Annotated in this window: 59 protein-coding genes and 1 pseudogene (1 of these 60 running past the window's edge); 28 read left to right on the top strand and 32 right to left on the bottom strand. The window is 41.6% G+C overall.

Translation table 11 applies throughout. From position 1 onward, the window contains the following. Positions 1–2,195: ATP-dependent DNA helicase RecG (gene recG, locus G1O98_RS08855; RefSeq protein ID WP_163928480.1), on the top strand; the 2,195-nt coding region annotated here is incomplete at its 5' end. Positions 2,196–2,229: 34 nt separating this feature from the next. On the opposite strand, the gene G1O98_RS08860 is transcribed toward recG, so the two are convergent. Next, positions 2,230–3,183: a glycosyltransferase gene (locus G1O98_RS08860; protein ID WP_345940537.1), complete on the bottom strand. Its 954-nt coding sequence runs from the start codon at positions 3,181–3,183 to the stop codon at positions 2,230–2,232. Positions 3,184–3,633: 450 nt separating this feature from the next. Between G1O98_RS08860 and G1O98_RS08865 the strand changes: the two genes are divergently transcribed. Then, positions 3,634–5,994, top strand: a complete 2,361-nt coding sequence (locus G1O98_RS08865) for a PhoX family phosphatase (protein WP_163928481.1) — start codon at positions 3,634–3,636, stop codon at positions 5,992–5,994. A gap of 60 nt (positions 5,995–6,054) precedes the next feature. Here G1O98_RS08865 and G1O98_RS08870 read toward each other — a convergent pair whose 3' ends face one another. After that, the gene (locus tag G1O98_RS08870) at positions 6,055–6,612 is read right to left on the bottom strand and encodes a PEP-CTERM sorting domain-containing protein (RefSeq protein WP_163928482.1); all 558 of its coding nucleotides are present in this window, start codon (positions 6,610–6,612) and stop codon (positions 6,055–6,057) included. A 443-nt stretch (positions 6,613–7,055) separates the two neighbouring features. Here G1O98_RS08870 and G1O98_RS08875 point away from each other — a divergent pair, with 443 nt between their 5' ends. Further along, positions 7,056–8,258 carry an argininosuccinate synthase gene (locus G1O98_RS08875; RefSeq protein WP_114080385.1) on the top strand — a complete coding sequence of 401 codons (1,203 nt, stop codon included), beginning with the start codon at positions 7,056–7,058 and terminating at the stop codon, positions 8,256–8,258. A gap of 130 nt (positions 8,259–8,388) precedes the next feature. On the opposite strand, the gene G1O98_RS08880 is transcribed toward G1O98_RS08875, so the two are convergent. Beyond that, entirely contained in the window at positions 8,389–9,021 is a 633-nt protein-coding gene (locus G1O98_RS08880) for a DedA family protein (protein ID WP_163928483.1), read from the bottom strand. Positions 9,022–9,509: 488 nt separating this feature from the next. On the opposite strand from G1O98_RS08880, the gene G1O98_RS08885 reads away from it, so the two are divergent. Continuing rightward, entirely contained in the window at positions 9,510–9,842 is a 333-nt protein-coding gene (locus G1O98_RS08885) for an STAS domain-containing protein (protein WP_114080387.1), read from the top strand. A 469-nt stretch (positions 9,843–10,311) separates the two neighbouring features. On the opposite strand, the gene G1O98_RS08890 is transcribed toward G1O98_RS08885, so the two are convergent. Then, positions 10,312–10,872 carry an Npun_F5560 family protein gene (locus G1O98_RS08890; RefSeq protein ID WP_114080388.1) on the bottom strand — a complete coding sequence of 187 codons (561 nt, stop codon included), beginning with the start codon at positions 10,870–10,872 and terminating at the stop codon, positions 10,312–10,314. Positions 10,873–11,077: 205 nt separating this feature from the next. Beyond that, positions 11,078–11,428 carry a 30S ribosomal protein S6 gene (gene rpsF, locus G1O98_RS08895; RefSeq protein WP_012411808.1) on the bottom strand — a complete coding sequence of 117 codons (351 nt, stop codon included), beginning with the start codon at positions 11,426–11,428 and terminating at the stop codon, positions 11,078–11,080. Positions 11,429–11,795: 367 nt separating this feature from the next. Between rpsF and G1O98_RS08900 the strand changes: the two genes are divergently transcribed. Further along, the gene (locus tag G1O98_RS08900) at positions 11,796–12,569 is read left to right on the top strand and encodes a fumarylacetoacetate hydrolase family protein (protein WP_163928484.1); all 774 of its coding nucleotides are present in this window, start codon (positions 11,796–11,798) and stop codon (positions 12,567–12,569) included. A gap of 2 nt (positions 12,570–12,571) precedes the next feature. Here G1O98_RS08900 and G1O98_RS08905 read toward each other — a convergent pair whose 3' ends face one another. Both G1O98_RS08905 and G1O98_RS08910 read right to left on the bottom strand, forming a co-directional pair. Continuing rightward, a complete protein-coding gene (locus tag G1O98_RS08905) occupies positions 12,572–13,048 on the bottom strand; it encodes a Tic20 family protein (protein ID WP_012411806.1) in 477 nt (158 codons plus the stop codon). 81 nt (positions 13,049–13,129) lie between these two features. Then, positions 13,130–13,327, bottom strand: coding sequence for a hypothetical protein (locus tag G1O98_RS08910; protein WP_041565682.1), 198 nt, complete (start codon positions 13,325–13,327; stop codon positions 13,130–13,132). Positions 13,328–13,887: 560 nt separating this feature from the next. Here G1O98_RS08910 and G1O98_RS39805 point away from each other — a divergent pair. Continuing rightward, positions 13,888–16,986, top strand: a complete 3,099-nt coding sequence (locus tag G1O98_RS39805) for a hypothetical protein (protein WP_243458383.1) — start codon at positions 13,888–13,890, stop codon at positions 16,984–16,986. Between the two features lie 239 nt (positions 16,987–17,225). Then, positions 17,226–17,336 carry a photosystem I reaction center subunit VIII gene (locus G1O98_RS08920; RefSeq protein WP_084227157.1) on the top strand — a complete coding sequence of 37 codons (111 nt, stop codon included), beginning with the start codon at positions 17,226–17,228 and terminating at the stop codon, positions 17,334–17,336. Between the two features lie 185 nt (positions 17,337–17,521). On the opposite strand, the gene G1O98_RS08925 is transcribed toward G1O98_RS08920, so the two are convergent. From G1O98_RS08925 to G1O98_RS08950, 6 genes are all read right to left on the bottom strand, one after another. Then, a complete protein-coding gene (locus tag G1O98_RS08925) occupies positions 17,522–17,641 on the bottom strand; it encodes a photosystem II reaction center protein J (RefSeq protein WP_012411803.1) in 120 nt (39 codons plus the stop codon). A 70-nt stretch (positions 17,642–17,711) separates the two neighbouring features. Continuing rightward, the gene (locus G1O98_RS08930; protein ID WP_012411802.1) at positions 17,712–17,834 is read right to left on the bottom strand and encodes a photosystem II reaction center protein L; all 123 of its coding nucleotides are present in this window, start codon (positions 17,832–17,834) and stop codon (positions 17,712–17,714) included. Between the two features lie 8 nt (positions 17,835–17,842). Continuing rightward, positions 17,843–17,980, bottom strand: coding sequence for a cytochrome b559 subunit beta (psbF, locus tag G1O98_RS08935; RefSeq protein ID WP_012411801.1), 138 nt, complete (start codon positions 17,978–17,980; stop codon positions 17,843–17,845). A 9-nt stretch (positions 17,981–17,989) separates the two neighbouring features. Further along, positions 17,990–18,238, bottom strand: a complete 249-nt coding sequence (gene psbE / locus G1O98_RS08940; RefSeq protein WP_012411800.1) for a cytochrome b559 subunit alpha — start codon at positions 18,236–18,238, stop codon at positions 17,990–17,992. Between the two features lie 165 nt (positions 18,239–18,403). Further along, on the bottom strand, positions 18,404–19,423 hold the full coding sequence (locus G1O98_RS08945) for a photosynthesis system II assembly factor Ycf48 (protein WP_163928485.1): 1,020 nt from the start codon (positions 19,421–19,423) through the stop codon (positions 18,404–18,406). A gap of 232 nt (positions 19,424–19,655) precedes the next feature. Next, positions 19,656–19,991, bottom strand: a complete 336-nt coding sequence (locus G1O98_RS08950; RefSeq protein ID WP_114080394.1) for a rubredoxin — start codon at positions 19,989–19,991, stop codon at positions 19,656–19,658. A 342-nt stretch (positions 19,992–20,333) separates the two neighbouring features. On the opposite strand from G1O98_RS08950, the gene ndhC reads away from it, so the two are divergent. Genes ndhC through G1O98_RS08965 form a run of 3 tightly spaced genes read left to right on the top strand, consistent with a single transcriptional unit; the run spans position 20,334 to position 21,947 of the window. Next, on the top strand, positions 20,334–20,696 hold the full coding sequence (ndhC, locus tag G1O98_RS08955) for a photosynthetic/respiratory NAD(P)H-quinone oxidoreductase subunit C (protein ID WP_012411797.1): 363 nt from the start codon (positions 20,334–20,336) through the stop codon (positions 20,694–20,696). Further along, entirely contained in the window at positions 20,687–21,424 is a 738-nt protein-coding gene (gene ndhK, locus G1O98_RS08960) for a photosynthetic/respiratory NAD(P)H-quinone oxidoreductase subunit K (protein WP_163928486.1), read from the top strand. The genes ndhC and ndhK overlap by 10 nt, the downstream gene beginning before the upstream one ends. Beyond that, complete coding sequence (locus G1O98_RS08965) at positions 21,417–21,947, top strand: NAD(P)H-quinone oxidoreductase subunit J (protein ID WP_163928487.1); 531 nt, start codon at positions 21,417–21,419, stop codon at positions 21,945–21,947. Before ndhK ends, G1O98_RS08965 begins: the two co-directional genes overlap by 8 nt. Before the next feature lie 477 nt (positions 21,948–22,424). On the opposite strand, the gene G1O98_RS08970 is transcribed toward G1O98_RS08965, so the two are convergent. After that, positions 22,425–22,967 (bottom strand): transposase, encoded by a 543-nt coding sequence (locus G1O98_RS08970; protein WP_163928488.1) that lies wholly within the window; start codon positions 22,965–22,967, stop codon positions 22,425–22,427. A 347-nt stretch (positions 22,968–23,314) separates the two neighbouring features. Then, positions 23,315–23,680 (bottom strand): hypothetical protein, encoded by a 366-nt coding sequence (locus G1O98_RS08975; RefSeq protein ID WP_163928489.1) that lies wholly within the window; start codon positions 23,678–23,680, stop codon positions 23,315–23,317. 177 nt (positions 23,681–23,857) lie between these two features. Here G1O98_RS08975 and G1O98_RS08980 point away from each other — a divergent pair, with 177 nt between their 5' ends. The 6 genes from G1O98_RS08980 to G1O98_RS09000 all read left to right on the top strand — a co-directional run bounded on the left by G1O98_RS08980 (position 23,858) and on the right by G1O98_RS09000 (position 28,532). Next, positions 23,858–24,133, top strand: a complete 276-nt coding sequence (locus G1O98_RS08980; protein ID WP_163928490.1) for a hypothetical protein — start codon at positions 23,858–23,860, stop codon at positions 24,131–24,133. A 500-nt stretch (positions 24,134–24,633) separates the two neighbouring features. Further along, positions 24,634–25,926, top strand: a complete 1,293-nt coding sequence (locus tag G1O98_RS08985) for an ATP-binding protein (RefSeq protein ID WP_163928491.1) — start codon at positions 24,634–24,636, stop codon at positions 25,924–25,926. Further along, a complete protein-coding gene (locus G1O98_RS08990) occupies positions 25,916–27,742 on the top strand; it encodes a tetratricopeptide repeat protein (protein ID WP_163928492.1) in 1,827 nt (608 codons plus the stop codon). Before G1O98_RS08985 ends, G1O98_RS08990 begins: the two co-directional genes overlap by 11 nt. A gap of 49 nt (positions 27,743–27,791) precedes the next feature. After that, on the top strand, positions 27,792–27,884 hold the full coding sequence (locus G1O98_RS41105) for an element excision factor XisH family protein (RefSeq protein ID WP_345940538.1): 93 nt from the start codon (positions 27,792–27,794) through the stop codon (positions 27,882–27,884). 43 nt (positions 27,885–27,927) lie between these two features. Then, positions 27,928–28,209 carry an element excision factor XisH family protein gene (locus G1O98_RS08995; RefSeq protein ID WP_345940539.1) on the top strand — a complete coding sequence of 94 codons (282 nt, stop codon included), beginning with the start codon at positions 27,928–27,930 and terminating at the stop codon, positions 28,207–28,209. After that, positions 28,197–28,532 (top strand): XisI protein, encoded by a 336-nt coding sequence (locus tag G1O98_RS09000; RefSeq protein WP_163928493.1) that lies wholly within the window; start codon positions 28,197–28,199, stop codon positions 28,530–28,532. Before G1O98_RS08995 ends, G1O98_RS09000 begins: the two co-directional genes overlap by 13 nt. Positions 28,533–28,629: 97 nt before the next feature. Here G1O98_RS09000 and G1O98_RS09005 read toward each other — a convergent pair whose 3' ends face one another. From G1O98_RS09005 to G1O98_RS09025, 5 genes are all read right to left on the bottom strand, one after another. Beyond that, positions 28,630–29,706, bottom strand: coding sequence for a substrate-binding domain-containing protein (locus G1O98_RS09005; RefSeq protein WP_163928494.1), 1,077 nt, complete (start codon positions 29,704–29,706; stop codon positions 28,630–28,632). 254 nt (positions 29,707–29,960) lie between these two features. Beyond that, entirely contained in the window at positions 29,961–31,244 is a 1,284-nt protein-coding gene (locus G1O98_RS09010; RefSeq protein WP_243458384.1) for a serine/threonine-protein kinase, read from the bottom strand. 772 nt (positions 31,245–32,016) lie between these two features. Beyond that, positions 32,017–32,643: a heme-copper oxidase subunit III gene (locus G1O98_RS09015; RefSeq protein ID WP_114080407.1), complete on the bottom strand. Its 627-nt coding sequence runs from the start codon at positions 32,641–32,643 to the stop codon at positions 32,017–32,019. A gap of 90 nt (positions 32,644–32,733) precedes the next feature. After that, positions 32,734–34,470, bottom strand: coding sequence for a cytochrome c oxidase subunit I (gene ctaD / locus G1O98_RS09020; RefSeq protein WP_163928518.1), 1,737 nt, complete (start codon positions 34,468–34,470; stop codon positions 32,734–32,736). A gap of 67 nt (positions 34,471–34,537) precedes the next feature. Further along, the gene (locus tag G1O98_RS09025; protein ID WP_163928496.1) at positions 34,538–35,623 is read right to left on the bottom strand and encodes a cytochrome c oxidase subunit II; all 1,086 of its coding nucleotides are present in this window, start codon (positions 35,621–35,623) and stop codon (positions 34,538–34,540) included. Positions 35,624–36,160: 537 nt separating this feature from the next. Here G1O98_RS09025 and G1O98_RS09030 point away from each other — a divergent pair. Both G1O98_RS09030 and G1O98_RS09035 read left to right on the top strand, forming a co-directional pair. Beyond that, positions 36,161–37,096 carry a heme A synthase gene (locus G1O98_RS09030; protein ID WP_163928497.1) on the top strand — a complete coding sequence of 312 codons (936 nt, stop codon included), beginning with the start codon at positions 36,161–36,163 and terminating at the stop codon, positions 37,094–37,096. A gap of 216 nt (positions 37,097–37,312) precedes the next feature. Next, complete coding sequence (locus G1O98_RS09035) at positions 37,313–38,266, top strand: heme o synthase (RefSeq protein WP_163928498.1); 954 nt, start codon at positions 37,313–37,315, stop codon at positions 38,264–38,266. A 188-nt stretch (positions 38,267–38,454) separates the two neighbouring features. Here G1O98_RS09035 and G1O98_RS09040 read toward each other — a convergent pair whose 3' ends face one another. From G1O98_RS09040 to G1O98_RS09050, 3 genes and pseudogenes are all read right to left on the bottom strand, one after another. Then, positions 38,455–38,703, bottom strand: coding sequence for a type II toxin-antitoxin system HicA family toxin (locus tag G1O98_RS09040; RefSeq protein ID WP_163928499.1), 249 nt, complete (start codon positions 38,701–38,703; stop codon positions 38,455–38,457). Then, complete coding sequence (locus tag G1O98_RS09045; protein WP_163928500.1) at positions 38,700–38,909, bottom strand: 2-oxoisovalerate dehydrogenase E1 subunit beta; 210 nt, start codon at positions 38,907–38,909, stop codon at positions 38,700–38,702. Before G1O98_RS09045 ends, G1O98_RS09040 begins: the two co-directional genes overlap by 4 nt. 227 nt (positions 38,910–39,136) lie before the next feature. Then, positions 39,137–39,610: pseudogene (locus G1O98_RS09050) on the bottom strand (protein kinase); the annotation flags it as partial. A gap of 189 nt (positions 39,611–39,799) precedes the next feature. Between G1O98_RS09050 and G1O98_RS09055 the strand changes: the two are divergent. After that, a complete protein-coding gene (locus G1O98_RS09055; RefSeq protein ID WP_163928502.1) occupies positions 39,800–40,675 on the top strand; it encodes an MBL fold metallo-hydrolase in 876 nt (291 codons plus the stop codon). 98 nt (positions 40,676–40,773) lie between these two features. Here G1O98_RS09055 and G1O98_RS09060 read toward each other — a convergent pair whose 3' ends face one another. After that, positions 40,774–40,959: a hypothetical protein gene (locus G1O98_RS09060; protein WP_163928479.1), complete on the bottom strand. Its 186-nt coding sequence runs from the start codon at positions 40,957–40,959 to the stop codon at positions 40,774–40,776. A 119-nt stretch (positions 40,960–41,078) separates the two neighbouring features. Here G1O98_RS09060 and dhaK point away from each other — a divergent pair, with 119 nt between their 5' ends. After that, positions 41,079–42,149 carry a dihydroxyacetone kinase subunit DhaK gene (gene dhaK / locus G1O98_RS09065; RefSeq protein ID WP_163928503.1) on the top strand — a complete coding sequence of 357 codons (1,071 nt, stop codon included), beginning with the start codon at positions 41,079–41,081 and terminating at the stop codon, positions 42,147–42,149. 9 nt (positions 42,150–42,158) lie between these two features. Next, positions 42,159–42,806 carry a dihydroxyacetone kinase subunit DhaL gene (dhaL, locus tag G1O98_RS09070; RefSeq protein WP_163928504.1) on the top strand — a complete coding sequence of 216 codons (648 nt, stop codon included), beginning with the start codon at positions 42,159–42,161 and terminating at the stop codon, positions 42,804–42,806. 22 nt (positions 42,807–42,828) lie between these two features. Here the strand turns inward: dhaL and G1O98_RS09075 are convergent, their stop codons facing one another. The 4 genes from G1O98_RS09075 to G1O98_RS39810 all read right to left on the bottom strand — a co-directional run bounded on the left by G1O98_RS09075 (position 42,829) and on the right by G1O98_RS39810 (position 45,913). Further along, positions 42,829–43,422, bottom strand: a complete 594-nt coding sequence (locus G1O98_RS09075) for a nucleoside triphosphate pyrophosphatase (RefSeq protein WP_163928505.1) — start codon at positions 43,420–43,422, stop codon at positions 42,829–42,831. 256 nt (positions 43,423–43,678) lie between these two features. Further along, complete coding sequence (gene psbP, locus G1O98_RS09080) at positions 43,679–44,224, bottom strand: photosystem II reaction center PsbP (protein ID WP_163928506.1); 546 nt, start codon at positions 44,222–44,224, stop codon at positions 43,679–43,681. Positions 44,225–44,599: 375 nt separating this feature from the next. Beyond that, the gene (locus G1O98_RS09085) at positions 44,600–45,466 is read right to left on the bottom strand and encodes an aldo/keto reductase (RefSeq protein WP_163928507.1); all 867 of its coding nucleotides are present in this window, start codon (positions 45,464–45,466) and stop codon (positions 44,600–44,602) included. 291 nt (positions 45,467–45,757) lie between these two features. After that, a complete protein-coding gene (locus G1O98_RS39810; RefSeq protein ID WP_243458385.1) occupies positions 45,758–45,913 on the bottom strand; it encodes a hypothetical protein in 156 nt (51 codons plus the stop codon). A 12-nt stretch (positions 45,914–45,925) separates the two neighbouring features. Here G1O98_RS39810 and G1O98_RS39815 point away from each other — a divergent pair, with 12 nt between their 5' ends. Together G1O98_RS39815 and G1O98_RS09095 are read left to right on the top strand one after the other, a co-directional pair. Further along, entirely contained in the window at positions 45,926–46,387 is a 462-nt protein-coding gene (locus tag G1O98_RS39815; RefSeq protein WP_243458386.1) for a hypothetical protein, read from the top strand. Between the two features lie 313 nt (positions 46,388–46,700). After that, positions 46,701–46,967, top strand: coding sequence for a DUF3146 family protein (locus tag G1O98_RS09095; protein ID WP_012411764.1), 267 nt, complete (start codon positions 46,701–46,703; stop codon positions 46,965–46,967). Between the two features lie 69 nt (positions 46,968–47,036). Here the strand turns inward: G1O98_RS09095 and G1O98_RS09100 are convergent, their stop codons facing one another. The 3 genes from G1O98_RS09100 to ntcA all read right to left on the bottom strand — a co-directional run bounded on the left by G1O98_RS09100 (position 47,037) and on the right by ntcA (position 49,938). Then, complete coding sequence (locus tag G1O98_RS09100) at positions 47,037–47,492, bottom strand: Holliday junction resolvase RuvX (protein WP_163928508.1); 456 nt, start codon at positions 47,490–47,492, stop codon at positions 47,037–47,039. A gap of 115 nt (positions 47,493–47,607) precedes the next feature. Beyond that, on the bottom strand, positions 47,608–49,098 hold the full coding sequence (locus G1O98_RS09105; RefSeq protein WP_163928509.1) for a DUF3084 domain-containing protein: 1,491 nt from the start codon (positions 49,096–49,098) through the stop codon (positions 47,608–47,610). A gap of 168 nt (positions 49,099–49,266) precedes the next feature. Further along, positions 49,267–49,938 carry a global nitrogen regulator NtcA gene (gene ntcA / locus G1O98_RS09110; protein WP_010998529.1) on the bottom strand — a complete coding sequence of 224 codons (672 nt, stop codon included), beginning with the start codon at positions 49,936–49,938 and terminating at the stop codon, positions 49,267–49,269. A 379-nt stretch (positions 49,939–50,317) separates the two neighbouring features. Here ntcA and fabI point away from each other — a divergent pair, with 379 nt between their 5' ends. The 5 genes from fabI (at position 50,318) to G1O98_RS09135 (ending at position 57,331) form a co-directional block, all read left to right on the top strand. After that, a complete protein-coding gene (fabI, locus tag G1O98_RS09115) occupies positions 50,318–51,094 on the top strand; it encodes an enoyl-ACP reductase FabI (protein WP_163928510.1) in 777 nt (258 codons plus the stop codon). 95 nt (positions 51,095–51,189) lie between these two features. Then, positions 51,190–51,831 carry an imidazoleglycerol-phosphate dehydratase HisB gene (gene hisB / locus G1O98_RS09120; protein WP_163928511.1) on the top strand — a complete coding sequence of 214 codons (642 nt, stop codon included), beginning with the start codon at positions 51,190–51,192 and terminating at the stop codon, positions 51,829–51,831. A gap of 140 nt (positions 51,832–51,971) precedes the next feature. Continuing rightward, positions 51,972–52,955 carry an ABC transporter ATP-binding protein gene (locus G1O98_RS09125; RefSeq protein WP_163928512.1) on the top strand — a complete coding sequence of 328 codons (984 nt, stop codon included), beginning with the start codon at positions 51,972–51,974 and terminating at the stop codon, positions 52,953–52,955. Between the two features lie 537 nt (positions 52,956–53,492). Further along, positions 53,493–54,968, top strand: a complete 1,476-nt coding sequence (locus G1O98_RS09130) for an SLBB domain-containing protein (RefSeq protein ID WP_163928513.1) — start codon at positions 53,493–53,495, stop codon at positions 54,966–54,968. A gap of 941 nt (positions 54,969–55,909) precedes the next feature. Further along, entirely contained in the window at positions 55,910–57,331 is a 1,422-nt protein-coding gene (locus G1O98_RS09135) for a right-handed parallel beta-helix repeat-containing protein (RefSeq protein ID WP_243458387.1), read from the top strand. A gap of 291 nt (positions 57,332–57,622) precedes the next feature. On the opposite strand, the gene G1O98_RS09140 is transcribed toward G1O98_RS09135, so the two are convergent. Next, positions 57,623–57,671 carry the end of a polysaccharide biosynthesis tyrosine autokinase gene (locus G1O98_RS09140; protein WP_163928514.1) on the bottom strand. Its footprint extends 2,198 nt past the window's final position, so only the last 49 of its 2,247 coding nucleotides appear in the window; the start codon falls outside the window, past its right edge — the gene reads right to left on this strand; it ends in the stop codon at positions 57,623–57,625.

A 57,671-nucleotide genomic window follows, 5' to 3' on the forward strand; every position in this document is an offset into this window, starting at 1 on the left:
GCAGGGGAGCAGGGGAGCGGGGGAGAATTAATCAATTAAAAATTCCAAATCCAAAGTCTCCAATTGTTAGTGAGGTGAGTCGGAGGCTTGCACCGAAAATTGACCAAAAACTCAGTGATTTACCAGAAATAGGTTTCAAAAAAGCTGATAATTTGGCACGGCTTGGTTTACACACCGTCCGCGACTTGCTTTTCTATTATCCTCGTGACCACATTGATTATGCGCGTCAGGTGAATATCCGCGAGTTACAGGCAGGTGAGACGGTGACAATAGTGGCTACAGTAAAGCGTTGTAACTGCTTTAGTAGCCCTAAAAATCAGAAATTATCAATTTTAGAACTAGTCGTAAAAGATAATAGCGGTCAAATCAAGATTGGTCGTTTTTACGCAGGTACACGTTTTAGTAGTCGCGCTTGGCAAGAAAGTTTAAAACGTCGTTATCCAGTGGGTAGTATTTTAGCCGCGTGTGGGTTGGTGAAAGAAAGTAAATACGGCTTGACGCTTGATAATCCAGAACTAGAGGTTTTGGCAAATCCAGGAGATTCGATTGAGTCGCTGAATATTGGGCGAGTAGTGCCAATTTATGGATTGACTGAAGGCGTGGTGGCAAATACAGTTCGACAGGCGGTAATTGCTGCTTTACCTGCTGCGGCTAACCTGAAAGACCCTTTACCAAGTGGTTTGCGGCAGAAATATGGTTTGATGGAATTGAAAGATGCGATCGCTAATATCCATTTTCCCAGCGATAGCGCCGCTCTACAAGTCGCCCGTCGCCGCCTAGTTTTTGATGAATTTTTCTACCTACAACTTGGGTTACTGCAACGTCAGCAGCAAGCAAGAGCGATTCAAACTAGCGCCATCCTTGTCCCGCGAGGTCAACTTGTAGAAAAATTCCACGAAATACTGCCTTTTAAACTCACTGGCGCACAGCAACGAGTTCTCAACGACATTCTCAACGACTTACAAAAACCCGTGCCAATGAATCGTTTGGTGCAAGGCGATGTCGGTTCTGGTAAAACGGTCGTCGCTGTGCTAGCTATCCTCGCAGCAATTCAATCTGGCTACCAAGCGGCGTTAATGGCTCCCACAGAAGTTTTGGCAGAACAACATTATCGCAAGTTAGTTAGTTGGTTTAACCTCTTACATTTACCAGTGGAATTACTGACAGGTTCCACCAAAACTGCTAAACGAAGACAAATACATTCTCAGTTAGGAACTGGTGAATTACCTCTGTTAGTGGGAACTCATGCCTTAATTCAAGACTCTGTAAACTTCCAGCAACTGGGGTTAGTGGTGATAGATGAACAGCATCGCTTTGGAGTAGAACAACGGGCGCGTTTGCAACAAAAAGGCGAACAACCCCATGTGTTAACTATGACAGCTACCCCGATTCCTCGAACCTTGGCACTGACGATACACGGGGATTTGGATGTGAGCCAAATTGATGAGTTACCACCAGGACGACAAAAGATTCAAACAACAGTATTATCTGGTCAGCAACGCAACCATGCTTACGACCTAATCCGCCGAGAAATTGCCCAAGGTAGGCAAGTTTATGTGGTTTTGCCCTTGGTGGAGGAATCAGAAAAACTGGATTTGCGATCGGCTGTTGATGAGCATCAAAAGTTACAAGAAAGCATTTTTCCCGATTTTCAAGTTGGGCTACTACATGGTCGGATGAGTTCAGCCGAGAAGGACGAATCTATTACCAAATTCCGTGATAACCAAACGCAGGTTTTGGTTTCTACTACCGTTGTCGAGGTTGGTGTAGACGTACCTAATGCTACAGTCATGCTCATCGAAAATGCAGAGCGATTTGGTTTATCACAACTGCACCAACTGCGTGGGCGTGTAGGTCGTGGTGCGGCTCAATCTTACTGTCTGTTGATGAGCAGTTCCAGAAGTCCTGATGCTCAACAACGTTTGAAGGTGTTGGAACAATCTCAGGATGGCTTTTTCATCTCAGAGATGGATATGCGTTTTCGTGGCCCAGGGCAAGTACTGGGAACTCGCCAATCGGGAGTGCCAGATTTTACCTTAGCAAGCTTGGTCGAAGATGAAGAAGTTTTACTTTTAGCGCGGCAAGCAGCAGAAAAAATAATAGAGATGGATGTTACTCTAGAGCGCTGGTATTTGATGAAAGAAGAGTTAAAGTATCGGTATGAACGGTTGATGGGTGGAGCGATTTTGACGTAATGTGACCGGATAAAATACTAATCTCATCGGTAAATCACAATGCTTGCTGCATTTCGGCATAGGCTTCATAGACACCCTTCACGTTGTACCAGTTGAGAAAAATTCGAGCAATTTCTAAAGCTAATTGCGGTTTGCCTAAATTAATTAGCCATTGCAAAAACGGAGCCATTGTCCGTTCATTAAGTGCGCCATTGAGGGACAAAAGTCCCCAAAGTAAGCGATGTAGCCAAGTCATTTGAATCATCATTCGCACTTCCCATGTGGGATGCTTCTGATAAAATAAAACTCCCATCCGTCCGCGTTGAATTTCTTGGTCAATCAATCGGGGAATTTGCTCTAAGTTAAATGCTGGATGCCAGTGATATCCTACGGCTTCTGGACATTTAATTAGTGTCAAACCTAGTTTTTTCAGCCGCACACCCAATTCTAAATCTTCCCAGCCATAGAGTTGAAAGCTGGTATCAAAAAGTCCCGCTTTCTCTAACCAATGTTTAGGGATTGCTACATTTCCCGTAGCAAAAAAAGCTGCTGAAAAATCTGTGACTTTGTAGGGTTCAGCCGTTGGGTTATTGAAATTACAAGTATTGATAACTGCGCCGTAAGTGAAAAAGCGATCGCTCCCCAATTTCTCTTTCCCCTGCACTAGGGCGTTCCCATGAGCTTGCAAGAAATTATTCAGCACTACTAAATCACTATCAATAAAGATAATTGTGTCTCCCAGCGCCTCTTTTACTCCCAAATTCCGAGCCGCAGCTGGGCCAGCATGATCTTGCTGAAACCATCGCACATGGGGAAACTCTTCTTTGTGTGCTGTCAACCATTCCAATGTGCCATCAGTAGAACCATCATCCACCAAGACAATCTCGTAATTAGTAACCGAACTTGGCTGGCTTAACTCTTGCACCTCCAAGGCGCGGAGGCACTTTTCTAAGATCGGTTGGCGATTATAAGTCGGTATCACAACGCTGAAAAACACAGTCTCACCCACAACATTATTTATCCATCTCCAGGATAGGACAGATGAGGTGCTGACACTGTTCCTTTGCTGATTCTGGTTAAGAAAATGTCAAAGGAAATAATTGTTATAGGTATTCCCCGATCATCTCTAATTTGTATCCGCCCGAAAATTCTCAAAGTAAGTTTATTTAACAAGGCAGAATTCATTCTGACTTCTGACTTCTGACTCCTGAATTCTGTTTGATAAATCTCCATTAATCAACATATAACCTGATGTTAATTTTTGGTCATTAGATTATATGACAAACTTAAAACTTTTTGTCTAGTTATGTAACCTAAATAGCAAACAACCTTTTGTTAATAACAGGTTACTTACTGTTCAAAATCTGTGGCATCTCACGTAAATAATTGATGGCTTTTTCTGCCAGTAATCAAGATTTGCCTCTACTAAATTTTTTATGTCACAACACAGGAGTATTTAATGTCTAAATTAAGTCGCAGACAAATTTTAATATTTTTTGCTGGCAGTGCTGGTGCTGCTGTATTGGGAGACACAATTCTAAATGGTGTTTCTAGTATTGCAGAAGCAAATAACAGACAACTAAGCTTTACACCAGTGCGCTTACCCCATCCTTTGCCCGTTTATAAACAGCAAAAAAGTTTCTTGCCAACGGCAATTGGTCAAGGACAGGTAATTAATCCATCTGCAAATGCGAAGTTAAATAGCTACAACGTAGTTGATGATGTGGTAGTGCCACCAGAGTATGAACGTTATGTAATTATCAGCTGGGGCGATCGCGTCTTTCCTAACCCTGAAGATTATTTCGGTTACAACAACGATTATACGGGTTTTATTCCTCTCGGCAGAACCAACGATGTAGGCTATTTGTGGGTCAATCACGAATACGTGAGTTTTCCTTTTTCTGATCTAGCACCAGAAGCTCCTGCTGATGTTAAAGGATTGCCTACTACCTTTGAATCAGTAATTGGCTGGGCTTTACCTTCCACTAGAAATATTGAATTTGACGGCGAAGCACTATATAACTTAGGCGGCTCAATCGTCCGCATCTCCCGACGTAATTCCAGTAACCGCTATGCTGTGGTTAAAGGTGATGCGAGGAATCGCCGCCTTCATGGTCTTTCTGGGTTAGGAATTAATAGCCAAAGGAGTGATGAATATAAAAATGTCACTTTTTGGGGAAGTCGTAGCTACCAAAAAGGCGATCAAAACTATCTCATCGCAACTGGCCCAGCTGCAACCCAAGTATTTAACCTCTCCTCCGATGGATTGGGTAACAAAATTATTGGCACTGGCTATAACTGCTCTGGCGGTACAACTCCTTGGGGAACTATTTTAAGTGCTGAAGAAAATTTTCAAGGCAGTGTAGGATCTTTTGTTGGTGTCACAGAACCAGTTACCCCTAATGGTACTCAAACAGGTTACATCGATGGCACTACTGGTAAGACCTTCGGTTTAGTTGGTGAAAAATACGGTTGGATTGTCGAAATTGATCCCGTTAATCCGAATTTCCGCCCTCGCAAACATACTTCGTTGGGTCGTTTCCGCCATGAAAACGTTGCTATCCGTGCCGAAGCTAAGAAACCATTAATAGCCTATATGGGTGATGATAGACGTGGGGGACACACCTGGAAATTTATCAGTGCAGGTGTGATTTCTTCACCAACCAGTAAAGCTAACAGCAGTTTGTGGGAAAGTGGTACATTGTATGTCGCCCGCTACAATCCAAATGGTACGGGTCAATGGATACCATTACGTTTAACTACTCCCAGCAATCCCATTCCGCCATCGGTAATTTCTTCTGTAGAATTTGCTGCTTTGGGTTCGGCTCAAAGAAATGGTCTTTTACCCCTACCAAAACGCAATGGTATTGCAGGTCAAACTACAGATGGTGGTTCCCTCGCAGTCGATCGCACCAATGAAGCTGATAGACTACCTGATTATCAAGGTAAGAAGCTATCTGACTTCTACACTTCCCAGGGTGCTATTCTCGTTGATGCTTTCTTAGCAGCGAATTTGGCTGGCGGAACTCCCACAGCACGTCCAGAAGATATAGAAGTGCATCCGGCTACCAAAGAAGTCTTCATTGCTTATACTGATGGTGCGCCGGGAAGCGACGGTTATCCAGATTCACGCATTTTCCAAGTTGCCAAGTTGAGTACAAATTTCAACGCAACGCAACAATCAGGGGGATTGTACAAGCTTATTGAAGATAGTGCCGATGGTACTGGTCTAACCTTCCGTTGGCAGAGATTTGCTCAGGGTGGAGAAGCCGGATCAATTTCTGGTACTGGTTTTGCTAATGTAGATAACCTAGTGTTCGACAATAAAGCAAATGTTTGGGGTGTGACAGATATGTCTACCACCACTCACAATGGTTTTAATGTTGGTGCTGCCGGTACTGTAACTACCATCGACCACACAGCCAATGGTAATGTTTCTAACTTCACAGGAGTTTTTGGTAATAACTGGCTATTCTACATTCCTACTACTGGTGCTAACGCAGGAGAGGTAATACCGTTTGCTCATGGACCGGTGCGTTGTGAGATGACCGGGCCAACTTTTGTGGGAGATACGCTGATTATTTCCGTCCAGCATCCTGGCGAAGATAGCCCAATTAACGATGGTACGATTTTGAGTCGTGAGATTGAATTACTGGATTTGAGTGGTGTTACATTCAATCAGGCTCGCACAGTGCCTCGTGGTAGTAGTTGGCCAAGTAACATCTCAACTGCTGACGGTGGTAAAGGTCAACCTAGAAGCTTTCCTAAACCATCTGTAATTGGCATCAAACGTAAGAATCCTACTGGTGATTTTACTTAGACTTATGAATGTAGAGACGTTATTTATAATGTCTCTACATTGATTTCCAAGGTCGTGCTATTAATTTACCCCAGATAGTTTTTTCTTGCGTTTCATCGCCAACGCCATACCACTTGCGATCGCTATACCACTAATAGTCATCGGTTCTGGTACGGGTGTACTCTTAGAGTAGCTTACTGTACCCACATCTGTTGTAGACAATAAGTCAGCACTCAGAATGCTATAAAATTTTGTTCCTCCTGTATTTGGATTACCTGGATCGTTACCAATAAAAAACTGATCTTCAACTAAATAGCTCAGTCCTGACAGGTTGCCATCTGTAAAGCTGACTACAGGAGATAAGGGGTAATCAAAATCACTTGTCTCTGTATACTGACTACCCAAGTAGTCAAAGACAATAGATAATCCATTGCTAACGCCTAGGGTTTCCTCACCTATGCCAGTTAAGGTCGAGTCATTATATTGAAAAGAGCCGAAATATTGACCAGGATTATCGCCCGATGTCGCATTCACGGTGAAACCATAATTAACCAAGGCAGCTTGCGTCGGTTTAGCAACAGTAGCAACCGAGATAGCAACAGCAAAAGTAGCAATGCTAATATCTTTAGCTAATTTCATCAGATAATGCTCCGAAGCTAAAAAATGATTAATTCTGTAATTTCACTTAAATAAACTTTCAACCTATGTATATAGGTTAAGAAATAATAAACGAAAGATGATCGTGGTTAAATCTTCAAGTTTGTCAGCTATATATAAAAGTTGTGTAAACTTATTCCATATTTACAGCAAGCTATGTTGATATTTGAAGCTGATTATCAACACTTCTTGAAAACAAAAAATATTTTCCATTAATCTCATTAAAAATATTGAGACGTTCAAAACTGGCTTAAAAATATTTATATTCAAGCGATCGCTTTATAAGTAAACTTCCACGAGAGTGAACCGTAATTCTGACTCCTAACTTCTAAATCCTTCTATAGGTTGTTGCATGAATAAAATATACCTGGGTTAGTTCAGATATAATAATGACTCATTCTTTGTTGTCCTAAGTGGAGAAATTAATGGGTCGCGCCAAAAAGGTTGTCCTGGCATATTCTGGTGGAGTGGATACTTCCGTTTGCATCCCTTACCTCAAACAGGAGTGGGGTGTGGAAGAGGTGATTACCCTAGCAGCAGATTTAGGTCAGGGAGATGAATTAGAGCCAATTCGAGAAAAAGCTCTGAAATCAGGTGCAAGTGAATCACTCGTGGCGGATGTCAAAGACAGCTTCGTTAAAGATTACGCTTTTGGAGCGATTCAAGCCAACGCACTTTATGAAAATCGTTATCCTCTAGGAACTGCTCTTGCCCGTCCACTGATCGCTAAGATATTAGTAGAAACGGCTGAAAAATATGGTGCTGATGCGATCGCTCACGGTTGCACCGGCAAAGGTAACGATCAGGTTCGCTTTGATGTCTCTGTGACTGCCCTCAACCCCAATCTGAAAATCCTCGCACCAGCCAGAGAATGGGGCATGAGCCGTGAGGAAACCATCGCCTATGGTGAGAAGTTTGGTATCCCCTCACCAGTCAAAAAATCTTCTCCCTACAGCATTGACAAAAATTTGCTCGGTCGTAGCATTGAAGCTGGTTTACTCGAAGATCCGTCATTTGAGCCACCAGAAGAAATTTATGAGATGACCAAAGCGATCGCTGACACTCCTAACGAGCCAGAGTACATCGAAATTGGTTTCCACGGTGGTATTCCCACAACCATCAACGGCATAGCCAAACAGCCAGTTGAGCTAATTGAAGAACTCAATCAGCTTGTAGGAAATCACGCCGTTGGACGGATAGATATGATTGAAAACCGTCTGGTTGGCATCAAATCGCGGGAAATCTACGAATCACCCGCGATGTTAGTGCTAATCCAGGCACATAGAGATTTAGAAAGCTTGACTTTAACGGCAGATGTCACCCATTACAAGCGTGGCATTGAAGAAACTTATAGCCAAATCGTTTACAACGGTTTGTGGTACAGTCCACTCAAAGTTGCACTAGATGCCTTTATTCAAAAGACACAAGAGCGAGTCTCTGGCACTGTGCGAGTGAAGCTATTCAAGGGTAACTCCACGATAGTTGGGCGTTCGAGCGATAATTCTCTCTATACTCCTGATTTGGCAACCTATGGAGCCGATGACCAGTTTGACCATAAAGCCGCTGAAGGTTTTATCTATGTTTGGGGACTACCAACTCGCATTTGGTCACGGCAAATAAAAAGTTAGGAGTCAATTCAATTTTAGATTTTGGATTGAAGGAGAAATCTAAAATCGGCAGAGTTAGGAGTTAAAATGCAAAATACAAAAGTAAAAATTCAAAAAATAACTTTTTACTTTACTCCTAACTCCTCACTTTTTACTCTTCACTACTAGCTTCTTTAACTTGGCGAGACTCTAGCCACAGGGGTACAACAATTAAGGCAGTGATGATTAGTAAAGCTGCGATCGCAAATTGACCTACCCAAGCAACCAATTGTTCTAAAGAGACAATTTTGCCAGCAAAAAAAGCTAATGTCACCATCAAACTAGCCCAAGCAACTGCTCCTAACAAATTGTATAAAAAGAATTTTCCAAAAGGCATTTCGGCTATACCAGCTAATGGTGCCGCAAAAACTCGCAATAATGCTAAAAAACGTCCGAAAAATACAGCTTTAGCAGAATTTTGACTAAATTGATCTTTAATAGTCAGCAACCGTACTTCAGAAATCCGAAATATGCTACCAACTTTTACCAGAAAAGGCCAACCGCTAACTCTACCAATCCAATAGCCACAAGTGCCGCCAATTACCGCACCCATAATTGCGTCACCGAGAACCAGCCAGTAATTTAGTTCATCGCTGCCAGCTAAAAACCCGCCCACAAGGGTCACGGTTTCACCAGGAAGGGGAATGCCTAAATTTTCTAGCAAAATTCCCAAAAAAATTGCCCAATACCCGTAATTATGGGCCAATTCCTGGATATTTTCTAGTGAAATCAGCTCTAAAGACATTCCGCACCGCCGTCTTTACAAATTTTTACTTTTACTATATCTTTGCTTGTTTTTGGGCGGGGTGTCAATCAAACCGCTACATTGACTCATTCGGTCATTAGTTTAATTCTGAGTAATCCATAGTTCATACTCCTATGGAAACTATTAATTTTTGAGTATTAACTGTATAAATCTTAGCATTTCCTAGCACAAGTTAATTTTATTTAAAAATAAATAAAAAGAAATTACAAAAAATTTATATATCTCTGGTTAAATTATAAAAATTTCGTAAAAGATACGATTGATACCGAAATTATGAAGTCCTTATGCCTATATTTATGAAAGTTATCACAAATTATACGACATGAATACTGAAATAATTACTTTCAATTGCAAGGCTGCAATCCCCTAAATATCTAGGGAAAACAGTCATTTTGCCTTTGAAAGAGAAGAGGTATTTATGTCATTTTTCGATTTTTAGTCAAGTGTTCAATTACCCTGTTGAATTTATGATTCTCACACAAGAACTTCAAGTTATTTTGTTTAAACCCCAAGGAAGCATAGATTTAGAAGGCGGAAAGGCTTTGAGTGAACAGATGGCTGGAGTAGTGCCTCAAGCTCATCAACTCTGGGTTATTGACTTAGCAAAAGTTAATTTCATGGACAGTTCTGGGTTAGTTCCTTTAGTCAAAGGGTTGAAAGCTGCACGTCAGAGCGGTTGCCGTTTAGTTCTATGCAACGTGCAAACTCCTGTACGGCTAATTTTGGAACTTACCCAGCTAGATACAGTGTTTGAAATTTTTCCCACTTACGAAGACATTTTTACTGGCGAAGATATTTAGTCTGGTGCTAGCAGGCTTAGATAATAAATCTACCTTTAGATGGATGGTAGAGTCAATCAATAATTTGCATTTTTTCACATTTCCCCAAATATTCTCACTCGTCAAAGATAACAGTCTGGTGCTAGCAGGCTGATTTTTTATATTATCTAGATAATGAAATGTTAAGGAAAACTCATGGCTTTGATCTAGGTGGTCTTAACGACATAGAAAAGCGGAAAATTACCAAAATCAGTCAAAGAAAATGCAAAGAATTGCATTCTCCCTAGCACCATTAAATTACTCGAAGCTAATTGCTCTAAATCCGACGCAACTAACGCAAGGAAGCAAGAGGTAAGAAAGGTTAGAATATTAGCCTTTGCGTTATTTCTAACTCTATAGTGATTTTTACCTTAAATGTATTACTTGGATGTCTCCAAGATGCTTTGCTATGACAATTTCTTACCTCTTCGATTCCACCATAATGGTAACTTTAGGCATTCTGGGGAGTTGAAAGATTAGTTTGTTCCGACGCTGGGCGGGGAAAATTTGGCAAATCAATTCCACTGTGACTAGCATTGCGAGTTTTGAGTGCTAAACGGTAACTCACACTTTGCAGTTCTGCTTGCAGTTTGCGATTTTCTCGTTGTAGCATTGCTACTTTTTCTCTCACTGGTGTCATCCGCTCCTCAAACTTTCGACGGTAAATTTGAGGCAACTCTTGTACTACTTGCTCTAACATCCGAGTGCGATCTGTAAGTTCTTGGACTGACTGTCGCAATTGATAAATTTCGGAGTCACGAGTTGTAATTTGCTCTTGGTAGAACGCCACCTGCTGCTCAACAGCTTGGAGTTGTTCTTGTAATGCCTGTAACTGGCTCAGATCGCGCTCAAGATCCGGCTGCTGGGGCATAAAACTAGTATTACCCTTTACTAGCCGGAAGAGTTCTTGAGATAGTTGTTGCACTAATTGATCGCGGAGTTGCAGCTCTTGGCGTAGCTGCGAAACTTCCGTAGAGAGAACTTGAATATTTGGTGTATCAGATTGGCTCACAGTAGCTTACAGCTCCCATTCAGAATCTTGTCCACTCTTAGGTATAACTGCGGGAGTACTACCTTTGGCAAGTATTTGTTAATTTAGCATTCCCAATTAAGTTACGAAAAAAGAAGAAGACAAAATTTTACTGAATGGAAATTGGGAATTGGGGAAAGATTTACTAAAACAGCTTTTCTGCTCCCCGCCCTATACTCCCTGCTCCTTAGACGGTTGCAGCTACTTTAGTGGGCTTTTCCTTTTCCTCTTTAGGGGGTTTTTCCTCTGCGATATCCTGCTTAATTGTCAAATAGCGAATCACTTCTTCACTCAAGCGCATAGCGCGTTCAAAAGGAGCGATCGCAGTTGCAGGCGCAGTGTAGTTTAACTGGATATAGATCCCATCGCGGTGTTTTTTGATTTCATAAGCTAGACGACGCTTACCACGATTTTGAATTTGGATATCCTCAGCGCCTTGGTCACGAAGCAAATTCTGATATTTAGTAATTGCTTGCTCTGCCTGTTCGTCTCCTAGGTCGGGACGGAGGATGTACATTGTTTCGTAATTTGTAGTCATATTTTCCAGTTTCCTTATGGACAAAAAGGTTGCTGACATCAATTTATACTTGATTTAAATTTAAAATACTAGTATTAATCAACATCGGAAGCAACAAGGAACTATAATCTTACCAGTTTTCAATTTGAATCATTAGCCAAATCGCCGAAGTTTGTATATTTTGGATGTCCCTAATGAAAACTAGGTCGTAAGGCTACCTCCAGAGCCTCTCACTGACCAGCAAGGGGAGTGAGGACAACGTATCTTTCTCTAAGGACATCTATAGCGGCTTTCAGGCTCAACGCTAAATTGGTTTGCTAAAAAGCTAACTGAGAATTACTCCCGCTCAAAGTTTCTAATCGCAGATAAAAGGATATTCATCAAGGTTATGGCACAGCGCTACGTGCGAATTCAAAATCAAGAAGGACAGATTTACTATGGGATACTACAACTATCCCTCAATGTGCAGGTGCTAGATGCTCCGCCCTGGTTACAAGGACAACCAACTGATTTAATTTTGACACCAGAAAATTATCAAATTCTGGCTCCTTGCGCTCCCTCAAAAATTGTGGCGGTGGGTAAGAATTATGCAGAACATGCAGCCGAAATGGGAACTCCAGTACCTTCTGAACCACTAATTTTTCTCAAGCCACCCACGACTATCATTCCATCTGAGAGAGAAATTAAGTACCCTCCCCAGTCACAAAGAGTTGACTACGAAGGAGAGTTAGCATTAGTGATTGGCGATTACGCTTTTGAATGTACACCAGAGGTAGCCCAAACAAAAATTTGGGGCTACACCATCGCCAATGACGTAACAGCGCGGGATTTACAAAAACTGGATGCTCAATGGACGCGAGCTAAAGGTTTTGATACTTTCTGTCCTTTGGGCCCTTGGATTGTGCGGGAGCTAAATCCAGGAGCGAGATTGCAGACTTTTGTGAATGACGATGTTAACCCAGTTCAATCTGCCTGTATCGATCAGATGGTATTTTCCCCTGATGTTTTAGTTTCCTACATTAGCCAGGTGATGACGCTACTACCTGGTGATTTGATACTTACAGGTACACCAGAGGGTGTAAATCAATTACACCCAGGCGATCGCGTCCGCGTCGAAATTGAAGGTATTGGTCGCCTGGAAAATACCATAGTGGCTCGTTAAGACTAGCGTACTTGCATGTACACTGCATCGGAAATCGCTGGGATTTCTGCATAACGCCCGCTTACAGACTGGATTACTGAATATGCAACTGCTCCCACTATGCCGATAAAAATGGTTGTGGATAGAGTTTGGATTGCAAAACCACCAACGGGAACTAGTCCCACAACATCAGTGAGGATGTTAAACAAAAAGATAATGATGTCCAAAAGGATTGCTTGCATGGTGTTGAAACGAATAAAGTGACTAATTTTTTCGTTTCTGACTACTAGTAAAAATAAAGCAAAGAAAATAATCATTCCTGCATAACGCACGCCGTAGTAAATTCTCAACAATGGCAGAAGCGGCAGAAACAGTAGTTGTAGCGGTGGAAAATCTGATAGCAAATATCTACCAAATACAAAAACCTCAATCAGAGGAAGCAAATAAGGCAAACAAGCAAAAATTCTATCTGAAACCGTTGTAGACCCGCGCCAAGACATTATGCGTTCTCCTGTGGTTAAATTTATATAGTTACTTGAGCTTAGGATAACGCAGTTACTTGGTCTTGCTGGTAAATTAAACTATTCTATATGGGCAATGCGAAAGCCCATCATGCACTCATACTGGTCTGGCTGCTGTTGAGTAAGTTTGCGAATGGCTTGACCACAGCGTAGTTCACCTCCACGCCAACGGGGTTGACCGCTCCTGTCAGCGAGTAAACAAGACTGGCAAACTTGCTCAGGGGCAAGGATTTGCTCGTCCATCAAAATGACTAGCATCGAATCCCTCCTGTAAATCCTTATTGTCACCTACATTTCACTCAGGTGAGGATACTTCTTTGAACCGCTTCAGGTAAGTTGGGCGCGTGCTACGCGATTAACTGTGGATTTGCGATGACGCTTTGCATCTGCCAGAGGCGATCGCAAATCACACTTAAGAGCCACATCCTACCTTCCTTTTTGTAGCAAAAAAGTGGAAAACCACAATTCAAGAACAATTGTCAAGTGAATCTTAATTTTTATTGTATGTTGTGTCTATTGCAAATTTGACATTTGTAGTAAAAAATGATACAAAAATATTCCTATTAATTTGATCATAGACAGCCAACGGTGTCCATTGTATTCCTGTTAATTTAGCCGTGGAGAGTGCCAAAGTTAATATTCAGGAAACAACAAAAGCTTTACACACAAGCAACACGGCGATCCATTGAATTTTCCGGTAAAACGGAATTAACTAGATAGCTATTTAAGGGGTACATTTACAAAATACTGGGGTAAACTTGCAAGCAAGTTAATACACAATATTACTCAGGGGCTCGTCGGTCTGGGCATCACTCACAATGGAACACTGGCAATTTCTGATACAGAAACAAGGCGCTCGCTCGTGGCATATCCTAGAATCGCCAAATTTGGAAATTTTGGAAGGGCAGTATAGAGTTTTGGCTCGTTCTAGCCTTTCAAATACAGACGTGGAAGTGCGGGTAACTCACTCTTCAACTCAGGAAGTTCAACCAACGCGGCGAATTTTCAAGCGATCGCGTCGCACTAATTCAGAAGGCTTAATGGCGGTAATTCCCTTTACTTACTTTGATGCGGGAGTTTGGGAGTTGCGCTGTAACGGCGATTTGATGTCGGATTTACTCGGTAAATCTTGGCAATACAGTGTCCAAATTAAAGTATTGTCCGAGGAAGAAGAGGCAGAGCAAAGGAAAAATCTAGAGTCAAATTTACTTAATCAGGCTGATACTGTTTCTGAAAACTTGGATACTGCCCCGGAAGAACCTGCAATTACTTTAGATGAAGCGATCGCAGTTTCGGCAGAATTGGCTACCACAGTTGTTCCAGATGAAGAGAACTTGGATGCAGCCCCAGAAGAACCTGTAATTACTTTAGATGAAGCGATCGCAGTTTCGGCAGAATTGGCTACCACAGTTGTTCCAGATGAAGAGAATTTGGATGCAGTTCCAGAAGAACATGCAATTACTTTAGATGAAGCGATCGCAGTTTCGGCAGAATTGGCTACCACAGTTGTTCCAGATAAAGAGAACTTGGATGCAGCCCCAGAAGAACCTGTAATTACTTTAGATGAAGCGATCGCAGTTTCGGCAGAACTGGAAATTGCTACAGATAGCAACTCTGCTACCACTGTTGTTCCAGATGAAGAGAACTTGGATGCAGCCCCAGAAGAACCTGTAATTACTTTAGATGAGGCGATCGCAGTTTCGGCAGAATTGGCTACTACAGTTGTTCCAGATGAAGCGGAAAAAGATATAGTTATCGATGATCCTGTGAGTCCTGTATGGCTCAAAGGTGAGACGGCAGAGCAAATTTTACAAAATTTAATAGATTTAGCTTTACCCGATTCTGAACTGCTTCTGAATGATGAAGAGGTTACAGATTCGCCAGCAGCAGAACCACCATTATTGTTAACTTTAGATCGAGATAGTTATATTGCTTGTTGGGGACAAGCTCTTACAATCAATGGGCGCATAGAACTTAAAGACAATACAAATTTAGAGCAGGGTGAAACATTATCTCCAAAAAGCTTGCAGGCACTTGAACTAGGAATTGAACTGCGATCGCCCCTAGAGTCGGAAATCTTGACTCAGATACGACACTTACCAGACCAGGAGTTACCCTTCACCATCAATACCTCAATTGATATTCCTGCTGACTTTGAATCGAAGTTAATTTTGGCAGATATCAGTTTGTATGGTCGATACGCCGATGTTGATGAAATTATAAGGTTAGCCAGCCAGTCCTTCACAATTACAGCAGATGTAACAGAATTACTGGCAATAACAGCCGCAGCAAAACCTAGTACATCCTTAAATGACCCTATAGCCCCATCGGACTCGCCTGATGCTTCCACAGAGCCAGAGACCGCCGTGAGGATCGATTTAAAACTATTCAATCTGGTCAAGATTTCAAAAACAGATCAGTCCCAAATACTCAATCCATCTCCAAATACAGCCCTACCGCCGCCAATTAACCTGCAAGTTCTGCGAGAAACCACTCTGCGGAAATCTAAAAGTTCAGGCAATTCGCCTCAATTACCGAAATTGCCGCCTCTTCAAATCGATGCTAACCCTCACACAGATGTTATTGCAGAATTCCCTACACAAGAGGAACTTCTAGAAAAGGATACAACTATAGCTGCTATCAACTTGGAGCAGCTAGTTATCAAGCAACGTCGAATGTCAATCCTCGATACAACTTTTCCATACTTGAGACGGGTACAAGCTTTGCCAGGTGATGCAGAAGAAGAAGTAAAAAATAATGTCCCTCCAGATACATTGGAAGGTGAAGCGGCTGAAGAATTGCCACAATTAGACGCAATTGTCGCTGAGGATGAAAATATACCGGAATTAGTGCTACATGATGCACAATTTCAGGAAGAATCTGTTGCTGAGATAGAAACCCAGCCAAATGCACAATTTCAGGAAGCATCTGTTGCTGAGATAGAAACCCAGCCAAATGCACAATTCCAGGAAGAATCTGTTGCTGAGGTAGAAGCCCAGCCGAATTCACAATTCATTACAACAGGCAATCTGTACTCATCTCCCTTACTGAGGAAGTGGATGCAGAGCCAAGGATACTCTTTGCCTGAATCCATCAATGAACTGGAATCTCAAAACTACGATCGCAATGTTCCAGGCCAGCAGACTCAGCTTTTTCTGAGTGCTGGAACTCCCGATGTTGATGTCGATTTGCCATTAAGCCTGGATGATGCCACAGGGACGTGGGAAGAAGGACAAGAGTCGGTTTTTGATCTTGAGAACTTAGGGGAAGATGCAGACACAGCAAATGAAGCTGATCTAGAGACAGTGGAAGATCCGGTGGTAGAAAAAGTATCTGAACCAACACTTTCAATGGCTCTGGTAAGACAACTACCGCCTCCCCCTCCTCCGATAAAAGTAAATATAGCGTCAGCTTGGTTGGCGCAAGAAATCGTTGTAGATGATACAGATAGTGAACTAGAAGCCGATACAACGAATAATTACTTGTTAGAAGAAGATAAGCAACCATTGTTAGGTTTATCCCCTTCTCTATGCATAAGTGCGGGAGCCATTGAGCCTTTGCCAATTCCGCAACTGTATCTACCAGAAGGCGAACTAATCGCCGACAAGTTGATCATAGTGCGCGTAGTACTGCCTGAAGTACCTCCCCAAGTAGTTGTGAAGTTATGGGTTGAAGATTATCAAACTCGCTGGTTACTAGATGGGCCCCATTTATTGACAAATTTACTACCTAGTGTATTGGGAGGCTTGGAAGTAATGACACAATTAAAGATTCCTTTTGGCTGTTTAGAAATTCGCATAGAAGCGATCGCACTTGATTTGACAACCCAACAAGAAAGCCATAAAGTCACAACAGTAAGGACTGTAATTCCTCCAGACTTGCCAAACTTGCAGCTAGATGAACTACTGGGTATGTAACTCAGGGATGAAGAGAAATTGGGGATTGGGCAAAACAGTTCCGTTAGCGGATAGCTAAGGTTTAGCCCGTGCTGAGTGACGAGTTAAGAGTTACGAATTCTCCCTCTGCCTCCCCTGCCCTCTGCCCCCCTTGTCTCCCAAGATGGGCTGTGTTAAAAATCTTTAGAATTTCAAAAATCTGGCAGAATTTGCAGTAAGCTCATTTTGAATTGTAGTGTTATTTAGCAGGAACTTTTACTATGGCAGCTTCCTTTTTGCCTTCTATCTTCGTTCCCATCATTGGTTGGGTTTTGCCAGCTATAACCTTCGCATTTCTGTTTTTATACATTGAAAGCGACGATATCAGCTGATTTAGTCATGAGTCATTAGTCATTAGTCATTTGCGAAAAACAAATGACAAAGGATAAAGGACAAATGACTATTGACCAAAATTAATACCGCCTATCTCATAGAGACAGGCGGTTTTTTTAAGGTTGATTTCTCAACAAATGCTAGAAAATCCTAACTTATAGTGTTCGGTTCAAACTAACTAATGTTAAATCGAAGAACCGAGTCCGGCGTAGGCACCATAAAAGAAAATGCCCAAGACTGTAATTATACCTAAACCTGCGATCGTAGCGACGACCCACAGGGGAATTCTCCCACTTCCAGACACAGCTTCTCTCCTCCCTTAACAACAAATCAACACACGCTCAACAAACAAAGATTAAAAAGAGTAGTTCCAGTTAGTTAAAGAAGTAACTGGAAAACAGAATCCCCAGAACGAAAACTAGTAGTAGTCCCAGGTATAGCGAAGTCCGGTTTAGTTCAACCGGCTGATTATTGGGATTGGGCGATCTTTCTACCATAATTGCTCCTAACGGTGAATAAATTGCATTGCGGCGATCGCGCCTAAAAAGAATACAGTTGGTACACCTAAAGTGTGTACTGCCAGCCATCTAACGGTAAAAATTGGATAGGTAACTGGTTGATTGATGTTATTGCCGCTAGTCATGATCTCAAACTACTTTCCAATAAATTGTTCAACTTGTTTTTTAGCTTCAAAACGGTTCTTCACAATTGGCACTTCTTGCCGCGCTGGTGTGAAATACTCATTGGGGCGAGGTGTGCCAAAAGCATCATAGGCCAGCCCTGTGCTGACAAATAGCCAACCAGCAATAAACAATGCTGGGATGGTGATGCTGTGAATTACCCAGTAACGAACGCTAGTAATGATGTCCGAAAACGGACGTTCTCCAGTGGTACCTGACATTTAGATCCCTACCTTATACATAGAGTGTTATTGAGTTTATTATCCTACAAAGTTAAGAAAGAGTTACAAGTTGCAAAGTTCTTCTCAGAAATAGGTATTGGGGATTGGGGATTGGGGATTGGGAAAACTCTTACCTAGTCCCTAGTTCCTAGTCCCTAGTCCCCATTAAGCCGCTTCTTGAGAAGTTGTTTCAGGGTTCGGGAGATATTTGAGCAAAACGCCGCGATCGCCAATTATAAATCCCCGTTCTGGCTCTAAGAACACAATCTTATACAAATTAGCGGCAACTTCTTCGACCTCACGGTCTTTTTCCCAGGTTTTGCCACCGTCGCCACTCCGAAGCAAATTACCGCTACCGCCACCTATCCAAATTTCATCAGGTGTACGATATGCCAAATCTAGTAAACCCCAACTGGTGGCTAACTCTGGATATTTTGCCTCTTGCCATTCTTCAGGTTTAGTTGGGTCACTAAACTGAATTTGACCTCCTCTAGCCAGCAACCACAATTGCCCATTGTTGGCAAAACCCATATTTTCTACCCGCCGAGAACTGTTGCGGTTATGAGGTACCCAAGCATCTTGTCCTGGTTCCCAAGTCGAGTAGAAGCTACCCTTGGCAGAAACGGCAACATATTTACCATCAGCAGAACGTTCCAAGTTACGCACTACACCGACGGCTGATTCCACCTGGGCTTTCCAGTTTTTGCCGCCGTCTGTAGTTTTATATATGGCTCCCACATCAGTAGCCATTTCAGCTGTATTGTCTGCTAATGCCTTAACTGCGATCGGGCTACCTGGTAGCTTTTCGCTCAGGGGAATACGTGACCAAGAAGCACCTTCATCCGTAGTATGCAGCAACAGTCCAGGCTCTCCAGCAATCCAGCCTTCTTTACCTGTAAAACTTACTGAATCAAAACGATACTTTTGCTCATCCAGTTGCAGTGTTATTGGTTTCCAGGTATTACCACCGTCATTGGTTTCCAATAGGGTGGCATTGCTACCTACTAAGTAGCCATGCTCAGGGTTATTAGTAAAAGCAATATCCAGTAGATTCGAGTCTGTTGGCACAGAAATGACTTTCCAGGGGTTGTAGCTAACAGAAGGAACTTTGCTACAACCGATGCACATGATGACTACTATTAACAAGGCAGCTATTCGTTGCCAACCTTTCACAATTGAATGCATTAGTATTTCTTAAGTTGTTTCTAAATTTCTGTAGGTGTTCTCTAAAAGGTTTACCTTATACCAGTTTCGGATTTTGGATTTTAGACTTGGAATTAAAAAGCTTTCCAAAAATCCCAAAAAATCTTAGCCCAATATGGTATTGAGGGTCATCGCCGCTCTACGGAACTGGTAAAACGACAAAATTATGTGATTTTAATTACACAATAACTCCCTGTTTCCCAAATAACGGCTGTCATTGTAAGCCGTAGAGACTGATAAAAAACAAGAAGCCAAGGGCCAAAGCGCCAAAAATTAAGATATTCTTTTGGGTTGGCGTTAGGTTATTGACACCCAAACCGTAACCGAGATTTTCTTTGAAACCGGATGCAGTACCCGCAGGGCCAATGTTGGCAAAAGCGGTTTTCTTGGCACTACAAACTGGACAACGCCAATTTATAGGCAGTTCTGCAAAGAGTATCCCTGAAGGAATATCATGCTTGTCGTCTCCCTTTTCAGGTTCGTAAACATAACCGCAGGCGCGACACTCGTAGCGGTCTAACACCGGAGTCTCAACAGCTGGTTCGCTCATGGCTAGGGCCTCGCAGAGGAGAATTCTTAAATATACGTTAAAAATTATGACATAATTGTTAGGCTTTTCTATCACTATCAAAAGCTAATTAAATAGTTGAAGTGTATCTGTTTCCCAGATTTCAGAAAAACCAAACAGATATAATGTAAAAGAAAGTAACGTAATTGAAGGGATTGGGGACTAGGGATTGGGAATTGGGAATTAAAAGTCAATAATTTTGTATTAGGGATAAGGGATTGTAAATTCAGAAGGATTTACCAGTCTCCAATCCCCAGTTCCCAGTCCTCAGTCCCCAGCCCCCAGTCACTACTTAAAATACTCCATAAGCGGTAGATACTCATTGTGTTTGTCCTCAGCGGTTACGAGTACCTTCTAGGCTTCTTCATAATCTGTAGCCTAGTACCTGCCTTAGCGCTCTCAGCTTCCAAGCTCCTACGACCTAGTGGTTACGCCCCAGAACGTCGCACTACTTATGAATCTGGTATGGAACCCATCGGGGGAGCCTGGATTCAGTTCAACATCCGTTACTACATGTTTGCTCTAGTCTTCGTCGTCTTTGATGTGGAGACTGTATTCTTGTATCCTTGGGCAGTAGCTTTCCACCGTTTGGGGCTATTGGCTTTTATTGAAGCGCTAGTCTTTATTGCAATTCTTGTAGTCGCTTTAGTTTACGCATGGCGTAAAGGAGCTTTGGAATGGTCTTGAATTCTAATTTAACAACTCAGGACAAACAGCGAATCATCAACCCCATTGAGCGTACCAATGTCACTCAAGACCTTTCAGAAAACGTCATTTTGACGACGGTTGATGACCTCTACGACTGGGCGCGGCTTTCTAGTCTGTGGCCGTTGCTGTTTGGTACTGCTTGCTGCTTTATTGAGTTTGCAGCTTTAATTGGTTCCCGATTTGACTTTGACCGTTTTGGGCTAATTCCCCGTTCTAGCCCCCGCCAAGCCGATTTAATTATTACGGCAGGGACTATCACGATGAAGATGGCTCCCCAACTGGTGCGTCTTTATGAACAAATGCCAGAGCCGAAGTATGTAATTGCGATGGGAGCTTGTACAATTACTGGCGGGATGTTCAGTGTTGATTCCCCCACAGCAGTGCGCGGAGTCGATAAACTGATTCCTGTAGATGTATACTTGCCTGGTTGTCCTCCCCGTCCAGAAGCAATTATCGACGCAATCATTAAGCTGCGGAAGAAAATCTCCAATGAGTCGATTCAAGAGCGGGATAAAATTAAGCAAACTCACCGCTACTACAGCACGACTCATAACCTGAAGCCAGTGGAAGAAATTTTAACTGGTAAGTATTTGCAGTCAGATACTCGCTCTGCACCACCAAAGGAATTGGCGGAAGCGATTGGTATGCCAATACCACCTGCACTACTGACAGCAAAGGCACAAAAGGAGGAACAAACCCGTGGCTGAAGAAGAATCTAAACCAGTACCAGCAGAAAAAGAAGAGGCATTGGTACAAGCGGGTAAAGTTTCCCAGTGGTTGACGGAAAATGGCTTTGACCATGAGTTTTTAGCACCAGATAAGAATGGTGTAGAGATAATTAAGGTGCCGGCAGATTTCTTGCTTCCCACCGCTACAGCCCTTTATGCTTATGGGTTTAATTATCTCCAGTGTCAAGGTGGTATAGACCTTGGACCAGGACAAGAATTGGTGAGTATGTATCACTTGATTAAAGTCGGTGATAATAGCGATCGCCCCGAAGAAGTTCGAGTTAAGGTGTTCTTACCACGGGAAAATCCTGTAGTGCCTTCTGTGTACTGGATTTGGAAGACCGCAGATTGGCAAGAGCGCGAGTCTTACGATATGTACGGCATTATCTACGAAGGACACCCAAATCTCAAGCGGATTTTGATGCCGGAAGATTGGGTAGGTTGGCCTTTGCGGAAGGATTACATCTCGCCTGATTTCTACGAGTTGCAAGATGCTTATTAGAGATTGCTGAGTTTTGGCAGTGATTAACCCCTTTCCGGTGGCGGAGAGGGGTTATGTTTTTGGTCTTTCATATCAAGTTGGTTGACAAAACTTGCTGTAATCCAGTGTTTAAAAACTTTACACAGAGGATTTTTTTTACTCAAATATTGATGAGTTGAAATTTGACTATACTTTCATAGTTTTGATAAGTGTAGGCGGTTTATTAGTTGAATACAGGTAAGTGGTGAGTTAAGTTTTAATACGCAAAATTTGGAAGTTGTAAATGTAAGTATGATTGCGTAAGCTTTTCAGTAGCTCAAAATTTTGTGCTTGTAATAAACTCATTTAACACTTTTTTTATTACGACCTGATGTGAAGTAATTCGTAGGTTGGGTTGAGGAACGAAACCCAACATTACCCATTACAATACCCAACGCTGATGTTGGGTTTCACTTCGTTTAACCCAACCTACAATTTCAGCTACAATTTAGGCGATATCTACTCTTTAGCGATATTAGAGTCAAATACAATTGCTTGCCCAGCACCCCATGTAATATCATACGTACCCTGACGAACAGAACGATGAAAGCTGGAATATTCCCAATCTTTTGGAGCTTTCACTAAACCATGTTTGACAGGATTGTAATGAATATATTCAAGGTGATTTTTAAAATCTACCTCGTCTCTAATCAAGTGTTCCCAAAAACGACGCTGCCAAATACCTCGCTCTTTTTTATTTTGCCTAGAGGTAGATAAGTTTTCCTGTGATAGAGTAATGCACTGGCGACTAAAATAGCTTTTGATCAAACGCCAACGAGTAGAAAAATTGCGATCGCCCTGTGGTAATGTCCAAATACAGTGCAGATGATCCGGTAATAAAACAAAGGCATCAATTATAAATGGGTGTTGTCGCATTACATACCGAAAAATATTTCTCAATAAAGATACGTTAGTCGGTAAGCATAATAGTCTTTGTCTTTTATGAGTTACGAGTGTAAAAAAATAAGTGCCACCTTCTATTGTGGCTCGGCGATATTGCATTGAGTTAATTTTATGATGGTTATATTTCGGGCTTTATACCAAAGTACTGGTTATAAAATATACCGTCAACTTATTGTTTTTGAGATGTGAGTTAAGAAATGAGTGAAGGGCAATCTAATAACCTAAAGTAGATGTTGGGTTTCGTTCCTCAACCTAACCTACGATTATGTCTGATTTAGAGTTTGACGATACCCTTAGTCTATTTGCGATCGCACTCAGCATTCGATTTTGGAATATCAAAAGTCTCTGGAGATGCTTCAGAAGTTAAGCGGTATAAATATAGGCTCGTGGTGCGTTGTCACAAAGGTCAACGCACCCTTATCTGAAGAAGCGGCGAGTCCAAACAATTACTTCACAGATGTTACTGTTTGCTTTACTACTAGACGTGGTTTCTTGCGGTCTGACCTGCGCGTTCCACCAGCCATCCCATATTCATCACTATTTTTGCCATAGCGAGATGCAACATTTAACAGCATTTGCTCAGAATAAGTATTCAACTCTCGTTCTGCTTCTATTAATGCATTGTGTGTCTTATCTACTATTATTTGTGCTTGATTATAAGCGGCTAACTTTTCTCGTAACTCAATTACTTTAGTGTTGTAAGTAGCAATTGAAAACCCATTACTAAAGTCTAACCCAGGGTTAATTGTCTGCATTCCTTCAATCCGTCGTTCAGCTTTAGTCAGTGAGATGGAGTTTCGTTTCCGTTGCATATAGTTTTCCTATTTGGATTTATTTATAAATAACCCTGACTTTATACACTGAGTTATTTATATATCATCAAAATACGCAACAAGCAGATGCACCAGCCACAGTGAAGTTACAGAATTATAAAAGTATTGGATGGCATTAGCCAACTAGATAGATGCGGGTATATTTGCTGAAATTCGTTGAGAAAAGCTAGTTTTGATGTCGCAAAAGCAGGTTTTGATTTCGCAAAAGTAGGTTTTGATTTCGCAAAAGCTGGTTTTGATGTCACAAAAGCAGGTTTTGATGTCACAAAAGCTGGTTTTGATGTCACAAAAGCAGGTTTTGATGTCGCAAAAGCTAGTTTTGATGTCGCAAAAGCTAGTTTTGATGTCGCAAAAGCTAGTTTTGATGTCGCAAAAGCTGGTTTTGATGTCGCAAAAGCTGGTTTTGATGTCGCCGAGCTTTATCTCATGTAGAGACGCGATTGATCGCGTCTAAAAGACTGACACGTTAGAAAGACGCGATAAATCGCCGTCTTTACAAAGAATGTATTCGTCGATTATTCTTTGACAGACTACTAACTAATAGTAACAACAGCTACCATCGCATGGGCTAGAGGGGAATGAGACGAAGCACATTAAAAATTTATTTTTATAACTGAAAATTTTATTTTATTTATGTGTTAAGTAGCTTTCAGGATGTTATCTGTATCATCTATCATTCAGTTTAAATTATCGAATGTATCATCTATCATTCAGTCTTATTGATTATTGACCTCTGCTACTCATTGATAGGTTGAAGTTTGGGTATTAGGGCATCTCTTTTTAAGACATAACATACCACTCACTTAGTAGTTATTTATTAACGGAATTTAATAAGTTCTGTAAGCATACTCTATCCTAGACATTGCCTGAACTTGTGCTTCAAAAATCATGAGCCATTATATGAATAGTTAGCACGTTTACGGCACTATCCAATGTCTGAAGACTTATTAAACTCCTTTCAAGAAGCATACAGCAATCTCGAACTGTTTCCGTTGATGGAACGGAACGAAATGGAAAGATTTAGAGTCGAATATGGTGATGATTTAATTGCAGACCTGAACCAATTAGTGGAAGATAGCCCTAATGGAGATGGCAAAATTGTCTTTACAGGACATCGCGGATGTGGTAAGTCTACTTTATTAGCTGAATTTAGCCGACAAATTCAAGATAAATATTTTGTAGTTCTCTTTTCTATTGCTGACAAAATTGAAATGTCGGCTGTTAATCATATTAATATACTGTTTGCGATCGCAGTTAATTTAATGACAGAGGCAGAGGCACGCAGAGTTGATATTCCACAATCGACAAAAGAAGCTCTTTATAAGTGGTTTGCTACCCGTACTCGCACTGAAGAATCAAATTTACAAGCAGAAGTTAGTATAGGTTTTGACCTCTTAAAATTGATTAGCTCTAAATTAAAAGCTGATGCTAGCGTTCGGGATGAAATTAAGCAAGAATTTGAACGCAAGTTATCAGATTTAGTTGCCAGAATTAATGAAATTGCTGCTTTAATTCAAGCTGCAACTAAACAAAATGTTTTGGTAATTATTGATGATTTAGATAAACTTGACTTAGGCAGAGTGAACGAAATTTATCGAGATAACATTAAAGCTCTGTGTCAACCTAACTTTCAAATTATCTACACTATCCCCATTGCAGTCCTTCGAGAAACATTTATTAGCACAATAATTGCCACTGAAACCAACGATCAAGTTGTGGCAATGCCTGTCTTAAAAATATTTGATAAAGGTAAAAATCGCTTTCCTAATGCCCTACCTCGCCCGGAAGCAACAAAGATTCTCGGTGAAGTTTTGCAAAAACGGATTCCTAGTGAATTAATCGTAGCAGAAACGGCTGAAAAAATCGTAATTTACAGTGGTGGCGTATTACGAGAGTTAATTCGGATCTCTAAAGAATGTTGCCGCATTTGTTTGCGGATGATCCGGCGAAATCCCTCAGCCAAAGTTATCATTGATGATAAAATTCTTCTGCAAGCAATCAATAAAATTCGCAATGATTTTTCCATACGTTTAGGAAAAACTGATATCGATATTTTGCAGAGTGTTTATGAGCAATTTATGCCCAACGATCCGAAACAAGCAGAGTTTTTGGATTTACTACATGGGCTGTATGTTCTAGAATATCGCACTGATGAAACTTGGTATGATGTTCATCCAATTATTATCGAAAGCTTGAAAAGACAGGGAGCCATTAATGTTAAATGAAGAATTATTTGATGAAGGAGAAAATCAAGATGCGTATGATGATTTAATTGTTTCTATTGAAGCTCAAAAGCGGGGATTAAATTTACTGATTGCAGTTTGCGATGATGCTAGCTTTCGTGATGAGATTATTGCTCAATATGAAGCTGAACTACAACCCGCTTTTCGTGCATATCGAGTAACTTTAGCACGTCAAGAACCAAGCCTGAAAGCTGCTCTTAACCAACTGGTACAACAAGAAGAATATCTCCGTCAGCAAAACCTGGCGGTGATTACTGTCACGGGTGCTGAACAACTGTATTTTCTCAGGTTGGGAAATGAGCAATCAGAACAGGAAAAGTTTTTTGGTTACTTACAGTGGACAAGGGAAGGATTGCGCGAATTTCCATTTGCGATCGTGCTTTGGGTAACTAACCAAATTTTAGTTAACCTGATAAAAAAAGCGCCTGATTTTTGGAGTTGGCGTAATGGTGTATTTCGGTTTGAATCTCAAAAGACAAATGCTATTCCTGGTAAAGAATTAGAAAATATCCGCTTTGTTTTTAGAGACACAGAATTAGCTAGTACAGATACTAATGAAACTAATCGCTTTTTCTTACCCATTCAAGATTTACAAAGGTTAATCGAGAAAATAGAACAAGAGCGGGGAACTAAAGACCCCACCTTGGCTACTTTATACTCAAGATTGGGCGATATTTACCACAGCAGATTAGATCGGGGTGAATCTCAAAATTATCAAGAAGAACAGGAATTAGCAATTAAATATTGGCGACAGGCGAGTGAGCTACAAAATGAATTAGGTTTGCAGATAGATTTAGCTAATAGCCTCAACAATTTAGCCGGAATCTATCGTGCAACAGGACAGTACAGCGAAGCCGAACCTTTATATAAACAAGCTTTAGAACTAAGGAAACGCCTGCTAGGAGACAATCATCCTTCTTTTGCTACTAGCCTGAATAATTTGGCGGGACTTTACAAATCTACTGGACAATATGCTAAAGCAGAACTCTTATACCAACAAGCTTTGGAACTGAGGAAACGTCTGTGGGGAGAAAACCATGCGGATGTCGCCGTCAGTTTGAACAATTTGGCATTACTATATGATGAACAAGGACGTTATGACGAAGCAGAACCTTTGTATCTGCAATCATTAGAACTTGAAAAACGTTTGGTTGGTGAAAATCATATTTCTTTCGCTCTTATACTGAATAATTTAGCGCTACTTTATTATCATCAAGGACGTTACAGTGAAGCTGAACCGTTGTCACAACAAGCAATAGAATTAGATAAGCGATTTTTGGGAGAAGAGAATCCCGATGTCGCAACAGATTTACACAATTTAGGATTGATATACCGCGCTCAAGGACGCTACGATCAAGCAGAGTCTTTGTTTTTAGAATCCTTGGAACTGAAGCAGCGTCTATTGCAAAAGGCGCATCCACTTTTAGCAGATACTATCTATGCTCTTGGTTATATGTACAGGGAGCAAGGACGCTACAATGAAGCGGAATCTTTATGTATAAAAGCCTTAGAACTTGATAAGCACCTATTGGGAGAAAATCATCCCAATGTTGCCGAAAGTCTCAATAATTTGGCAGAAATTTATCGTGCAACTGGACGTTACGATGAAGCAGAACCGCTTTATTTGCAAGCTTTAAATATTTGTGAGCGAGTCTGGGGTGTAAATCATCACCGTAGTGTCTCTATTCGTCAAAATCTAGAAAAACTTGCCACAGCAATGGAGAATAATGGAGAGTGTGATGTCTTGTCTACGACACGCTGCGCGAACGACAACCCCTTTGGGGAACCCATTGCATAGAGCAACAATATCATTTTAGGTTAATCTGGCCTAATCTAGAGATAGCAACATTGCTAAAGATGTTTTCCATCAACAGGTTAAAAAAGCATTAATTAAGGATGGGTGGATAATTACTCACGATCCTTATTACAATTCGTATTAGTGAAGCAATTAAACTACAAATAGACTTAGCGGCTGAAAATGCCATTGCCGCAGAACGTAATACAGAGAAAATAGCTGTTGAAATTAAGAGTTTTATTGCAGATTCAGATATCAGTGAATTTCATACTGCACTAGGACAATATCTAAATTACTGCCAAGCTATTGAAGAACAAGAAGTAGACAGAGCGCTTTACCTAGCAGTTCCTATTGAAACATATCAAGACTTTTTTCAACTTTCTTTTGTCCAACGCGCTCTTCATCGTTACCAAGTTAAGTTGATAGTTTACGACCCAAGATGTGAGGAAATTCGACTATGGATAAAATAGAACGCTATCGACAACTTATCAAACAAGTATTGAGCGAACATCAACAAATAGCATCTAATAGCGATACAGTAAATTCACAATTAATTTTAGACAATGAAAATGATCATTATCAACTAGCTTATGTTGGCTGGCAAGGAGATAAGCGGGTGTTTGGCCCGGTCATGCATTTTGATATTCAAAATGAGAAAATATGGATTCAGTATAATGGTACAGAAGAGTCTGTTGCTGAACGATTGGTTGAGTTAGGTGTACCCCGTTCTGATATTGTGATTGGGTTTCATTCTCCTTTTAAACGCCAATTTACTTCTTATGCTGTCGAGTAAATGTAAATATTTTCAACTTAGAACTTCTATAAGAACCCCGACTTCTTTAAGAAGTCGAGGTTCTTGGGGAAGGGGGCTTAATTGTCATCCAAATCTACTAGTTAACCCCAACGAAACCAGCTTGCTCAATTGCTCTTTGTCCCTGATCAGTTAACAAAAGTTTGGTGTATGCATCCCCAATCTGTTGTTCCCGACCTTTATTCTGCTTAATAATCACAAACAAATTAGCAATTATGGGATAGCTGCCATTTTTGATAGCTTCAGTATTTAGCTGATTGCGCTGACGCGGACATTGCTCAGGCGACACCATCGGTTCCCGATAGGGGGGAATTAATTGACCAGCAGTCTGACCCAATGGTAAGGCCTTCACACTACATTGAGGCACTACCGAACGGGCAGAACCGTAATACACACCACCAGGGATTTTACTGAGTTGGCGCACTGCCTCTGTAGTAGAGTAGACATATTGCACATTCGAGCCAAGTGTTTGCCCTTTCAAGTCGCTGTTGCTAGGGAATATTACTGTATCTGCGTCCTCTGGTCGTTGAGATAAAGGTGTGATGGGTAGGTTTGGCCCACCTACTTGATTCCAGTTAGTAATTTTCCCCAAATAAATCTGCTGCAATTGGTCAACAGTTAAACCTGACACTTTCAGGGATGGGTTGACTACTACTGCTATTCCATCCATACCTACCTGACGTTGCTCAAGGGTAAAGCCTCGCTCTTTTGCCATAGCTTGTTCTTCATCTGTAAGGGGACGAGAAGACTGAGCAAAGTCTAATTTCCCATCAAGTAACATCCGAATGCCTGAGCTAGAACCAGGGCTAGCATTAACAGGGTCTACATAACGTAATTGTAGTTCCGGGCGATCACTCTGAATCTGAGAATCTACTAATTGCCGAATAGATGCCCAAGCTGTACTTCCTCCGTAGTTAAATGAGGCAGTGGGGACATCTGCAACTGTCTGAAAACTGGATGTGGTATTAGAGACGGTCTTGAAATTTTGATTAGGAGAAGAGTTAACGCTGTTACGGGACAATAAATTCGGCTTTAGTAACCACCAAAGTAGCCCACCAATAACCATAAGTGTCAGCACTTTACCAATAATCAAACCTCTAAGAAAGAGGGCAATTTCGCTGTTAATTAAAGCTTTTTTTTGATTTGTATTGTCCATATTTTTAAATTTTGTTTATTATATTGATCTTACAGGAATCTCTAAGTAATTATCCTAGAATAATTTTTAGAATATTTAGATTTAAATTAAATACGTAATAGCTAGTTAATAGGTATTTTTATGATTGCTGCTAGATTATTAACTTTTTCTAATGTATAGACTCATCTTTGAATTTTGTGAAGTTAGACGTATCGCGCTTGCGCTGCGCGCACCACACAAATAAATATGGCCATACCACGCTGCGCGAACAGAAATTAAAGTGGACTGCTATCATGAGATTCAATTTGCTTTTTAATAATTTTTGCAATGCTACAATTGTTTTTACAGACTCCTTTTTTAGCTATTGATTTCGCTATTAGGCTATTCACATTGGAATTAGTAAATCGTTGCTCAACCAATTTTTCTATAAAATTATTTAATTGAGTAGGCTGGTTTGGAGACGATGCACCTGTATTCATAAACGTATAGATTAAAATTAATACTATAAAACTAGTGGTAGCGCCAAGCCCTATTCCTAGAAGCAAAAGAAAGTTTCTATAATTTAGCAAATAAGTATCATCAGCATTTTGGTTGATGCCAGCAGATTCTGATGACTGTGGCAACAGTAGAGCAGAATTAAGTGCTTGCAAAGCTTCTGTAGCAGATTGATAACGCTGATTGTAGCGATCGCGAACCATTGTATCTAAAATATTTGCAAGAGCATCACTTACCTGTACCTGATCGCGCCAGAGAACTTCTCCAGTATTGGGATCTTCTTTTATTTGCTCAGGAATTAAACCTGTCAAAGCTTGAATGCCTATCATCCCTACTGCGTAGATATCGCTGCAAAGTTTTGGCTTTCCTTTAGCCTGTTCGCTTGGCATATAACCAGGAGTCCCAACAGCAATTGTTAAACCTGCTCCCAAAGCACCAATTTTCTTAATACTCCCAAAGTCAATTAGCACAATCTTCTGATCGGAGTGCCGCCGCATCAAATTTTGGGGCTTAATATCCCGATGAATAATGTTATTTTGGTGAACGAATGCCAGCACTTCCAGGATGTCTTTTAATAAACTTAAGACTGCATTCTCGCTCAGACGCTGACCTGATACAATTTCTTGGGTTAACGCATGACCATCAATAAATTCTTGGACTAAATAGAAATCTCCATCTTCATCAAAATGGGCAAACAGTCTAGGAATTTGATCGTGGTCGTTGCCTAGCTGGTATAAAACTTCCGCTTCCCGATCAAATAACTTTTTAGCGATGGGTAGAACAGCGGGATTGGAATCTTTTGGTTGGAAATGTTTTACCACACAATGGGGTTGTCCTGGTAAATCTAGGTCTACAGCTAAGTATGTATCACCAGAGCCTCCACTTCCTAAGTGTTTGATAATTTCAAAGCGATTCCGAAGTGTTTTTCTGGGGAGAGAGTATTGATCCCTGTTACCTCTAGCACCTGCTAACAAGTAAGTATTACCAGAACCTCCGCTTTCCAGCAGTTTGACAGTCTCAAAGCGACTCCGAAGTTTTTTTCTAACTAGAGGGTTCTGGCTCATGTGGCGTATACTACTTGTTAATTTACTGACCATTCAGAGCTTGGGTGAGGTATGAATACCTGCCGCTAGATTTGTTCCTATTTGAGGAAGCTAGCTTCTCAGTCAAACCATACTTTGGAGCATTTTCATGGCTAACTCCTTGATTTGGTTAATTTGATACCTTTACAGATATCTTAATATAAAGATAAAGTTTATTTTTGGAATAATTCAATAATTTTATCTCTTAAGTAAATTTAATACTAGCCTCCAGTATTTATAACAGTATATTAACTGGTTATTCAATAGGGTCCAAAAAACATCCAACTTTTCCGACTTTTCCGACCTTTTAGTTGCGTCTATAGTACAATACGCTTGGGTTAAGAGCTACTGGCAAAAATTTTGGGTTTTGAGACGCGATAAATCGCCGTCTCTACAAGTGTTTTGGTCTTATCTGAACTGTATTGTATTGGTCTATAATAATCCGCTTTGATTTTTGTTCGCGCAGTGTGGTGTAGCAATATTTACTTGCATTGGAAGGTAAGAGGCAAGAGACAATTTGAAAAAAAGCTTTTTGAATTGTACAAGGTTTTTTAAAATATCAAATACAAGTACTATATATTACTTGCAATAAGTCAGTTGCATTTAAAAAAGTAATCGTGTGAGTAGTTTAAGCTTGTTTTAGTATATTTTCTATAAACCTTGCTAAGTAAAAAATAAAATATTAATTAAAAAAGCCCCCAATAGGGGGCATATTAAGTTGTTCGCGTGGAGTAAACAACTAAATAATTAATACTCACAGGAGATAGAGTAATCCGAACAAAATAATCCAAATCACGTCAACGAAGTGCCAGTAGATTTCGGCTGCTTCAATACCAAAGTGCTTTTCGTCACTATAGTGACCCGGAAGGCGCGATCGCCACAACACGGCAACAATGGCCAAAACGCCAATGGTAACGTGCAATCCGTGGAAACCAGTCAAAACGTAAAATGCACTAGCAAATAAATTGGTAGTTAAACCAAATTCTAAATGGGTATATTCATATACTTGACCCACTAAGAAAGTAGCGCCCATCACGGCGGTAATTGCTAACCAGATTCGCGCACCTCGCGTATCGTTCTTTTTAATAGCAGTGTCAGCATTGTGCATGACAAAACTACTAGAAATTAGATTGATGGTGTTGACTCCAGGTAACAGTAGTTCTAATTCTGGAGTACCTGCTGGCGGCCACACAGGTAAGGTAGCACGGAAAGCTAAGTAGGCTCCGAACAGACCCATAAAAATCATCCCTTCAGCAATCAGGAAGACATATAGCCCAAACAGACGATGGTCTGGATGTTCTTCGTGATGGCCAACGGACGCTTCCACCGCGTGGTGATGATTAAGTTCGGTTTTAGCTGGGTCAATGATTTGACTTTGCATGAATTTTGATGAGTGGGGAATGGGGAATGTGGAATGGGGAATGGGGAGCAGAGGAGAAGAAATTCCTAGTCCCCAGTCCCCAGTCGCAGTTTATTTGCGGTCTTCGGGATTGGCAGCAACGGCTGGATCGGGTTCTGCTCTTAATACTGAATTGGGCCCACCAGACAAGATTGGATTGGGATCGTATAAAGGTACACCTTCATTAGCATGTTCCAAACCGTAGTCGTAGGGGCCTGTAGCCAGCACTGGGGTTTGATCAAAATTTTCGATCGCAGGTGGTGAAGTTGTCATCCATTCTAAGGTAAGTGCCCTCCAAGGATTATTAGCAGCTTTCTCACCGTACAACCAACTCCAAACCGCATTGATGATGAAGGGGAATGTCGAAATTGCCAGTATGTAAGAACCATACGTACAAATTTCGTTCAATGTGGTGAATTTGGGATCATATTGGGCAATGCGGCGATTCATGCCCATTAAACCCAGTTTGTGCATAGGTAAGAAGGTCATGTTTAGACCAACAATAGTCAAGGCAAAATGAACCTTACCCCAAAATTCGTTGATCATCCGTCCCGTCATTTTTGGGAACCAGTGGTAAATGGCGGCAAAAATCCCTAGAACGCTACCACCAAATAGCACATAGTGCAAGTGGGCTACCACAAAATAGGTGTCGTGAACGTGAATGTCAAAGGGCACTGCTGCCAACATCACGCCACTGATACCGCCGATTACAAAAGTGCCGACAAAGCCGATGGCGAACAACATCGCACTGTTAAGCTGGATTTTTCCACCCCACATGGTTGCTAACCAGCTAAATATTTTAATCCCTGTGGGTACGGCGATGATCATGGTGGTGATCATAAAAAACATCCGCAACCAGCCGGGGATACCACTGGTAAACATGTGGTGCGCCCAGACGATTAGCCCCAAAAAGCTGATTGCTAGAGATGAATAAGCGATCGCTTTATAGCCAAAAATCGGCTTGCGGGAATGCACGGGGATAATTTCTGAAATTGCTCCAAAGAAGGGCAAAATCATGATGTAAACGGCTGGGTGGGAGTAAAACCAGAACATGTGCTGGTATACAACCGGGTCGCCACCGCCAGTTGGGTTAAAAAATGTTGTCCCGGCAATTAAGTCAAAAGAAAGCAGAATCAGACCGGCTGCAAGAACTGGGGTGGATACCAAAACTAGCGCCGAAGTTGCAAACATTGCCCAGCAGAACAAGGGCATTTTGTGTATGTCCATGCTGGGGATACGCATCTTCAGCAATGTCACCAGGAAATTTATCGACCCCAAAATTGAGGACGTACCCAGCAGCAGGACACTCATAATCCAAATGCCTTGCCCCACTTGTCCTGTTACCAAACTCAGGGGAGGGTAGGAAGTCCAACCCGCATCCGGTGCATCGCCTACCGCTAAACTGGCGATCAGCAATATACCCGCAGGGGGGATCATCCAAAAGGCAACAGCATTCAGCCGAGGAAATGCCATATCTTTTGCCCCAATCATCAGGGGAATTAGATAGTTAGCAAACCCTGCCCCGGTTGGCACGATCCACAAGAAAATCATGATCGTGGCGTGTAACGTAAACAGACTATTGTAGACTTCTGGGGTGACAAAATCTACCTCTGGGGTTCGTAGTTCTGTGCGAACCAAGTCAGCCATTACACCGCCAATGCAGTAGAAAATAAACGAAGTGACTAGGTATTGAATCCCAATCACCTTATGGTCGGTTTGAAAGCCAAAGAAGTCTTGCCATTTTCTGATCCCTGGTTCCTCAAGAAGGGCAGGGATATTGGCAGTTTCTTGCAACTGAGCTTGTGTCATAGTCATTAGTCATTAGTCATTAGTCATTGGTCATTAGTCACTGGATTTTGACTAAATAACATATTGACTAATGGTGAACTTGATGAAGGATTTCTGGTTTAATTCCCATGTCCTTGGTGTAAGGAGCAAGAAAATCATTTGGGGATAAATTCGCTGGGTTAACAGCAACGGCTTGATTTAGTGTTTCTTTGCTGGCAACTAGCTGTTCTTGCATCCATTTGGCAAATGCTTCTTCTGACTCAACAACTACTGGCGCTCTCATTGCACCGTGGTAAGGGCCACAAAGTTCGGCACAGATTAGGACATAATCTCCTGCTGTTTTGGGGGTGAAGCGAATCTCGCTTTGTCTACCAGGGATCGCATCTTGTTTCAGGCGGAACTCTGGCACCCAGAAAGCATGGATGACATCGTTGGCTGTCATATTGATTTCCACTTCTCGCCCGATGGGAACGTGCATTTCACCTGTAGTTATACCAGTTTCAGGATAGGTGAAAATCCAGGCATATTGTAGACCTGTGACGTTGACCTGTAATTGTGCTGGTTTGCCTGCTTTATCAGGAGTTCCCCCAATTGTTGGAGCAACACTACCGACACCTGGGGCATTCCGCAGTTGGGGAATTTGGTCAGCATTGCGGACTTCTGCGGTAGCTGGGTCTTGCATTGCCTCATCAGATTTTTCTTGATTGAGGTTAGGCTCGGTGCTGGGAGGAGTATCGCTTAAGGTTGCGGCCATCGCACTTCCAGGCATTGCCATTGACTCCTGATTCATCATCGGCGCTTCATGAATAGCATGAGGATCAAAGCCACCGATTTCGTTGTAGACATCAAAGCTGTAAACAGAAATACCGATAACGATAATTGCTGGGATCGCCGTCCAGAGAATTTCTAGAGGTATATTGCCCTCAACTGGTGGGCCGTCTTCATTGTCACCTGCACGCCGGCGGTATTTAAATGCGGAGTAAATCAAAATACCTTCAACTAACAGGAATATACCTGTAGAAACGATCATCATCGCGTTGAACAGACCATCCACCAAGACGGCTTCATCCGTGGCTGCTGCTGGCAACAGACCGTGATTTTGACCGTACCAAAGGCTGGCTAGCGTTAGCACGATGCCAATGAGTAATGTCCAGATTGAACTTGGAATCTTCACGGCTTACTTAATTGAATTTACTACGTTATCTTAAAGCTGCCCACTTACTAAGGTAGTCTAGGCTGGAAGGCATAGAGTCCAAAGGTCTGAAATTTTTATTAATTTTTTTAACTATTTTACTAATATTGGGTACAAGGTGACTATCAGGAGGCAGAAGGCAGGAGGCAGGGGGCAGGAGGTAGAGGGGAGGAGTAACCCAGATGCATTTAAAAGCATGGGTATTGAACCACTGGATTTTATACTCAAAACTGAAGTTTCCATTCATTTTCATTCATAATTATTTCCTCCTGCCTTCTCCTAAAATCAGTGGAAAAATTTAAGGAAAAATTTAGAATGTTTAAATTAATTGTGATTAATCAATTTTTCACATCTTGAAAAATACCTAAAGCTTCAGGCAGAACCTTCCTAGAGTGATTCAAAGTATAAGTGAGTGCTAATCTATAAACCCTTAGCCTATACGCTAGGGTGAAGATGGGACACTAAAAGAAAATTGAAAATTTTAAGAGAGCCACCAAGAGCAGGCAGAAGGTATCATTCATGAGCGAATTTGTCCTACAACAACAAAATGAAGCGGCAGTTGAGCAGCAAAAGCCCAAGGAAATGATTCGGCGCTTGGTGTGGAAAATGTGCATAGCCACCTTAATTTTGATGGCAATAGGCAGTGCCACCCGCGTGATGAATGCTGGACTTGCTTGCCCAGACTGGCCCTTATGCTATGGCGAACTCGTGCCAGCCAAGCAAATGAATCTCCAGGTGTTCCTAGAGTGGTTTCACAGATTGGATGCAGCTTTAATTGGTTTAAGCGCGATCGCACTTTTTGGTTTGTCCTGGTGGCATCGTCGTTTCTTACCCAGATGGCTGCCTTGGGCATCCACATTCGCCCTATTTTTAATCGTCTTCCAAGGCATCTTGGGAGGACTCACCGTTACCGAACTGTTGCGGTTTGATATTGTTACTGCTCATTTAGGAACGGCGCTGTTATTTTTTTGCACCCTCTTGATTATCGGCACGACACTCACTCCCTATCAGGGGACTGGAACCGTTGGTAAGTTGCCTTGGGTAGGTTTAACTGCTGCTATTCTGGTTTACCTGCAAAGTCTGCTAGGTGCTTTGGTAGGCTCTCGCTGGGCGCTACACCAATGCTTCGGTGGTTCTCAACTTTGTACTGTAATGTACAGCCATATTGCTGGTTTGGTGCCGCCAACAGTCACAACCTTGGCAATGGTATTTATCTGTTGGCGTACACCAGCACTACATCCAGCCTTGCGGCGACTGGCAAATATAGCTGGTGGTTTGTTGACCTTACAAATTTTGTTGGGATTCGCCACTTTCAAATTACATCTCCAAGTCGAGCCTCTCACCGTCTCCCACCAAGCTATAGGAGCAGCTTTGTTAGGTACTTTGGTGGCTTTCACAGTTCTCGCACAGCGTGACTCAGTTAGTGCTGAGTCACGAGTGCTGAGTGCTGAGTAAGGAATGGGGAAGATGAGGAAGACGAGGGAGATGAGGGGGCAGAGGAAGAATTTCTATCTAACTGATAACTCCTAACTCAGCACTCAGCACTCAGCACTCAGCACTAATGATGCAACCTACCCAGGGACAGAAAATCTGTGTTTTTATTTGCCTGAAAGAGCCAGCTTGAGCGTGGGCTGCATATAAGTTGTTGAAAAATAAGGAACCAGAGCCAAAATGATTGAGACTAATGTCTCTCGCCACCACGAAACGTTTTTCCAGGTAGTTCAAAGTTATTACCAGCTAACAAAGCCTCGGATTATTCCGTTGCTTTTGATTACCACGGCTGGGAGTATGTGGATTGCTGCTAAGGGAGAAGTAGACCCATTGCTGTTGCTAGTAACTCTCACTGGTGGCACTTTGGCTGCTGCAAGCGCCCAGACGATTAACTGTATCTACGATCGCGATATTGATTATGACATGGAGCGGACGCGTCATCGTCCGATGCCTTCCGGTAAGGTGCAGCCACGCGATGCTCTAATTTTTGCGATCGCACTGGCAACGATTTCCTTTACACTCTTGGCAGTATTTGCCAATCTGTTAGCCGCGCTGCTAGCTTTCTCTGGCATAGTTTTTTATATTTTGGTCTATACCCACTGGCTGAAACGCCACACCCCTCAGAATATTGTTGTTGGTGGTGCGGCTGGGGCAATTCCGGCTTTAGTGGGTTGGGCCGCTGTCACGGGAACATTAAGCTGGTCAGCATGGCTGATTTTTGCCATCGTCTTCTTGTGGACACCACCCCATTTCTGGGCGCTAGCTCTGATGATTAAAGATGACTACGCAAAAGTTGGGATACCAATGTTACCTGTGATTGAAGGTACTACGGCAACTGTAAAGCAGATTTGGTATTATACGCTGCTAACAGTAATTGCAACCGTGTTATTGGTTTATCCTTTGGGCGCAAGTGGAATTCTTTATGCTGCGATCGCTGTAATTCTGGGAGGATTATTTATCCACAAATCTTGGCGTTTGTTGCAAAATCCAGAGGATCGCGCTGTAGCTAAAGAGTTGTTTCTCTTTTCGATCTCCTACATGATGCTTTTGTGTCTGGGGATGGTAGTTGATAGTCTTCCCGTTACCCATAATTTAATTAGTGCGGTGAGTAATCATCTGCATTTTATTGGTTAGGGGATGCAAAATTTCGCGATCGCGTTTGGTAAAGGGGCGCGATCGCATTTTCAGAAATTAAAAAATATACATAATAATTAGAGTTTGGCGGATTTGCGATTTCTACGATGGGCTACGCCTACGCGAGTAAAGTTTCAATCATAAGTGAATTTATTAAACATTAATTACACTTACCTATTTATCCGTTTTTAATAGCTATAGAAAAAGCAACGCAAGTAATTGTCACGAGTGAAACCAGCATGAGCAGCAACATCTCTCAGTATGGCGTTAAGAGTACCAATTTTAATCGGGTCATGAGCGGGAACTGTAATATGATGCTCACCATTCTGTTGAGTAGTTAACCGAATGTGGCTGCCCTTTTGATGACTGACCTCGTATCCTAGATGAGCAAGAGCGTTAACTAATTCTGAACCAGATAAGTCTCGTGGGAGCTTCAAGAAGCTATTACCTCATCACGTACTATGTGTAACCGAATAATTTTAGGACGGTTATGTTCATTAGGAAAATGACAATGAACCGCATCACGGATCATTTCGCGTAGTGTTTCTATATCCTCAGCCTGAGTAAAAATGGACTCGGTTAAAGCTCTAGCTGTATAACCACCATCTGGATCATCTTCAACGAGAAATACAATTTCAGTCATAGCGAATCTTTCCTTAATTACTAAATTCTACAATTCACAAGTCTTGATGTAAGGGCAGAGAGTGTTTTTCTTCTTCCATCTAATCTCATACTCCATATCGCTCTGAGTAGTTGTCCTACCGGAGCAGCTAATGTAAATGATAGAAATTCATAAGGCTTCCAATTATTTTTAATCCGCCATCCTAGAGACTCACCGAAATATTTCCAGGTTTCCAAATCTAAGTCAGGACGTTCATGGATAAACTTCAGGATAGGCAATAAATCAGTTAAAAGCTGTTTTATCTTTTCTTCGCTAAAAGCTCCCTTCTGCTGCAATTCTTGTAATAAATTCTGCCCCTGAATCAACTCTTGCACCAAATAAAGCCGCTTATCCTGTTCAAAATAAGCAATCAGGTGGGGAATTTGCGGGTGTTCTCCCAAGTCATAGAGACGCTTCGCCTCTTGCTTAAATAACTCCGTTGCTTTCTCAAGTGCAGCTGTTCCTTGAACTTGCGGGACAAATTGCTTAATTACGCAAGGTTCGTCTATCTTATCTGCATCCCTAGCTTCATAAGTTTTGCTAAATCCACCCTCACCCAAAAGTCGTATTACCCGGAAACGGTTTCTGAGTAATGACGTGAGTGTTTGTCCACACTTAATACAAAACTTATTGTCATCAGTATTAAAAGGATTTGAACAACTGGAATTAGAACAGTAAAGCATATTTGGGAATAAGCAGATAGTGTCTATTAAGTTTTCCCATTTTCTGTTTACTAGGTTTCACGAGTCTTTATATTATTGAGCAGATTTACTTCTCGTGGCGGCTACAGTCTCAAGTCACTTTTGCTAGCGTAGTGATATAAGGTTTATCGCTCCCCCAGTATACGGTTGGAAGCAAAAGGATTAATTAATATGGCTCATTTAAATCAGCGTCGTCCCCAAAATGTCAACGGCGATTTTTATGTAGATACTACCTGTATTGATTGTGATACCTGTCGCTGGATGACTCCTGAAGTGTTTTCTCGTGTTGATGAACAGTCGGCAGTTTATCATCAACCAACGAATGATACAGAAAGATTAGCAGCACTTGAAGCACTTTTAGCTTGTCCTACTAGTTCTATTGGGACTGTTGAAAAACCAAAAGATATCAAAGTTGCTCAACAAAAGTTTCCAATATTAGTGGCGGAAAATGTTTACCACTGCGGCTATCATTCTGAAAAATCTTATGGTGCTGCTAGCTATTTAATTCAACTTCCAGAAGGTAATATTTTGGTGGATTCTCCCCGGTTTACGCCGCCTTTAGTCAAGCGTTTAGAAGAACTGGGGCCGATTCGTTATATGTACCTAACTCATAAAGATGATGTGGCAGATCATCAAAAGTTTGCGGAGCATTTTCAGTGCGATCGCATCCTTCACACTGATGATATTACTGCGGATACTCGCAATGTAGAAATACAGCTAACTGGTTCTGAAGCATTTACCTTGACTCCAGATTTATTAATTATCCCAGTTCCCGGTCACACCAAAGGGCAAACCGCCCTACTCTACAAAAATAAGTTTCTCTTTACTGGCGACCATCTCGCTTGGTCAGAAAGCTTGCACCAACTGACTGCATTCTACAGTGTCTGCTGGTATTCTTGGCCAGAACAGACTAAATCAATGCGTAATTTGGCTAATTATTCTTTTGAGTGGGTGCTACCAGGTCATGGGCGAAGGTTTCATGCTGATAAAGAAACTATGCGCCAGCAGATGCACAAGTGTATTGAGTGGATGGAATCTTTGGATTGACATTACAACTATTCTCAGGTAAACAGACCACGTAGTAGGGGCGCAAGACCTTGCGCCCCTACTGAATAGAGTGTACACAAAAGTCTTCTAAAGCTGCCCTACATCTTGACCTGCAATGCTAATGCATCAACCTGCAATGCTAATGCATCAACCTGCAATGCCAATGCATCAACCTGTAATGCCAATGCATCGACCTGTAATGCCAATGCATCGACCTGCAATGCTAATGCATCAACCTGCAATGCTAATGCATCAACCTGTAATGCTAATGCATCGACCTGCAATGCTAATGCAACACTAAAGCTTTCTAGAAGAGAGATTTAGACAGAGGTCAGAATCTATTGCATACAAACCAGAAGCGCTATAACCTGGGTTTTAGAACCCTTTTAAGCAAACACGGATTATGAAAAAGCTGATCAACAAGCCGGAAGACTTTGTGCGGGAAAGTCTAGAAGGTATGGCGGCGGCTCATTCCGATTTAATTAAAGTAAACTATGATCCCACTTTTGTTTATCGAGCCAATGCACCTATACAAGGTAAAGTAGCAATTATTTCAGGTGGTGGCAGTGGACATGAACCAATGCACGCTGGCTTTGTGGGCAAAGGAATGCTTGATGCAGCTTGTCCTGGTGAAGTTTTCACTTCACCTACTCCTGACCAAATGCTAGAAGCAGCAAAGCTTGTAGATGGGGGCTCTGGTATCCTTTACATCGTCAAAAATTACAGTGGCGATGTCATGAACTTTGAAATGGCAACGGAGTTAGCCCGTAGTGAAGGCATTCGATCGCTAAATATTTTGATTGATGACGATGTAGCAGTGAAAGATAGCCTCTATACCCAAGGACGGCGGGGTGTGGGAACAACAATATTGGCGGAAAAAATTTGTGGCGCGGCGGCTGAGGCTGGGTATGATTTGCCACAAATTGCAAATTTATGTCGCCGAGTAAATCTAAATGGGCGGAGTATGGGAATTGCTCTAACATCTTGTACAGTCCCCGCGAATGGAACACCGACATTTGAATTGAGCGATCGCGAAATTGAATTAGGTATCGGTATTCACGGTGAGCCAGGAACAGAACGTACCGCCATCAAACCAGTAGATGAGATTACCGAAGTTTTGACGCGATCGCTCCTTGAGGATGCACCATACAGCCGCACACTGCGCGAGTGGGATGAAGACAAAGGAGAATGGCTAGATGTAGAACTAACAAATCTCCGATTTGCCAAAGGCGATCGCTTATTAGCTTTCGTCAATAGTATGGGTGGAACTCCGGTTTCTGAACTATATATTGTTTACCGCAAACTAGCCCAAATCTGCGAACAGCAAGGATTCAAAATTGTGCGAAACTTAATCGGTCCTTACATCACATCTCTAGAAATGCAAGGTTGCTCCATTACCCTGCTGAAATTAGATGACGAGATGATCCGATTATGGGATGCACCAGTCAAAACACCCAGTTGGCATTGGGACTAATTCGTAATTATGTTGAGTCAGGCGCAGATATTACAATGGTTGCAGGCTTATGCAACCGAGATAGAGCAGAATAAAGCATATTTGACAGAATTAGATGCTGCGATCGGAGATGCTGACCACGGTATAAATATGGATCGCGGCTTTAAAAAGGTAAGTACTCTGTTACTAACTCTCAGAGACAAGGACATCAGCAACATTCTCAAAGCTGTGAGTATGACCTTGATTTCTTCCATTGGCGGTGCTAGTGGCCCTCTTTATGGAACCTGGTTTTTACGAGCTAGTACAGCAGTAGTAGATAAGCAAGAATTAACAGAACAAGATGTGTTAAGGCTATTCCAGGCAGGCTTAGACGGCGTGCTGCAACGTGGCAAAGCGCAACTAGGAGACAAAACAATGGTGGATGTGCTATCTCCGGCTGTAGTCGCTTTTGGGCAAGCTGTAGGAGAAAGTAAGGGAACGCTGGAAGCGATGCAACAGGCTGTAGCATCAGCTCAAAAGGGTTTACAAGAAACTATACCTATGCAGGCGAAAAAGGGACGGGCTAGCTATCTGGGGGAAAGAAGTATCGGACATCAAGATCCAGGAGGGACTTCTGCTTATTTAATGTTGAAAAGTTTGTTAGAGGTATTGGAAAGTGGCCAAACAACTGACCATTGAAAATTAACAATTGGCGCAATAACTATTGCCAGAAATCAGTGACATCGTATCCCAGTTCCGCTAATATGTGCCGGAGCAGGGGTAAACTGAGTCCTATTACATTGCTGTGACAGCCTTCAATTTTTTCAACAAAGAAACTACCAAAACCTTCAATAGCAAATGCTCCAGCACACTTGAGTGGTTCACCTGTGGCAATATATGCTTGAATGGCGCGATCGCTCATTTGAGCAAAGTAAACTCTTGTAACTTGAGACTTGACTATAGTGCGGTTTTGCTCAAGGTCAATTAAAGCGTGACCTGTATACAAGTCGCCAAAGCTACCTTGCATTATCTGCCAACGGGCGATCGCTTCAGAAGTATCTGCTGGTTTGCCGTAAATTTCACCATTCATAGACAAAACCGAATCACAACCCATAATCAAAGCGGATTCAAACTGCGGGGCTACAGTTTCCGCCTTATATTGGGCAAGAGTTTTGACCAATTCTGCTGGTTCACTTAATTGGATTTGCGACTCGTCAAAGTCACTGGCTCGAACTATCGGTTCAATACCAACAGTTTGCAGCAAGCGGCGACGAGCCGGGGAAGCTGAGGCAAGTACAAAGGGTGGAATTTTCATGAGATTTATAAAAAGCTTGTTAATTGGGTATGGGGTATGGGGCATTGCCTGAATTTCTCAAGTATTGTGTGGGGGGAGTGTGGGAGGTGTGGGAGGCAATGCCAGCGTTCATTGATGTGCAGTTATTCAATTCCTCCTCTTTCTCCCCACACTCCCCACACCCCCCACACTCACGCTCATTTCTCACTTGTGAGAAATCCAGGATTGGTGATTAAATTTCTTCTCTATCCCCCATTTCCCATTCCCTATTTCCCAATTAATAGACAGTAAATGAATTTACAACCTCATCAATCATTCCTTTAACTCTCTGCCAGCGTTTTTCAGGAATTGAGGCGTTGAGGGTAAAAAGTTTGCCACGGCTAACAGCGACGCTGGCGATGTTATGCCGTTGCTGTTTATTAGGAAGTTGAACCTCATACTCTAAAAGGTAGTAGGTTTTACCGTCTACTTCTCGCTCTGCGGCATTGACTAATTCAGCCGAACGACCAGAGTCAGGAGGCGCAAGAGCAGCTTTTCCCAACTTATATCCTACTTCTGTTGGGGTTCCCAATTCTGATAAAGTTTTGCCTTCTGGAACTGGGCTAATCACAACAGAAACGTTTTCAGACACCTCAATCAAATCGTGGAAAACCACATCTGGCCCGTTGGAAACTTTAACTTGTAGCCACCCGTTAGGATATGAAAACTGATAGCCATCACTAGTGTCTACAAAGCTTTTAAGTCCAGCCGCAGCTGCTATATCAGAATTACTCAGGCTGAAACTCAACACCAATAGCAAAATTAATACAATTCTTTTCCACATTTATACGATTTCCTTTAGGCTGGGGACAACACCAGGCTTGCATCATTTCTCGTTTTTATTCTCCCACCAAGCGGGACGCTTCGGATGATGCGTTTCGGGGTTGCTTAAGCGATCGCCTGTTTTTGGAAAGACTGTTTCTTTACATATCCTTTATTTCATCAAATACCCGAATCGTAAGTTATTACGCTGTCTTAAACTAACTAAAAGTGAGCGTAAATATTTGACAACTTTTACTAAATCTAAGTGAGTTGGCACAATAAAACCAAACTATGTAAAGAAAAATGAACTAGGCTAAAATCCTTATACCTATTGCCTATTGCTTGATCTCAACGACAATTATTTACGTTCACTTACTTAAGTTAGCTAGTGAAATGATTAAGTTGCGTGATCAATTTTTTGTACTTCTTCTTCAGATAGTTTCACATTGATAGCTTGTGCTGAGTCTTCAATACTAGAAACCTTGCTAGCACCAGGAATTGGCAAAATAGCGGGCGATTTGGAGCGTAACCACGCTAGAACGATACTATATACTGACACGCCTTTTCCTTTAGCTAAGTTAGCGATCGCAGGAATATCTTGCAAATCCTGATGGCGACGTCTACCACCAAAGGGACTCCAAGGCAAAAATGTCAATTTTTGCTGTTCGCAATACTTCAACACGCCGTCCTTTTCTGGCTGTCGTTGCCAAGGACTGTATTGATTCTGCACCGAGACAATATCTACTACATCTTGCGCCCGCTTAATTTGTTCAACCGAAAAGTTAGAAACTCCCACAAACCTAATCAAACCTACCTCCACTGCTTCTTTCACTGGCGCAAGGGATTCTTCAATGGTGTACTTACTATCGGGTGAATGGTATTGCCAAACATCGATGGGTTTAGCGCCACCTAACGCCTCAAAACTGACTCGAATTGTTTCGCGCAAATGTTCTGGGTTACCGTTGCTTGTCCAGTTTCCATCGGGACGCATCAAACCGCCTTTAGTTGCCACAATTACTTGGCTAACATCGCCTTTATAACTAGTAAGTGCCTTGTGAATTAGTCGCTCGTTGTGGTGTTTTTCTGACTCATCTTTGCAGTAAGAATCGGCAGTGTCAATAAATGTAATACCCAAATCCAAAGCCCGATGAATAACTTCGATTGATTGCGATTCGGGAGGGCGATTAGAGATTGACATGGGCATACCACCCAAACCGATCGCACTCACAAATACACCAGTTTTTCCTAGCTGTTTGGTTTCCATGCTTCTAGCTATAGCTTTCTGACCCAATTATCCCAGCTAGTCAAAGGTTTTTGAGGGATTTATCATAAATCCTCCCTAGTACTTAGATTTGGTGATAAGTGAATGGGCTACTAAGGGAATACTCTACTCAGGGGTTAAGTATTCTATACACAAGCACTGATGAAAATTGTCGAGGAAACCCGTACCAGATTGCAGTTAAAGCATCGACCACTCAGATATTGGGTCATCGGGTGGTGCATTTTTACTGTCTGTTTAAGCTTCTTGATTTACTGCTTATTTTTTGAGTCTGCTTCAATCAGTCTTAATTGCGATCGCCTCTCGCCAAGCAAAATTAATTGTGAATTGAGACGGTTTAATTTGCTGGGAAGGATGGAGAAACTCAGAATGTTTGATCCCAGTGAAGCATACATTCTCACAAAAACTGGTAGCAAAGGGTCGAAAAGCCATCAGGTTATAATTGTGACTCCATTTAAAGATTTTCCTCTTTTATCCCATCTTAGCTATGAACAAAATCAAGAATTTACTTTGAAAACCAACGATTTTATCAACTCTAGTAAAACTTCTCTATTGGTACAGCAAAATCAGCGAAATTATCTATTTTTCTTAAGTTTATCTATATTAATTATCATGGCGGTCGCTGCTTTTTTTGCCACATCACCTGTAACTACCTGCACCTTCTATAAAAGCATCGATAAGGTCTTTATCGAACGTAAAAGTCTTCGTGGCAATCAAGTTATTGAACATCCACTAGAAAATATTCTGCGTTTTGACATCCAAGAAAAGCAATATAAATACTCTAAGCTTTATCGGTCTGTAATTGTGCTGAAATCTTTCAAAGAAATTCCAATCAATCCACAATACACTGATGAAAGAAGCGTTAGATATACAGTTTCTAGGATACTCTTATTTCTAAAACTTTAACAAAAACTATCCCCACTACTTACCACTATGCCCATAGACTGAAGTCATAGATCGCTGACTTATCTAGAAAGCTGGGGATATTGTCTATCAAAAATGATTTAGGATTTGTTATATAGACACGAAACGCTGAGATTAAGGAAGTTTGAGTCACTTTCAACTGAAATTTTACATTTAGCATTATCCATTAGTACCATTCTGACTCAACTAAAAATACTCACTTTGTCAGTTTGTCTATTTAGACTATGTTTGGTACATAAAATAAGAAGCCAGTCTAATATGAGCGGCTGTTATTCTACACTTGACATAAAGCATTGTGAGTGCTAAAAGACGACTGCCAGAAACTATTGCCCATGTCAGAATCACCCGCCAATCTTGGCAACACGGCTTCCTTGAGGGTGAAGTGAGTGCAGGTGAGTTTGAGTGGCATTTCCAGTGGCATTTTCGCCGGGGAGAACTTGCCGTCAAGCCTTCCCAAGGCCGCGCTTTAATCAAAGAACCCCTTGGTCGATTTTTGGAGCAACAAGATTATCAGCTAGAGCCTGGAGGAGATTATGCTTTTACTATTCGGGCGGAACTTTAAAAGTTAGGAGTTAGGAGAGACGCGATTAATCGCGTCAGTACAGGAGTTAGGAGTTAAGGATGTAATTCTTCACTCTTGACTGCTGAGTGTTGATTCTGTGAGGCGGTTTAAGTATCTTTCAATTAAGAGAATGGCAACAATGTCATCTATCGGTCTTGGAGGCTGTCGTAGACCTTGTGGCAATAGCTTTGTTAGTCCTTTGGGTGGGAACATTTGCCAATAGCGATCGCGTGCTTCTAAGGTTGTATATCGCTCATCTACTAAAATAATACTCAGAGGTTCTGTCAATTCCTGATATAGTTGCTGTCTCCACTGCTTGGCTGTAGTTTGGTCGCCCATCACCATCAAGGAGATGGGAAACTTTTGACGCAGTGTTTCAATGGTAGCGATCGCCTCTTTGGCTAACGCAACCTGATGATAATACAATTGTCGATCCAGTCCCATCACCGCTAACCCACACTTATCTCGACCTGGATCAAACCCCAATATGACTGGTTGCGTTGGTGAAAATTCGCGTAAAGTCATAAGAAATTAAAAATAAAAATTGAGAATTAGAAATCAATAAATGCAATCACAGCAACTATTTTGACTGCTGTTGAATATGTTTAAATCTTACTAATAACAGTGTGCAAATAATGTTTTAAGTACTAAAAATAATTTTTCCGTTGACTATTGCCACTAATTTTACTCTCAATGGCCCGGCTGTATAAGTGTCCTCTGCTGCGATCGCTTTGATCTCCAAGGGCTGATTATATTGTCTTAATTGGGCGACAAAGCGCAAGAAAGTCCCCTCTACTTGCACATCCTCGACAATTCCGGCATTACGAGCCCGAAATTGAGAAGCAGAAATTAGTATTTCCAGCCTTTGCTGTAACTGATACGATGTCATAGTTTTGGAATCGGCACTAGTTGTAGCTAGGACTGCGCCTCCCGAAAAAACCAATTGATTTCGCGCTGTATCGGCGAAAAACTCTATCTGCTTTTCTCCCCTGACGTAATTACCAGCCGAGAAAATTCGCACCACATATTCTTGACCATCGCTAATCTGCTTGCTCAATTGGTCAACCCGATCCTGAGTCACGCGTAGTAGCTCTACATTGGCAGGATTTGCCCCAGGCTCACTTAATTCGAGGTTGGCGTTGCGATTGGCTTCTTGTAAAAGTTGTACCACTGCCTGACGAGCCGCAGCAGGTTGGGTAACACGAATTACAGCACCAGACAAAACTTGACCGCGAACTAAGGCCAACTTACCTAGACGCAGGTCGCGGTAAGACTGATAATATTTTTCCAGCCTGGCAACTTCTAGTTCTAGTTGCTCTTGTTGCGCTTCCAATTCTTTGAGGCGCGATTCCCGTTTGGCAATCACTTCCTCTCGTGCTGCAACTTCTACATTCCGCTTTTGAATCAATTGATCGAGTTGGCCAATTTTTTTATCGCGTTGTTCTATGGCTTCTTGACGGTTAGCCAGTTCGCGATCGCGTTTTTCAATCGCTGTTTTGGCTTCGTCAATGGCTTTTTTCGCTTCAGCGTACAGTCGTTGTCGTTCTGTCTTCAGTAGTTCAACTGCCGCCTGTAGCTCTTTTCTTTGATTGGAAACGCTTTGCAACTCAGCTATGGCTTTTTGGTACTGAGTTACAACTTGTCCTAATTGACCTTGAGTGCGTTGGAGTTGAGTTTGAGTTTGAGCTTGTTGACTAATGGTGCGGTTCAACTGAGCTTGTGTTTGGAGTTGTTTGGCATTTGCTGCCTGTAAAGACTGATTAATTGCCTGTAAGTCTTGTTGTGCTTTTGCTTGGGCAATTCTTGCTTGATTTAGCTCACTTTCTACCTGACTTTTCTGAGTTTCTGCGGTTTTTAGCTGTTCCCGTTTCTGTCTGAGGTCTGTTTGAATATCTTCTAATTCAAAAACTCCCTTTCGCAAGCCTTCATCGGCAGCGAATAAAATTCCTAATGTTGATGCTGAAATCAAACCGCCCGTAAAAATAGTTACCACTACGGCAGTATTTTTCGGACGAAGCTTAAAAAGTGAGAGGCGGGCTTTGCCAACTCGTGTGCCGATGCGATCGCCCACGGTGGCAATTACGCCTCCCAGAATTAAAATTGCTGCGATGAGGATGTATCCGGTGGTCATCTTTAGCTACCGAAATCCTTCCAGATACAGCCTACTACTTTTAAGCATTGTCTGCGGAGAAGTGGAAGTTGGCAATAGCTGAAATTATTCAATTTTAGATTTACCTCTAGCTATTAGTGTCATCTTTCAAAATAGAACACGCGCCGATTCCCCTTTCTCCGATTGATTTTATGTGAATTGCCTACTTAAGGTAACAGGTTTATGCACGGTAATCTTCTTTTTGTGGATAGAAATCATCTTTTTCTCACGCAAATCCCCTAGTAGCCTAGTAACAGTAACACGAGTTGAACCAATTGCTTCTGCGATCGCCTGATGAGATAACTTCAGATCAATAGTTATCCCATCTGCACAAGGAACGCCAAAATCCCGACAAAGAATTAATAAAAAACTCACCAACCTAGAACCCATATCTCGGTGAGCAAGAGTTTCAATCATCATCTCTGTCTGTAAAATGCGCGAAGAAAGACCCCGCAGCATTAACATTGATAATTCTGGATTTTCCTTGAGTGCTTGCTCTACTTGTTCAATTGGGGCTGACAGTAATTCCACAGGGGTAAATGCAACCGCATGGTAAAACCTATCCGACTTATTTCCTGTCAGCAATGACAAAACACCAAAAACACTATTTTCCCGAAGCAATGCTACTGTTATTTCCTCTCCTGCCTCGTACACCCTAGAAAGTTTAACAGCACCTTTCAAAAGAAAATAAACTCGTTCGGCAGGATCGCCAGGAAAAAAGATCGTTTTATTGCGTTCAAACGTTTCCACAACTGGCGGAAACGCCCCGGTCGCCATCTGACGAAATACATTTGCTAGGGCTTTATCTTGTGTCACGATCATCTCCCTTCCCCTACCCAATGCCGGAAAAACAAAAACTGATTACCTAAGAATACACCCGAAAAATGAATAAAGCACCGTCAACCTTTCTGTACTTTCCTATACTCAAACTAATCGCTTCATAACTGTTTGTTTATAATGATACATAATTGTTGATCCTTTCAGCTACTAATTGTTGATAAGTAGTTCCAATAACTGTATTAAAAAGGGTTTTTTAAAGAACAAATAAAGATATCTTGAGAAAATCTTTAGGAAAAATCAAGATTTTTGTCATAGCAAACACCCTTCTCAATATTCATTTTTGCAAATCCTGTATAAAACAAAGACAAACGTGCCTCAGATTCTAGTATGCTCCTAATGATCGATCGCATTAACAATTTCTATGCTGAATCTGACTGGAAAAAATGCTCTTGTTACAGGTATTGCCAATAACCGCTCGATCGCCTGGGGCATCGCCCAACAGCTGCATAAAGCCGGAGCAAACCTGGGTATTACCTACCTGCCGGATGAACGCGGCAAAATGGAGAAAAAAGTTGCGGAGTTGGTAGAACCCCTCAACCCAAGCTTATTTCTTCCTTGTAATGTCCAAGATGAAGAACAGATTCAATCTACCTTTGAGACAATTCGTGAGCAATGGGGGAAGCTAGACATTCTCATCCATTGTCTGGCCTTTGCCAGTAAAGACGATTTAAGTGGAGACTTTAGCCAAACCTCTCGTTCTGGCTTCAACACTGCCTTAGAAATCAGTACCTACTCGCTGGTGCAGTTAAGTGGTGCAGCGAAACCTTTGATGACTGAGGGAGGTAGTATCGTCACGCTGACATATTTAGGCGGTGTTAGAGCAATCCCTAACTACAACGTTATGGGAGTTGCTAAAGCAGGGTTAGAAATGAGCGTGCGTTACCTAGCTGCTGAACTAGGGCCGAAAAATATCCGCGTCAATGCCATCTCCGCAGGCCCCATCCGCACCTTAGCATCTTCAGCAGTGGGTGGAATTTTGGATATGATTCATCATGTCGAAGAAGTAGCTCCCCTGCGCCGTACTGTCACTCAGCTAGAAGTGGGGAATACTGCCGCTTTCTTATGTAGTGATTTGTCCAGTGGTATTACCGGACAAGTTCTATATGTAGATGCAGGATATGAAATTATGGGAATGTAAGATAATTTGGGGAGTAGGGAGTCGGGAGTAGAGGGAGTAAGTAAAAAATTATTCTTGCCGATTCCCCATTCCCCATTCCCCATTCTCCACTTCCCATGCAAACAACCAATCGCCAAGTTAATTCAAACTACGACCAGTCAACTAAAACCCCTCGGATTGCCACTATTCACCGCACTACTGGTGAAACTGATGTACAAGTTACCATCAATTTGGATGGTAGAGGAACTTGCACGGCAGCAACAGGCATTCCGTTTTTGGATCACATGTTGCATCAAATTGCCTCCCACGGGCTGATTGATATAGATGTCCAAGCCAAGGGAGACTGGGAAATTGATGACCATCACACCAACGAAGATGTAGGCATTACTTTAGGCCAAGCTTTCAACCAAGCACTAGGCGACAGAAAAGGTATTGTCCGCTTTGGTAATTTTCTTGCGCCATTGGATGAAGCTTTAGTTCAGGTAGCGCTAGACTTTTCTGGACGGCCTCACCTCAGCTACGGCTTGCAAATTCCTACCCAGCGCGTAGGAACTTATGACACCCAACTCGTGCGCGAATTCTTTGTAGCATTGGTGAATCATAGCCAAATGACACTCCACATTCGGCAACTGGATGGCATTAATTCCCACCACATCATAGAGGCGACATTTAAAGCCTTTGCAAGAGCAACACGGCTAGCAGTGGAGATTGACCCCCGTCGTGCTGGTCTAATTCCCAGTTCTAAAGGCGTTCTCTAAAAGTTGTAAAAAGGGGCATTAGTTATTTCCCCTATAGTCTCCAATCCCCAATAATTGACACACGACTTGGTGATGGTTATTATCAGCCTACTAGGTAACTTGTAATTAATACCAAGCTGGTTATTAGTGGTTGAACCAAGATGAAGTCTGTTGCAGATGACCCTGATTCTCAACTTAATACGGCAGACACTCCGCCAGTAGTCCTAACTTCTGAGTTGCGAAAAGTCTATCGCACTGGTTTTTGGCTAAATCAAAAAGTCGTATCTCTCAAAAACTGTTCTTTAACGGTTTACAAAGGTGAAACCTTTGGGTTGCTAGGGCCAAACGGTGCTGGTAAAACCACCCTTTTAAAATTGTTGCTGGGAATTATTCATCCCACTTCTGGACGGGGATTTTTATTGGATAAGCCTATAGGCGATCGCAGTGTTAAGCAACATATTGGCTATTTGCCAGAAAATCCCTATTTGTATGACTATCTCACTGGCTGGGAATTTTTGCAGCTAGCTGCTGGACTATTCCAAATTCCCCAAAGTGTCCAACGCCAACGCATTCCCCAACTGCTGGAATTAGTAGGTTTATCCCAAGCTGATGCTCGCAAAAAGCTTTTACGCCGCTACTCAAAAGGAATGCTACAGCGTGTTGGTATGGCACAGGCGCTAATTAATGAGCCAGATTTAGTTTTTCTCGATGAACCCATGTCTGGTCTCGATCCGGTGGGACGTTACCAAATGCGGGAAATCATCTTGGCACTAAAAGCTGCTGGAAAGACGATTTTTTTCAATAGCCACGTTCTTAGTGAAGTAGAACAGATTTGCGATCGCATTGCCATCCTTGCTCAAGGTGAACTAATTTGCTCTGGTTCCCTTAATGAACTTTTAGGCGTAGAGAACACATATCATGTAAAAGGTCAAGGTGGTGACTGGGAAATTCTCAAAAAATGGATACCCACTCTCAGATTTGAACCTGATGGTTCCTGGCAAGGTACACTACAAGACGATTACTATGATTTCCTCGCTAGTGTTCGTCTGATGGAAGGTAAAATTATTGCTATGAACTTGTCACGTTACTCCCTAGAAGAGTTTTTTATTCAACAAATTCAAAGAAAAAATAACTCTGTTAATTAATTTCGTTGCCAAATACTCAATTATAGATTTTTTTGAACAACGTATATACGTGGTATCTTTTTACAGAATAACCTTAAATTTCCGCCTTTTTGAGTTTATCTTTGCTCAATCCAACTCACAAAAAAACTAAATTTCGACCTTTTTTCAAGATTATTTGTAGTTAATCAATAATGGAGTTCATAATTTTTGCAAAAATTACTACTAATAGAATATTTAGAATCACAGGTTAAGTGTCATTTAATTGACTTTGGTAGAAATGCGTTATTCGTAAGTACCTATTTACATAACAGACAATTTTTTATATAAACTGCGTTTATCTCCGTAAGTCACATATTTTTTGATAATCCCCATATTCAAGTTTGCTCAACTTTAAATTAACTTCACTAAAAATTCAAATTCAATAAACAAATTTCCTCCGGAAAATTACACTTTTCGGGGAAAATAAGAGTGTTGGGGAACTTGAATACTTAGGTATAGTCAAAATAAAAATGTTTAGACAGTACTTTATTAATCGTAGTTTCAGAATCTAAGGTAAATATGCTTAACACAAGTTTGTTTAAATTCAAATTCCTAACTCAGCCAGTTGTGGGTGTGGCTTTGTTAAGTGCTGTCAATGTCGCTGTGCCATTTGCGAGTCTAGCTCAGGGACAACCATTACCACCAACGACACAAACACCAAGCACACAAACACAATTAGATACTAATTATTCATTAGGAGGCGGCGATCGCATCCGGGTAAATGTATTTGAAGTACCTGAATATACAGGAGAATACCAAGTTCCCCCAGGTGGAGCAATCAACCTACCTTTAATTGGCAGTGTGTCAGTCCTCGGTCTAACAACTGAACAGGCTGCTGACGAAATTGCTAGAAGATATGCTCGCTTCCTCAAACGTCCCTTAATCTCAGTCAATCTGTTATCGCCTCGTCCTATCAATGTTTTCGTTGCCGGAGAAGTGACACGTCCAGGAGCTTACACTCTTAGCTTGAGCGGAGGCGCGGGAGACAATCCAGGCGTACAGTACCCCACTGTATTAGCTGCATTGACAACAGCACAGGGCGTAACCTTGGCTGCGGATGTGAGTCAAATTCAATTAAGGCGTAAAATCGGACGTTCTTCAGAGCAAGCCGTTAGTGTCAATTTGAAGGAACTTATCCAAACAGGTAGGTTATCACAGGATATTACCTTGCGTGATGGAGACACCATAGTTGTGCCAACAGCAACCAACTTCAACGTGGCAGAATCTCGTAATATATTTGCATCTAACTTTGCTGCCAGCCAAACCACGCCTCGCACGGTAACAATTATCGGTGAAGTTAATCGTCCCGGTTCGTATCTTGTCACCCCAGCCAGCACAGATGCTCAGGGGGGCGCAGCAACTAACAGTGGTACTGCTAATCCCAATGGTCTACCAAACGTGACACGGGTTATTCAACTAGCTGGGGGAATTACAGCACAAGCTGATGTTCGTAATCTCAGGCTACGTCGACTTACAAGAACTGGCTCAGAACAAGCTATAGATATTAACCTTTGGCAACTATTGCAGAGTGGCGACGCTAGTCAAGACATCATCGTGCAAGACGGAGATACAATTGTTATTCCGACGGCAACTGAGATTAACCCCGCAGAAGCTACTCAATTAGCTACCACTACTTTGTCTCCTACACGTATTCAAGTTGGTGTGGTAGGTGAAGTTAAAAAACCAGGGTTAACAGACGTTCAGCCGAATAGCTCTTTAAATCAAGCTATACTGGCAGCTGGCGGATTTAATGATGCCAGAGCTAGTAGCAGTGCTGTTGATTTGATTCGCCTCAACCCTAACGGTTCTGTCACTAAACGCATAGTAAAAGTGGATTTTTCTGCTGGCATTAATGAGCAAACTAATCCCATACTCCGCAATAATGATGTTGTTGTAGTCAACCGATCGGGTTCCGCTAAGACTGGCGATACCATAAACACTATCACTGGTCCTCTCGGTGTTATCTTTAATCTTCTGAACTTGTTCGGACTCTAGTTTTAGATACAGATGTGAATTGGGGGCGTTGCTTAAACTTCTCCGTCCCCAAAATTACAATATCTATATAGTCAAAGAGATTGATTGCTCTTGGTGTATTCTCTTGCGAGAGAGCAATATTCATCTCTCTTGAACTGTCCTCCACAATAACCACCTCTTTTATTAACTGAACTTACGCACTCAAAACCAGAAAGCTCGATCCCTCTTAAAAAAAAGCGAGTATCTCTTACGCGTAAGTATTAGTTAAATTACAGCAGTTGCCAGTAAATGAAATACACTTCTCCCCAACCCTTCCCAGATACTCTTATTTGACCGCAGGATAAGACAATACTAGTGTACATAAATATCTTTCCTTTTGCGATCGCTTCTTAAATTATTTATATTTTATACTAATTTTTATAAAAGTCTAAGCCTTATTACCGAGCTTTAAATTCCGTAAACCGAAAGCTATCACTGAAATTTCTGAATTTGCCATTGATATACCTTTTAAAACTTTGTTTTTGTTACTCTGATTTCTTATGATAATGAGAATGCTTTAGAGGGTAAAGATTATATAATCCACTTCCTGTAAGACTTTTTTCTTTGTTTTAATTATCATTATCATAAGAATTATTTAAGTAAAATAACTGTTTAATGACAGATATACTATCTTAACTACAGATACCGCGTATACACAGTAGAATGATGTCCAATTAGAAATGATGTCATTTGTACGGTTGGTTTGTGTCCATTAATGGGATGACTCTGCATACTGAGAATTTTTTCAGTACTTTTACCAGATGGTTGCCATTTTTTTTTAACACTGCCTAGAAAACATTTCAGCGATATTTACGTGGAAATGCTCAGGTGTAAACCTGATAAACCGTTTATAAACTTACAAATGGCAGTTACACGACCGTATCCAATACTGACTTACTGACCAAGGCTAGAGTTACTGACCGTTGACGATTCAGTTTTTGCAATATACCCTATTTTTCCCTATGATGATTCATGGTTTAGGCTTTCTCAGTTTAAGTGCATCTCTTGTACTCCCCTGGGCGTTAACAGGTCTGGTTCAAGGACAGAGAATAACAGAGTCTTTAGTTAAAGACGTTCGTCAGTTATCCACCGATCAAAGCACACCACTACCAAGTCGCAAGCTGATCAGCCAGGTTACAACTACAACATACTATGTTAGTGGTAGCGGAAGCGACAAAAATAGCGGACTCACTCCGTCATCTGCCTTTAGGACAATTCAAAGGGCAGCAGACCTAACTAGTCCTGGCACTACAGTACTGATCATGGATGGAGTATATAAGAATACTTACTCTAACGGTTCAGCACTAGTAATTAAACGCTCTGGAACGGCAAATTCATGGATTACCTATAAGGCATATCCTGGAAATAAGCCAAAAATTCAGCACAATGGATGGAATGGAATTTCCATTGAAAATGGAGCCTCATATATTGAGATAAATGGTCTGGAGGTTGCAGGGAACAATACCAATATAACCCTGAGTTATGCGCTGAGTCAGAAGTATAATACATCCAACCCACTGACGAGTGGAAACTGCATAAATATAGATGGACGAAAAAATGGTCGTTCCCACCACATACGTATTCTCAACAACAAGGTACATGATTGTGGCGGTGCGGGTATTTCAGTTATTGAATCGGACTATGTAACAGTGGACAACAACGAGGTATATAATAATGCCTGGTACTCACCATACGGGGCTAGTGGGATTTCACTGCTCAACAATTGGAATTATGATAAGAACCTGAACTATAGGATGTATGTTACCAGAAACAAAGTCTACAATAATCAAATGTTTGTTCCCTGGTATTACAATGGAAAGTTCCAAGATGGTAATGGTATTATTGTTGATAAGTCACGAGATAATGGGTATCAAGGACGTACTTTGATTGCCAACAATATCTCATATAAAAATGGTGGTACGGGCATTCATACCTTTTCAAGCGACCATGTGGATATTGTCCACAACACTGTTTATCTGAATAACCAGACTAAGGAAATTACTCACGGACAAATAATGAGTAATTATTCAGGTGATGTCAAAGTTATCAATAACATCATTTATGCTGCGGCTAACAAAACAATAAGTACGAATAATAAAAGTACCAACACTACTTTTAACTACAACCTCTACAACAACAATGGTTCTCGTGCAGTTTCTGTGGGACCTAACGATATTATGGCAGATCCACAATTTGTAAATCCCTCAGGTGGTGACTTTAGAATAAAGGGAACTAGCCGGGCCATCAACAATGGTTTTAAGTGGAATAATTTGAAAAATGATTATTTTGGTAAATCTCGTCCTGTCGGTTCTGGATATGATATTGGGGCACACGAATATCAGTAACCGTAATATTGTGTTCTGAAATCTACACCCTACAATCTACAACACATAGTTCTGTCAGGCTGAAGTCTAGAGTTATACAAAATAATAAGCCTACCTCTGAAAGTAGGCTTATTGTTTTTTTGCTAAATAATTAAACAGATATGATACAAGTATCCCAGCAGAATTAATTATTGATGTTTTACTAGGCAAGAATTTCAGCCAAGTTATTGTGTAATTAATACTGTACTATTATTTACCAGTTATGGTATTAAATTAACTGGTAAGACAAAATCCTAATTTATTTAACTTAATTTATACAGAAGTTTTGTCTGGAATACGTTTTTTTAGCTTTGTCTCTTTT

Origin of the sequence: Nostoc sp. UIC 10630, from assembly GCF_010747425.1 — a bacterium.
Taxonomy (GTDB): Bacteria; Cyanobacteriota; Cyanobacteriia; order Cyanobacteriales; family Nostocaceae; genus Nostoc.

Coding starts and splice junctions, on each gene's coding strand:
- G1O98_RS09000 (WP_163928493.1), top strand. CDS start 28,197: ATGGATAAAATAGAACGCTATCGACAACTTATCAAACAAGTATTGAGC.
- G1O98_RS08990 (WP_163928492.1), top strand. CDS start 25,916: ATGTTAAATGAAGAATTATTTGATGAAGGAGAAAATCAAGATGCGTAT.
- G1O98_RS09035 (WP_163928498.1), top strand. CDS start 37,313: ATGATTGAGACTAATGTCTCTCGCCACCACGAAACGTTTTTCCAGGTA.
- G1O98_RS08920 (WP_084227157.1), top strand. CDS start 17,226: ATGGCAGCTTCCTTTTTGCCTTCTATCTTCGTTCCCATCATTGGTTGG.
- dhaK (WP_163928503.1), top strand. CDS start 41,079: ATGAAAAAGCTGATCAACAAGCCGGAAGACTTTGTGCGGGAAAGTCTA.
- G1O98_RS09125 (WP_163928512.1), top strand. CDS start 51,972: ATGAAGTCTGTTGCAGATGACCCTGATTCTCAACTTAATACGGCAGAC.
- G1O98_RS08910 (WP_041565682.1), bottom strand. CDS start 13,327: ATGCTAGTCATTTTGATGGACGAGCAAATCCTTGCCCCTGAGCAAGTT.
- G1O98_RS09085 (WP_163928507.1), bottom strand. CDS start 45,466: ATGGAAACCAAACAGCTAGGAAAAACTGGTGTATTTGTGAGTGCGATC.
- G1O98_RS09055 (WP_163928502.1), top strand. CDS start 39,800: ATGGCTCATTTAAATCAGCGTCGTCCCCAAAATGTCAACGGCGATTTT.
- G1O98_RS08975 (WP_163928489.1), bottom strand. CDS start 23,680: ATGCAACGGAAACGAAACTCCATCTCACTGACTAAAGCTGAACGACGG.
- G1O98_RS09100 (WP_163928508.1), bottom strand. CDS start 47,492: ATGACTTTACGCGAATTTTCACCAACGCAACCAGTCATATTGGGGTTT.
- G1O98_RS09130 (WP_163928513.1), top strand. CDS start 53,493: ATGCTTAACACAAGTTTGTTTAAATTCAAATTCCTAACTCAGCCAGTT.
- ndhK (WP_163928486.1), top strand. CDS start 20,687: ATGGTCTTGAATTCTAATTTAACAACTCAGGACAAACAGCGAATCATC.
- psbF (WP_012411801.1), bottom strand. CDS start 17,980: ATGACTAGCGGCAATAACATCAATCAACCAGTTACCTATCCAATTTTT.
- hisB (WP_163928511.1), top strand. CDS start 51,190: ATGCAAACAACCAATCGCCAAGTTAATTCAAACTACGACCAGTCAACT.
- G1O98_RS08950 (WP_114080394.1), bottom strand. CDS start 19,991: ATGAGCGAACCAGCTGTTGAGACTCCGGTGTTAGACCGCTACGAGTGT.
- G1O98_RS09105 (WP_163928509.1), bottom strand. CDS start 49,098: ATGACCACCGGATACATCCTCATCGCAGCAATTTTAATTCTGGGAGGC.
- G1O98_RS39810 (WP_243458385.1), bottom strand. CDS start 45,913: ATGGCTTTTCGACCCTTTGCTACCAGTTTTTGTGAGAATGTATGCTTC.
- psbP (WP_163928506.1), bottom strand. CDS start 44,224: ATGTGGAAAAGAATTGTATTAATTTTGCTATTGGTGTTGAGTTTCAGC.
- fabI (WP_163928510.1), top strand. CDS start 50,318: ATGCTGAATCTGACTGGAAAAAATGCTCTTGTTACAGGTATTGCCAAT.
- G1O98_RS08865 (WP_163928481.1), top strand. CDS start 3,634: ATGTCTAAATTAAGTCGCAGACAAATTTTAATATTTTTTGCTGGCAGT.
- G1O98_RS08900 (WP_163928484.1), top strand. CDS start 11,796: ATGGCACAGCGCTACGTGCGAATTCAAAATCAAGAAGGACAGATTTAC.
- G1O98_RS08970 (WP_163928488.1), bottom strand. CDS start 22,967: ATGCAATATCGCCGAGCCACAATAGAAGGTGGCACTTATTTTTTTACA.
- G1O98_RS09015 (WP_114080407.1), bottom strand. CDS start 32,643: ATGCAAAGTCAAATCATTGACCCAGCTAAAACCGAACTTAATCATCAC.
- dhaL (WP_163928504.1), top strand. CDS start 42,159: ATGTTGAGTCAGGCGCAGATATTACAATGGTTGCAGGCTTATGCAACC.
- G1O98_RS08985 (WP_163928491.1), top strand. CDS start 24,634: ATGTCTGAAGACTTATTAAACTCCTTTCAAGAAGCATACAGCAATCTC.
- G1O98_RS39805 (WP_243458383.1), top strand. CDS start 13,888: ATGGAACACTGGCAATTTCTGATACAGAAACAAGGCGCTCGCTCGTGG.
- G1O98_RS08945 (WP_163928485.1), bottom strand. CDS start 19,423: ATGCATTCAATTGTGAAAGGTTGGCAACGAATAGCTGCCTTGTTAATA.
- G1O98_RS08930 (WP_012411802.1), bottom strand. CDS start 17,834: ATGGTAGAAAGATCGCCCAATCCCAATAATCAGCCGGTTGAACTAAAC.
- psbE (WP_012411800.1), bottom strand. CDS start 18,238: ATGTCAGGTACCACTGGAGAACGTCCGTTTTCGGACATCATTACTAGC.
- G1O98_RS09075 (WP_163928505.1), bottom strand. CDS start 43,422: ATGAAAATTCCACCCTTTGTACTTGCCTCAGCTTCCCCGGCTCGTCGC.
- G1O98_RS08905 (WP_012411806.1), bottom strand. CDS start 13,048: ATGTCTTGGCGCGGGTCTACAACGGTTTCAGATAGAATTTTTGCTTGT.
- ctaD (WP_163928518.1), bottom strand. CDS start 34,470: ATGACACAAGCTCAGTTGCAAGAAACTGCCAATATCCCTGCCCTTCTT.
- G1O98_RS09030 (WP_163928497.1), top strand. CDS start 36,161: ATGAGCGAATTTGTCCTACAACAACAAAATGAAGCGGCAGTTGAGCAG.
- ntcA (WP_010998529.1), bottom strand. CDS start 49,938: ATGATCGTGACACAAGATAAAGCCCTAGCAAATGTATTTCGTCAGATG.
- G1O98_RS09010 (WP_243458384.1), bottom strand. CDS start 31,244: ATGAGCCAGAACCCTCTAGTTAGAAAAAAACTTCGGAGTCGCTTTGAG.
- G1O98_RS08885 (WP_114080387.1), top strand. CDS start 9,510: ATGATTCTCACACAAGAACTTCAAGTTATTTTGTTTAAACCCCAAGGA.
- rpsF (WP_012411808.1), bottom strand. CDS start 11,428: ATGACTACAAATTACGAAACAATGTACATCCTCCGTCCCGACCTAGGA.
- G1O98_RS08880 (WP_163928483.1), bottom strand. CDS start 9,021: ATGTCTTTAGAGCTGATTTCACTAGAAAATATCCAGGAATTGGCCCAT.
- G1O98_RS09045 (WP_163928500.1), bottom strand. CDS start 38,909: ATGACTGAAATTGTATTTCTCGTTGAAGATGATCCAGATGGTGGTTAT.
- G1O98_RS09005 (WP_163928494.1), bottom strand. CDS start 29,706: ATGGACAATACAAATCAAAAAAAAGCTTTAATTAACAGCGAAATTGCC.
- G1O98_RS08870 (WP_163928482.1), bottom strand. CDS start 6,612: ATGAAATTAGCTAAAGATATTAGCATTGCTACTTTTGCTGTTGCTATC.
- G1O98_RS08875 (WP_114080385.1), top strand. CDS start 7,056: ATGGGTCGCGCCAAAAAGGTTGTCCTGGCATATTCTGGTGGAGTGGAT.